This window comes from Paenibacillus mesophilus (assembly GCF_005938385.1).
Taxonomy (GTDB): domain Bacteria; phylum Bacillota; class Bacilli; order Paenibacillales; family NBRC-103111; genus Paenibacillus_AB; species Paenibacillus_AB mesophilus.
Genome location: NZ_VCRA01000005.1, coordinates 1 through 57,671, shown reverse-complemented (window position 1 = coordinate 57,671; position 57,671 = coordinate 1). Strand labels below are relative to the sequence as shown.

Annotated in this window: 40 protein-coding genes and 1 pseudogene (1 of these 41 running past the window's edge); 32 read left to right on the top strand and 9 right to left on the bottom strand. The window is 51.4% G+C overall.

Features of this window, described 5'->3' with window-relative positions; all coding sequences use genetic code 11:
- Window positions 1-145 carry the end of a DUF6220 domain-containing protein gene (locus tag FE783_RS10210; protein ID WP_138879253.1) on the top strand. Its footprint begins 230 nt before the window's first position, so the window shows 145 of its 375 coding nt (coding positions 231-375); the start codon falls outside the window, past its left edge; the stop codon is at window positions 143-145.
- Window positions 146-269: 124 nt separating this feature from the next.
- Here the strand turns inward: FE783_RS10210 and FE783_RS37460 are convergent, their stop codons facing one another.
- A complete protein-coding gene (locus tag FE783_RS37460) occupies window positions 270-419 on the bottom strand; it encodes a hypothetical protein (RefSeq protein WP_158301712.1) in 150 nt (49 codons plus the stop codon).
- 61 nt (window positions 420-480) lie between these two features.
- Window positions 481-3,402, bottom strand: coding sequence for a TIM-barrel domain-containing protein (locus FE783_RS10205; RefSeq protein WP_158301711.1), 2,922 nt, complete (start codon window positions 3,400-3,402; stop codon window positions 481-483).
- Window positions 3,403-3,878: 476 nt separating this feature from the next.
- Between FE783_RS10205 and FE783_RS10200 the strand changes: the two genes are divergently transcribed.
- On the top strand, window positions 3,879-5,225 hold the full coding sequence (locus FE783_RS10200; RefSeq protein ID WP_138879251.1) for an ABC transporter substrate-binding protein: 1,347 nt from the start codon (window positions 3,879-3,881) through the stop codon (window positions 5,223-5,225).
- Window positions 5,226-5,249: 24 nt separating this feature from the next.
- Window positions 5,250-8,441 carry a DUF4838 domain-containing protein gene (locus FE783_RS10195; protein WP_138879250.1) on the top strand — a complete coding sequence of 1,064 codons (3,192 nt, stop codon included), beginning with the start codon at window positions 5,250-5,252 and terminating at the stop codon, window positions 8,439-8,441.
- 111 nt (window positions 8,442-8,552) lie between these two features.
- Here FE783_RS10195 and FE783_RS10190 read toward each other — a convergent pair whose 3' ends face one another.
- Window positions 8,553-9,467, bottom strand: a complete 915-nt coding sequence (locus tag FE783_RS10190; protein WP_138879249.1) for a DUF1259 domain-containing protein — start codon at window positions 9,465-9,467, stop codon at window positions 8,553-8,555.
- 659 nt (window positions 9,468-10,126) lie between these two features.
- Between FE783_RS10190 and FE783_RS10185 the strand changes: the two genes are divergently transcribed.
- The 11 genes from FE783_RS10185 to FE783_RS10145 all read left to right on the top strand — a co-directional run bounded on the left by FE783_RS10185 (window position 10,127) and on the right by FE783_RS10145 (window position 25,310).
- Window positions 10,127-10,792: a hypothetical protein gene (locus tag FE783_RS10185; RefSeq protein WP_138879248.1), complete on the top strand. Its 666-nt coding sequence runs from the start codon at window positions 10,127-10,129 to the stop codon at window positions 10,790-10,792.
- Window positions 10,793-11,637: 845 nt separating this feature from the next.
- Window positions 11,638-12,462: a VanW family protein gene (locus tag FE783_RS10180; protein ID WP_238402977.1), complete on the top strand. Its 825-nt coding sequence runs from the start codon at window positions 11,638-11,640 to the stop codon at window positions 12,460-12,462.
- Between the two features lie 189 nt (window positions 12,463-12,651).
- Entirely contained in the window at window positions 12,652-13,116 is a 465-nt protein-coding gene (locus tag FE783_RS10175; RefSeq protein WP_138879246.1) for a DUF3995 domain-containing protein, read from the top strand.
- Window positions 13,117-13,428: 312 nt separating this feature from the next.
- On the top strand, window positions 13,429-13,602 hold the full coding sequence (locus FE783_RS37455) for a hypothetical protein (protein WP_158301710.1): 174 nt from the start codon (window positions 13,429-13,431) through the stop codon (window positions 13,600-13,602).
- Window positions 13,603-13,763: 161 nt separating this feature from the next.
- Window positions 13,764-16,226, top strand: a complete 2,463-nt coding sequence (locus FE783_RS10170) for an extracellular solute-binding protein (protein WP_138879245.1) — start codon at window positions 13,764-13,766, stop codon at window positions 16,224-16,226.
- Window positions 16,227-16,263: 37 nt separating this feature from the next.
- Entirely contained in the window at window positions 16,264-16,662 is a 399-nt protein-coding gene (locus FE783_RS10165) for a hypothetical protein (protein WP_138879244.1), read from the top strand.
- 476 nt (window positions 16,663-17,138) lie between these two features.
- On the top strand, window positions 17,139-17,540 hold the full coding sequence (locus FE783_RS10160; protein ID WP_158301709.1) for a ribonuclease FAU-1 family protein: 402 nt from the start codon (window positions 17,139-17,141) through the stop codon (window positions 17,538-17,540).
- 704 nt (window positions 17,541-18,244) lie between these two features.
- Complete coding sequence (locus tag FE783_RS10155) at window positions 18,245-18,751, top strand: VanZ family protein (RefSeq protein ID WP_138879242.1); 507 nt, start codon at window positions 18,245-18,247, stop codon at window positions 18,749-18,751.
- A 552-nt stretch (window positions 18,752-19,303) separates the two neighbouring features.
- Window positions 19,304-22,678 (top strand): DNA polymerase III subunit alpha, encoded by a 3,375-nt coding sequence (locus FE783_RS10150; protein WP_138879241.1) that lies wholly within the window; start codon window positions 19,304-19,306, stop codon window positions 22,676-22,678.
- A gap of 96 nt (window positions 22,679-22,774) precedes the next feature.
- Window positions 22,775-22,942, top strand: coding sequence for a hypothetical protein (locus FE783_RS37450; RefSeq protein WP_158301708.1), 168 nt, complete (start codon window positions 22,775-22,777; stop codon window positions 22,940-22,942).
- Between the two features lie 790 nt (window positions 22,943-23,732).
- Entirely contained in the window at window positions 23,733-25,310 is a 1,578-nt protein-coding gene (locus tag FE783_RS10145; RefSeq protein WP_138879240.1) for a DUF5050 domain-containing protein, read from the top strand.
- 398 nt (window positions 25,311-25,708) lie between these two features.
- Here FE783_RS10145 and FE783_RS10135 read toward each other — a convergent pair whose 3' ends face one another.
- Complete coding sequence (locus tag FE783_RS10135; protein WP_138879239.1) at window positions 25,709-25,933, bottom strand: hypothetical protein; 225 nt, start codon at window positions 25,931-25,933, stop codon at window positions 25,709-25,711.
- A gap of 71 nt (window positions 25,934-26,004) precedes the next feature.
- Here FE783_RS10135 and FE783_RS10130 point away from each other — a divergent pair, with 71 nt between their 5' ends.
- Window positions 26,005-26,739 carry a hypothetical protein gene (locus tag FE783_RS10130; protein WP_138879238.1) on the top strand — a complete coding sequence of 245 codons (735 nt, stop codon included), beginning with the start codon at window positions 26,005-26,007 and terminating at the stop codon, window positions 26,737-26,739.
- 230 nt (window positions 26,740-26,969) lie between these two features.
- Here FE783_RS10130 and FE783_RS10125 read toward each other — a convergent pair whose 3' ends face one another.
- Complete coding sequence (locus FE783_RS10125) at window positions 26,970-27,989, bottom strand: LacI family DNA-binding transcriptional regulator (protein ID WP_138879237.1); 1,020 nt, start codon at window positions 27,987-27,989, stop codon at window positions 26,970-26,972.
- A gap of 405 nt (window positions 27,990-28,394) precedes the next feature.
- Here FE783_RS10125 and FE783_RS10120 point away from each other — a divergent pair, with 405 nt between their 5' ends.
- The 5 genes from FE783_RS10120 (at window position 28,395) to FE783_RS10100 (ending at window position 37,089) form a co-directional block, all read left to right on the top strand.
- Window positions 28,395-29,324: a metallophosphoesterase family protein gene (locus FE783_RS10120; RefSeq protein ID WP_138879236.1), complete on the top strand. Its 930-nt coding sequence runs from the start codon at window positions 28,395-28,397 to the stop codon at window positions 29,322-29,324.
- Window positions 29,272-30,684: an ABC transporter substrate-binding protein gene (locus FE783_RS10115; protein WP_138879235.1), complete on the top strand. Its 1,413-nt coding sequence runs from the start codon at window positions 29,272-29,274 to the stop codon at window positions 30,682-30,684. The genes FE783_RS10120 and FE783_RS10115 overlap by 53 nt, the downstream gene beginning before the upstream one ends.
- A gap of 160 nt (window positions 30,685-30,844) precedes the next feature.
- Entirely contained in the window at window positions 30,845-33,169 is a 2,325-nt protein-coding gene (locus tag FE783_RS10110) for a glycosyl hydrolase family 28-related protein (protein ID WP_138879234.1), read from the top strand.
- Between the two features lie 728 nt (window positions 33,170-33,897).
- Complete coding sequence (locus FE783_RS10105) at window positions 33,898-34,674, top strand: M55 family metallopeptidase (RefSeq protein WP_138879233.1); 777 nt, start codon at window positions 33,898-33,900, stop codon at window positions 34,672-34,674.
- 1,506 nt (window positions 34,675-36,180) lie between these two features.
- The gene (locus tag FE783_RS10100) at window positions 36,181-37,089 is read left to right on the top strand and encodes a LysR family transcriptional regulator (RefSeq protein WP_138879232.1); all 909 of its coding nucleotides are present in this window, start codon (window positions 36,181-36,183) and stop codon (window positions 37,087-37,089) included.
- 58 nt (window positions 37,090-37,147) lie between these two features.
- On the opposite strand, the gene FE783_RS10095 is transcribed toward FE783_RS10100, so the two are convergent.
- A complete protein-coding gene (locus tag FE783_RS10095; RefSeq protein ID WP_138879231.1) occupies window positions 37,148-37,438 on the bottom strand; it encodes a hypothetical protein in 291 nt (96 codons plus the stop codon).
- A gap of 41 nt (window positions 37,439-37,479) precedes the next feature.
- Window positions 37,480-37,794, bottom strand: a complete 315-nt coding sequence (locus tag FE783_RS10090; protein WP_158301706.1) for an RNA polymerase sigma factor — start codon at window positions 37,792-37,794, stop codon at window positions 37,480-37,482.
- 248 nt (window positions 37,795-38,042) lie between these two features.
- Between FE783_RS10090 and FE783_RS10085 the strand changes: the two are divergent.
- The 3 genes and pseudogenes from FE783_RS10085 (at window position 38,043) to FE783_RS10075 (ending at window position 41,805) form a co-directional block, all read left to right on the top strand.
- A pseudogene (locus FE783_RS10085) lies at window positions 38,043-39,286 on the top strand (amidohydrolase).
- A 4-nt stretch (window positions 39,287-39,290) separates the two neighbouring features.
- Entirely contained in the window at window positions 39,291-40,532 is a 1,242-nt protein-coding gene (locus FE783_RS10080; protein ID WP_138879229.1) for an amidohydrolase family protein, read from the top strand.
- Between the two features lie 88 nt (window positions 40,533-40,620).
- Window positions 40,621-41,805: an MFS transporter gene (locus FE783_RS10075; RefSeq protein ID WP_138879228.1), complete on the top strand. Its 1,185-nt coding sequence runs from the start codon at window positions 40,621-40,623 to the stop codon at window positions 41,803-41,805.
- A gap of 888 nt (window positions 41,806-42,693) precedes the next feature.
- On the opposite strand, the gene FE783_RS10070 is transcribed toward FE783_RS10075, so the two are convergent.
- Window positions 42,694-43,572, bottom strand: coding sequence for an AraC family transcriptional regulator (locus tag FE783_RS10070; RefSeq protein ID WP_158301705.1), 879 nt, complete (start codon window positions 43,570-43,572; stop codon window positions 42,694-42,696).
- A 349-nt stretch (window positions 43,573-43,921) separates the two neighbouring features.
- Between FE783_RS10070 and FE783_RS10065 the strand changes: the two genes are divergently transcribed.
- The 7 genes from FE783_RS10065 (at window position 43,922) to FE783_RS10035 (ending at window position 52,999) form a co-directional block, all read left to right on the top strand.
- Window positions 43,922-45,520: an FAD-dependent oxidoreductase gene (locus tag FE783_RS10065; RefSeq protein ID WP_138879226.1), complete on the top strand. Its 1,599-nt coding sequence runs from the start codon at window positions 43,922-43,924 to the stop codon at window positions 45,518-45,520.
- Window positions 45,521-45,583: 63 nt separating this feature from the next.
- Window positions 45,584-46,906 (top strand): ABC transporter substrate-binding protein, encoded by a 1,323-nt coding sequence (locus tag FE783_RS10060; RefSeq protein WP_138879225.1) that lies wholly within the window; start codon window positions 45,584-45,586, stop codon window positions 46,904-46,906.
- A 21-nt stretch (window positions 46,907-46,927) separates the two neighbouring features.
- Window positions 46,928-47,992, top strand: a complete 1,065-nt coding sequence (locus tag FE783_RS10055) for an alpha/beta hydrolase family protein (RefSeq protein WP_138879224.1) — start codon at window positions 46,928-46,930, stop codon at window positions 47,990-47,992.
- A gap of 44 nt (window positions 47,993-48,036) precedes the next feature.
- A complete protein-coding gene (locus tag FE783_RS10050) occupies window positions 48,037-49,122 on the top strand; it encodes a Gfo/Idh/MocA family protein (RefSeq protein ID WP_138879223.1) in 1,086 nt (361 codons plus the stop codon).
- Window positions 49,123-49,375: 253 nt separating this feature from the next.
- Window positions 49,376-51,481, top strand: a complete 2,106-nt coding sequence (locus FE783_RS10045; protein WP_158301704.1) for a glycosyl hydrolase family 28-related protein — start codon at window positions 49,376-49,378, stop codon at window positions 51,479-51,481.
- A gap of 170 nt (window positions 51,482-51,651) precedes the next feature.
- Window positions 51,652-52,644 (top strand): hydroxyacid dehydrogenase, encoded by a 993-nt coding sequence (locus FE783_RS10040; protein WP_138879221.1) that lies wholly within the window; start codon window positions 51,652-51,654, stop codon window positions 52,642-52,644.
- A 64-nt stretch (window positions 52,645-52,708) separates the two neighbouring features.
- Window positions 52,709-52,999 (top strand): hypothetical protein, encoded by a 291-nt coding sequence (locus tag FE783_RS10035; RefSeq protein WP_202916168.1) that lies wholly within the window; start codon window positions 52,709-52,711, stop codon window positions 52,997-52,999.
- An 83-nt stretch (window positions 53,000-53,082) separates the two neighbouring features.
- Here FE783_RS10035 and FE783_RS10030 read toward each other — a convergent pair whose 3' ends face one another.
- Entirely contained in the window at window positions 53,083-53,685 is a 603-nt protein-coding gene (locus FE783_RS10030; protein ID WP_238402976.1) for a hypothetical protein, read from the bottom strand.
- A gap of 795 nt (window positions 53,686-54,480) precedes the next feature.
- Here FE783_RS10030 and FE783_RS38940 point away from each other — a divergent pair.
- Both FE783_RS38940 and FE783_RS10020 read left to right on the top strand, forming a co-directional pair.
- Window positions 54,481-54,684 (top strand): CPCC family cysteine-rich protein, encoded by a 204-nt coding sequence (locus FE783_RS38940; protein ID WP_138879220.1) that lies wholly within the window; start codon window positions 54,481-54,483, stop codon window positions 54,682-54,684.
- Window positions 54,685-54,763: 79 nt separating this feature from the next.
- Window positions 54,764-56,605: a glycosyl hydrolase family 28-related protein gene (locus tag FE783_RS10020; protein WP_138879219.1), complete on the top strand. Its 1,842-nt coding sequence runs from the start codon at window positions 54,764-54,766 to the stop codon at window positions 56,603-56,605.
- Window positions 56,606-57,671: the final 1,066 nt, after the last annotated feature.

The window sequence follows — 57,671 nt, the reverse complement described above, 5'->3', positions numbered from 1 at the left end:
TGCATTAATCGGGATGATTATCGTAATGGTGATGACCGGCGTGTTTTCTTCGCAAATTGGCATATTGTCCGCATTCCATCCAGTCATCGCCGTGTTTTTATTTTATCGCAGCCTTGTCATCTTACGACTAATAGCGGATCAATGATCTTCTTCACACCTTGCCACAACCCCTTGATCCAATAAAACACAAAAGCCATGATTACGCGGCTATTAATGAGATCAAGTTCTAATCACCCGACAAGTTCCTTCATATCAGGATTTCTTCAGTTTTACAACACCTGTCGGACAAACGGGTTGATGTGCTGCTCCAGCACCGTGAATTCCGCTTTGATACGGCACGACTGGCTGATGTACGGGAACGGCGCGACTATGCTGATTTTGGCCGCATGCGGCAAAAGCCAGTCAGCCGGGACCATCAAGGGGACAAAAGCTCCGAGAGGGGAAGGGGAAGCCGCCGGCTCAGCCGGCGGCTATTCGATTTCATGACCTCATTTCCCCTGGGGTGACGCCCCAATATTTGCGAAAAACACGATTGAAGTAGCTGGCGTCCTTGAAGCCGGTCCGCTCCGCGGCGGTGGCGATGGTCGAACCGGCCAGCAGAAGCTCCTTGGCGAGCCCCATCTTTTTTTCCAGCACGTAGTCGGAGTAAGAGAGGCCGATTTCCTGCTTGAATCTGCGGCTCAAGTAGGAGGAATTGAGATGTAGCCGGTTGGCGATCGCATGCAGCGACAGCTCGCAGTCGATCTCGCTCATGATTATATCCGTCGTCTGACGGACGATGCCATATGTTTCGCCTTGCCGCTTGCCGTATTCGATGATGTGCGCCGCGATTTGCGCGAGCGAGTTGTAGGCATCCTGAACACTGTCGGTCGGTTGAAAGCGGGAACGGAGCAGAGGGTCGCCTCCGACGATCTCGTGAAGCGACCATCCTTTCCGTTCGGCCATCCTGACGAACAGGCCGTTCATGACTAGCCAATACTCGCGCACGTCTTCGACCGAGCCAGCCTCGGTCGTCCGAACGGACCACCAGCGCTCGAGCGCGGACAATGCCTTGGCCGTATTCCCCGTCTCCAGCCCGACCTCGATGTCTTTCTCCAGTTTGCCCGTCGTGCGCCGGCCGACGTTTGGTCTGGACTTTGATCGCTGCCGTTCGGACATTCGCCGAACTTCGCGGCCGCCTGTGAGGGCATTTTCGAGTCGGATCGAAGTCGGCCGGTCGACGACGTCGGGGACGAGCAGTCGAAGGGTGCCGGTTTTTCTGTGGTACGACCAGGAAGCCGGGGGCGGTTCCTTGCGAGAGCCGTTCGTCTCGCGCCATGCTTGGCCGTCCACCTTGACAGCCGCCGGCTTGTCGAGCACATGAACGACGACGTCCCACGTCCGTCTCTCCGGCATGTCGGGATAACGGCCAACTCGGGGCCCGATCTCGACGCCGAAGACGCGCCGGTCGTCCCGGCAGGCGATGCTTGTCACAGCTAATTCCCCTCGCAAGTAGCCGAATGAAAATCCGTCGTCCTCATACAGCGTAAATTCGCCAGCGCCGCCTGGGTACAGATGCAGCTCCAGCCGGTCTGCCGGCCGCTGCCCTGAGTATTCCATGTCCGGCCACATCGGCACGATCGCGCCGGCTCGGACGAAGAGCGGACCGGCGGCATGCTTAGGGACGCAGTACGAGATATCGGCCGGGCCGGTGAACTTCTCCCCGGTCCAATAGTCGTACCATTCCCCGGCTGGCAAATATACCTGATCGGTGAACACCGCGACCAGGAAGGCTTCCCCGAACATGTATTGGTTTTGCTGCGCGACGGCGTGCGGATCGTCGGGAAAGACTAGCGGCATCGCCCTGGCGATCGGCAGTCCGGTGCGTGCGGCTACGTGGGCTGCGGAATAAATGTACGGCAGCAGCCGGTAGCGGAGCCTGGCGTACGTCTTGAACAGGTGCAGCAGCTCCGGGTCTAGCAGAAGGGGGTGCCGCCAATACGCCCAGCTGTTCACCTTCGACCAAGGCTGGAAAAAGCCGAAGTGGATCCCGGCGGCAATGTGCAGCTCCATGTCGACGGCCATGTGGGCGATGCCGGAGAGTCCGAGACTGAGCACGGACAAGTGGGCACGCGACCTCCCGCCCGACCAGACGGCGGCATATTTCTGAATGCCGGTATATCCGATAGGCGTATAGATCATCGGCCGCCGTCCGGTCTGAGAAGCGAAGCCTTCCCGGATGGAGCGGCCGACCACGGTCGAATGCGGTAAGCTTTCCGCGTCGTCGGAACTGTCGTCCGCAGGAACGGGAATTTTCGCCATCTCCCGAACCGGTATTTTGGTGCACAGGTTGAATCCAAGCACGCCTTGTTCGACAAACGGCTTCAAATAATCGTACCAATTCTCCGGCAAAATAGGTTGCTGACCCGCTTCGTCATCGTCACGCAAATATAGTCCAAGGGTCAGCTTGAACCCGGCTGTGCGCAAGGCGCCCATGAACGTATGGGCGCCTTGCGGCAGCCACTGCGGAAGGTAGAACCGGTCCGGATGCCAATCGACGGGCCCGTCGTAATCGAACTGCCGATCCATCCAGGTCGGCTCCAGACCGATCATGTCGCACGGAATGCCTTCCCCCCGAAAGTTCAACGCGTCCTCAAGCATGTCCCGCGCCGTCGCCTGTTGGTTGCAATTGTAAGCAAGTCCGTAAGCCCAGACGGGGAGCAGCGCCGCTGGGCCGGTCAGCTCCGCGTACTTCTGCAGCAGTCCGGCAAGACCGTCGCCTGTGAACAGGTAAAACGCCAGCTCCCCGCGCCTTCCGTGAATCCGCACAACATCCGGCGAGGAGCAGCCGACATCGAATTCGTGCCGGCTGTCGGTGTCCATCAGCAGACCCCATCGTTCGCTCGATAGGAGCAGCGGAATGGGGGCGTGCACCTCCTTGCCGCTGCGAAAGCAAATCGCGATTTTGCAGCCCCGTTTCATCAGCGGGGTATCATGCTGGTCGCCCAACCCGTATATGCGTTCTTCCGCAGCAAGCGCAAACTGCGTCTCGAAGCCGTCATCGGAGACGCTGGCAGCAGCGTCGAGGCTGGCCGGCGTCCCGTAGCCTGCGCGAGGCGGACGGTTTTGCCGGGTAAGCAGCGTTCCGGCTTCGCCGTACAGCGATAGTTCTCCGGAACGGCGGTCCACTCGGAGAGCCGCAGAGTCCGTACTCACGTCCATTTCTTCCTCGCGCATTTTCGTTTCCCAGCAAACCGATGCAGGATAGGGGGCAACAACTCCAAGACGGACAAGTGGAGAGGGTTCTTCGAAACAACCCGTCCGATTCATCCGAACGTGAAACGTATGTGGCGATATCGGTTCGATGCGCACGTGCAAACCGGTCGAGGTTAGTACGACCACGGACGCGCGGGAGTTTCTCACAGAAATGCCTCCTCTGAAGTGCCGGAAGAAGACGGAAGCCGATCCAGCCTGAAATTTCCTAATCATTTTAGCACATTTTTGCGCTGCTGCGGCGAAGAAGGTGCTTGGCCGCGGATGATTCCGACCGTCCCCGGACTGTTGCCGATTCGACCGCTTTCCTTGCAGCCTTTGCCCATAGTGTTTGACGTCTTGTGATGGCTAACGAATACCGGACAATATGAACTTCATGACCTGGTTTGTATTTTAATGACTTTTGGTCCGAAACGGTAATTTTATGACCTCCATTGGTCTATTCAGTCAAGCGGGCGACGCTGCGTCCACAAGTAACGGAAATGCAATCTGAAGTCATGAGGATTTCTTGTTGGCGAAAAATGCGGCCCGCTATAATTGAAGCTGTGGGCAGGTGAAAACGTTGTCATTTTCGTTGCAAATCCGCCTGTTTCCGCAAATAAGCAGTTGAGAGGGGCAAGTCGAAGATGAGCGGGACTAGAAGAAGATGGCTTGGCGCGACGGCGATGTCGGCATTGCTGCTGTTGGCCGCTTGCGGCAAAGAAGGAGGCGATGGGGGAGCAGCCGGAGAGCCGGTCCGGTCCGGCGATGCCGGAAAAACGGTGGAAGCGGTCGATCCGAACAAAGAGGTGGTGCTGACCGTGTACTCGTTGCTGGGCGGCAATTACGAAGGATTCATGAGCTCGGAGGGACAGTACATCCAGAAGAAGTATCCGAATTTCAAGTTCAACTTCATGCTGCCGGGGACGGGGACCACTTTACGGGATGTCGTCACGGCGAAAACGCCGATCGACATTATCATTTCGTCTCCCGACCTGCAACCGGTCATCGACGTAGGGCTGGATTCGGATATTTCCGATCTGGTCAAGAAGCACAACTACGATCTCAACCGGTTTATCCCGGTCACGATCAACATGATGAAGCAGTTGACCGGCGGCAAGGTGCTCGGGCTTCCCGGCCGAGTGAGCTCGTATACGCTGTACTACAACAAGGACTTGTTCGACAAGTTCGGCGTGCCTTATTTGAACGACAAGATGACGTGGGAAGATATTTTGGAAACGGCGAAAAAGCTTACCCGGGCTGACGGCGGCGTGCAATATTACGGCTTCGCCGCAGATATTATCGCGCTGCTCGACATGAACGAGCGGGCGCCCCAGTACGTGGATGCAAAAAACTTGAAGGCCACTTTGAACAGCGAGTACTGGAAACGAAAATTCGACCGGACCGTGCCGCTTTTCACCATGCTCCCGGACATTTCCGACCCGGCGTTGCTAACGAGCCTGACCAAGTCGAGAGATTTATTCTTGAAGGAAAAGCGGGCAGCGATCTTGCTCGGCATCAACGATGCCGGCGTTCGGGCGGCCAGCGAGAAATGGGATCTGAACTGGGAAATCTCGCCGTTTCCCGTCTTCAAAAACGCGCCGAAGGAAGGGCCGCAGCCCAGCACGCGCTATTATTTGATCGCCGCAGGCAGCAAGCACCGGGAAGAAGCGTTTGCGGCGATCACCCAACTGGTCTCCGACGACATCCAGCGGGAGCTGGTAAAAGGCGGATTCACGCCGCCGCTGCAAAACGCCGGCTATATGGATTTGTTGGGCAGCGGCATTCCGGAGCTGAGAGGAAAGCATGCCAAGGCGCTCGTTCCACCCAACTACGGCGAAATGAATGTGAAGGACAAGTACTACATCGCGGCAAGGGCTGAGCTGATCAATGCGTTCAACGATGTCGTCGGCGGCCGGAAGGATACGAATACGGCGCTCCGGGAAGCGGAGGAGCGGGCGGACAAAAAGATCGGGGAATTGAAAAACCAATAACCGGCAAAGGAGAGGGGAATCCTCATGAATGTCGGCAACCGGAATACCCGTCGAATGTGGGCAAAGCTGCTTATATGGACTGTATTGGCAACGAGCTTGCCGTTCGGCAATATCGCGGCAAGCGATACCGTGTACGAGAGCAGTCGCCCGACGGAAGGCGAGTCCTCCTACGTCGCAGTAAAGGACGGGCGGATGAATCGAGACGGAATGATTTCGAATTTGGGGGAGAGAAAGATGACGAATGGCGGCGGCGCACAGCCGCATCCGCCGGCGCTTGACCGGAGAGCTGCGGCCTCCCCGCCGGCGAACCAAGGAGTATCCGCGCTGGACATCGTACGAGGTGGACAGGCGAATGCAGTCGTTGTGGTCGACGATACGGTTTACCCTGAGGAACCGGCCGCCGGGCCGGAACCGGACGTTATTCCCGGGTGGACGCAAGCATACGGGAAAGGAAAGATTGCCGTTACCGATGCAGTCAGCCATACGGGCAATAACAGCCTGCACTTCAACGATGACGACAGCTCTACCTACGGGGTGCTAAGCGATCTTGTCGAGATTAGAGCGGGCGAAACCTACACCGTCTCTGCGATGGTGTATCGCGCGTCAGGTGACGATCCGCAAATCTTTATCCGGTTTTATGATCAAAACAAGGTTCGCATCGGCAGCCAACCCTGGCTCCGAGTGCCGGGTACCGGCGCCTTCTGGACCGAAGCGTCCGTTACGGGGACAGCGCCTGCACAGGCCGCTTATGCCGCTGCGGGACTTTATACCGGCATCCCGCAGGCAAGCGTTTATTTCGACGATATCAAGATGCGCTCGGTCTCTGGGAACGACGTGCCTCTGGCCAATCCGGGCTTCGAACCGCAAACTCCGGTCAGGAGGGGGCCTGCTGAAACATTGGTCGACTACGTACGGAAATCGACGGGAGCGCTTTTGCCGATCATGACGGAGCCGGAATACACAGCTGGCGGGGGCGGCGTGCCGGAACAAGTCATCATTCGCATCGGCACGACGGAAAGTGTTTACGGAAACGCGCCGGCGCTCGATGCGCTGCTCTCCACCTTGGACGGGGACGGGTTCGTCATCTACCCGCAAGGCCAAACGATTACGATCGCCGGTCCCACCGTCTGGGGGACGACGAACGGCGTATACGGCTTTCTGGAACGGTATGCCGATATTCGCTGGCTGATGCCGGGACCTGACGGCGAGGATGTGCCGCAGTGGAGCGACTTGTCGGCGGGAAAGGGAATCGTGCGGGAACAACCGGCCTTCGGATTCCGGGTGTTTAGTCCGCTGCACGGGAAGCCGGACAACGGTGCGGATGCGAACCAGGAGCTGAACAAATGGGCTCAGCGAAACCGGCTGCAAGGGTTCTACAACGCTCCGGTCAGCTTTCATCACAATATGTACAACCTGTTTTCGGTGTCCAAGTTCGGGGCGACGCACCCGGAGTTTTATCCGAAAGGGAAGCCGCCTTCCGCGAATTCGATCTCCGGATGGCAGCCGTGTTTCTCGAATCCGGATACGGTGGACGCGGCCGTTGAAGAAATTTCGGCTTATTTTCGGGACAACCCGGACGCGCAGTCGTATTCGCTCGGCATCAATGACGGAAACGGGTACTGCGAAAGCAATCCGATTCCGGTATACTACGATTGGGTCAATCGGGTTGTGGCGCGCGTATTGGCCGTTTACCCCGACAAATGGTTCGGTCTTCTCGCCTATCAGTCGGTGATCCGGCCGCCGTCGTTTCCGCTGAACCCGCGTGTCATTCCTTTCCTTACAAAGGACCGGATGGCTTGGGCCGACCCGGAAGCCGAGACTCTGGGCTACGCGGATGAAGAAAGCTGGCTGCAAGTGGCCGGCCAAATCGGCTACTACGATTACATTTACGGCAGTCCGTATCTTGTACCCCGCATATATCCGCACCAAATGGCGGAAACACTCCGTCATGCGCGTGAACGGGGGATCGGATCGTACTACGCCGAATTGTACCCGAATTGGGGCGAGGGGCCGAAAGCATGGGTGGCGTCCAAGCTGCTCTGGAATCCCGAAAAAGACGTAGACGCGCTGCTGCAAGAATGGTATACAAGGGCGGTCGGCGTGACGGCAGCGACGTATCTGAAGCAATACTATGATCATTGGGAACTTTATTGGACGGAACGAGCCATTCTCGAGCCATGGTTTTTGCCCGGCACGATTTATCAAAACTTCGCCGACCCTGCTTATTTGAATGCGGTAACCGAGGAAGACATATCGCTTAGCCGCGAATTGCTAGTAGCGGTTGTCGCCGCAGCGGAAACAGAGCCGCAAAAGGCCAGGGCCAATCTGCTCCTTCGTGCGTTCGAGTATTATGAAGCGTCCGCTCTGAGCTATCCCCGGATCGGAGAGCGGCCGGCCGATAAGGCTTCGGCGCTTGCCCTCCTGGAGCATTCGGTCGATCTGTTCGGGCGGCGGATCGAGATGGCCGGGAAGCGGTTCACGCTGCTGGACGAGTTCAAGTCGAATCCTGCCCTTCTGCAGCTTATGGATGCGAGAAGATTCAACCAACTCATTTGGTCTGGTTGGAACGCGCCGGAGTTTTGGGCGCTTGTCGATTACATGAAGGACCGCGAGGCTGCTGGCGGGCCGGTGCGGCTTCGGGCGTCAGAGCTGGCCGCGAAGCATCCTTCACTCGAGGGGAGACAGTACGCCGCGCTAATGCTTCAGGCATTGTCACGTCCGTCCTCGGTGCAGAATCCGTCCTTCGAGGACGGTGATGAGGCAGCGCCGCCGTGGGAGCTGCTGTCGCGTTCCACGTCGTCCCGCTCCATTCGGCGGGCGCATGGGACGGCCTTTACCGGTACAGTGAGCATGCAGGTGTACGGAAAAGGATGGGGTGGACCAAGCCAGGTGATCGCCGTGGAGCCCGGGCTGGCAAGCATGCGCTTCCGTTACCACATTCCGCAGGCTGGAAACACAGCCGGCAGTATCCAATGGGGCTTCGATCTGCTTGACGACCAAGGAGAATGGATCAACTTCAGCACGGTGCGCTCCCCGGTCACTTCTCTTGCGGACGCGGAATCTCAATGGTTGGAAGCGCGTCTGGATGGAGAAATTCCGCAGACCATCAGCGGAAAGCAGGTCCGGCAAGCGCGATTGATCGTCCTAGTCTCCAGCAACGAGCCGGTCGAAGTTTACGTTGACGACGTCAAATTTTACAGCATGGCCAAACCATAGCATGAACTAAACGGAGACGAGAGCTTAATCAATTTCATTACGAAGCTGCCGCAGAGATGACCGGCAGCTTCGTTGCGTTAGTGGGCTGCCCCGCGGAGCTGACATTTATTTTCATTTTTCTTTTACATGATTCGTTTTTTCCAGTGCCGCTTTCAAACCCCGAGCCAATTTTTCAGGATCGTCATATCCCCAGAAATGCAGGAAGAACAGCCGCGGAGATTCGTCCAACATGTGATTGTGGATTGCCGTAACGATTATACCGTGTTCCGTCAAAGCTTGTACCACAGGGTTTACTTCATTCGCCAAAAGGACGAAGTCTCCCGTAGTCGCCGCCTTCTTTCCGACTGCTTGAAAATTGATTGGTGAAGCTACTCCCATGAACGGAGGAATTACCATATTATTTTCCGTTATGTTTTCCGTGCGCGAAATGTTGAACTGCAGAAGACTTCCGCTACGTTTACCTTTCTGCCCTATAATGTCTTCAACTTTCGACCAATCGAAAGCGGAAGGCTGTGGGGGGCCAGAAGGCGGAGTAAGTGGAGTGCCCGTCTGAGCAAGAGCAGCCTTTGCGTTCTCGGCAAGCTTCGTTGGATCACCGCGTCCTGAAACATGCAAATACATAACGCTTGGCATTTCGTTAATAAGGTGATTATGCAAACCTGTGATGTTAATTCCGCTGCTGCTTAATTTTGAGACAACCGCAGGCACTTCCGTATCAAGTAGAACAAGATCACCCATCATCATCGTTTCGTTTCCAAATGGCTTAAAAGCGAGCCAACCCGTAAGAGCAAGACCCGGTTCGACCATGACCTCGCCGATTTTTACTTTTAAATCGGATCGTGGAAACGTAACTTTGAACATGTTGTCTTGCACCGTACCTTTGCGACCGAAAATATGTTCGAGTATTCTCCAGTCGGGTTGTTTGTCGGTGCCTTGCTCTTCCGCGAAGATGTTATCAACTGGCCTGATCATCGGAAACGCGAAAACGACCGCAATCAGCACAAAATATAGAGCAATTTTTTTCATTTTATATCTTCTTTATAGCTTGGTCAGCCGCAACTGATAACAGCACTCTCTAGGTTATTGTTACAGTATCCGCCGTTATCCAAGATACAGTTTACCCTTGAAATTCCTCATTATGTAACAAGAACACGGATAGACGAGCCAATCGCAAGCTTGTTAGACTGTTTAAATGCAATAATTACATTATAGGATTCACTCAGTTGGTAGAGCGTGTAAGCACAAGTTAAGGGGCTCATCAGTAAGGCCAATCAGTTGTAAAATAATCAGATGACAGGGGATGCGGGCACTACGACAGGGTCGACCATCCCTGCTGAGCACCTATAGAAGGTTGTAGGAAAATCAAACGAAAGACAAAAGGGCTGATCTTGGGCGGAATCCAACCGCGCTAAGGGGGCCCTTCTTTTTCTTAGGAATGAGGCTGTTTTAACCGATACTTTGTCATAAGCAAAAGGAATGAGGACGGTTACTCATTTTAAGGACCTGCTTGTGCTTGGGAACGTCTAAGGTAAACGGGAATGTCACAATCTTCTTATCATTTACTCTGAATATAGTGAGGATTTTATCCGGAGATAGGGCAATCATCTAAGCGCAGCAACGCATGGGACACATACCATAATGAATGGGTACTAGGTGCAAAATCGCATAGGAATACCCGTTCCATTATGGCTAGCATGAAAGGTGTGAAGCATACAGAGATGATCTCGCGAGCTGTTTTTGATGTGAATGTTGTCCCTGATTTTGCAAATCAAGCATTCTTAGTTGCGGGCTGCGGAGGCTCGCCATTGCCTACATTTACGGTACCCGATGGTAATGTTGTCCTGCGGCGAGGGAATGCGGAAGTAAGGGTTTCCTTAACTAACAGTGATTCTTCTGAATGCATTGATAATCGAATTGATGTGGGTGTAGCAACTGCTCGAACGCTAGGCTTGATCAATAAGAGGCGCTACAATGTGCGGTTTGACTCGGTCGATCGAAGCATTTCTTTTTTTAGAAAACCGGTGTCGCGTACTTCGATTGCCACAAGGATTGGAAGCACAGTCGTTGAAATAAATACGAATGGCGACAGGACCATCACTCATATAACGGACAATGAAATACACGTTTCGGCGATCGGCGTAGTGTTACTCGGAATTCTCAAGACTCAGCTGCTATTGAAGCGCGGACTTGTAACGAAAAGGGTTCGGCTTCAAGCAGGTACAGACATTTTTGTGGAACCTTTCATTCAAGTAACTCCCAACACGGCGAAAATGTTAGGCTTGTTTGAAGAGGACACTCCGGTAGCCTTCAACCAAATCAGCTCGGTCCTTCGCATTCATCCTGGTAAATAATAAGGTCTCCAGATAACGGTTTCCAAATCGGAAAACGTTTTTTTAGTTGGAGGGAGCAACAAGGTATGACATGTTCATGTAAGCAGGGTCAGTTACGTCGAAATCCATTCACTCGTCCAACGCATATGAGGATAGCGTGCGCATGTTCAAACAGTGACGTGCTCCGCTGTCAAAGACTTATCACTGGAATAAAGCAACAAATAAACAGACGATTAATGTTATTAAGTACGCTTGTAGGTGCGAAAAGCGCGAGCGGGAGGCTTCGGACCACAGCCCGGTTAAAAAAGGAAGGGATACTTTTGAAAAAAATAAAGGGAAAAACACTTACGTGTCAGCAAGTCATAGCCCGTAAAAGACAAATCATCGAAAGAAAGATTGAAGCCATATCGAAAATTTTAGGTGTAGATCTTGTATTTGTCAGATGTTCTTCTGTAAACGGCAAGTTAAGATGCACGTTTACTTTCCAGCATTCAAATGGAGGAGAGGAAACTGGCTAAGAACCCAATCGCCTCAGTCCGAAATTGCCGACAAATGTAAGGATACGCTATTGAGGAACGATAGCAGAACAAAAACAACTCGACGGCAGCCGGCCAAATGATTGGCTGCCTTTGTTCACTTCACAGACAGGATATTGCAACTAAAAGTGGAATTATATTGTAAAAGCAATTGATGACGTGAAGGCTTTGAAAGGGGACAGACTTGTATCCAAAGAGGTACCGCCAGAGTTTACGGAATACCACGCCGACGAACTAATTCCTGGAGATTAAGCTTGGGGCGCTGCGGCAATGAGGACTTGCAATTGTTAAACAAGCAGGCCGGTTTGGCTAAGGAAAGGTGAGTATATTTTGAGACAAAGACTACTGAGTCGTTTCCCTTTTTTGTACGAAGTGCGTGTTGCCCAACTAGTTTTAAAGCGGCATCTTCAAAATGCATTTTCCTTCACAAGGTTTGCAAAAGTAAGGACGGAAGAAAAGCTGCCGTATACCTGCAAAAAGCATCAATCCCTACTGCGTAGAAAATTGGGCTCCACCGATCCCATTCTTCAGGAGAATAAGATTACGAATTTACGGATAAGCATTCGTCAAGTAGACGGGATCATCATTCGTCCAGGTGAGACCTTCTCTTTTTGGAAAATGGTCGGAAAAACGACTGCGGATAAAGGGTATATCGAAGGCCTTCTCCTAGCTCAAGGCGACGTCAAAACCGGTGTCGGAGGCGGCATATGCCAGCTGGCAAATCTCTTGTTTTGGCTCGCTCTTCATACACCTCTTACCATACGGGAAAGGCACCACCATAGCTTCGACCCTTTCCCAGACGATCAGCGCGCATTGCCGTTTGGCAGTGGGGCGAGCGTTTTTTACAATTATATCGATCTCCGGTTTCACAACCAGACCGATCAAGCGATCCAGTTCAAGGTTTGGCTGACTGACGAGCATCTCAAAGGATCCGTACATCTCGAAGAAGAATGGCCCTATTCCTATCATGTATTTGAAAAAAATCATGCCTTTCTGAAAACGGGAGGGAAAAACTATCGGCAAAATGAGATTTGGAGAAGCGTCATTGACAAAAAGACAGGGAATGAAATCAAACAGGAACCACTGATATACAACTATTCCGAGGTCAGGTATGAGCTTCCAGAAGACATATCTAAGGAAGGAACTGCTTTGTAGCAATTTGTATGAGTATATTGTTGATACGACAAATGGATTAACTATGGCCTCGCATGAACGGGAGTATTGTAGCGGCTTCATTCATGATAACATAATTTACAACATTGTTGATGATGAATGGTCCGAAGCAAGGAAAAACACGACTTCGCAGTACGAAAGTCAGGAGCATCCACGAAAGGCGGTGCCGACATGCCCGTTCGACGAAAACGATGGCCGATTACTTGCGGGGTCGTCTGGTCTTTGCTGTTCGCTTGTATGAGCTTTTATTGGGCGGGTGGCGGCACGCTCGGGGTTGACACGCTCGGACCGGAAATTTCGAGGCGAGCCGTCTTGCGCGACGAAGGCTTTATTATCGTAGTATGGTTGACGGGGGCGGTAAAGGTTGCTGGGGCCCTCATATTGCTCGCTCTGACGATCCGCTGGAACAGCAGGCTTGTCCGAACAGCGTTCCGCTTCGCAGCCACGATGGGTGGAATATTTCTTTTCCTCTATGGGCTAGTTAACTTCGTGGTGGTGCTGCTCGCGATGGTCCGAGTGCTAGGTTTGCCGATCGACCCTTATTCCGCATGGTGGCGCCTCTTCTTCTGGGAACCGTTCTGGATGGTGGGCGGGCTGTTTTATTTCGTTGCCGGCCGGATGGCGAGAGCAGGATGAAGCTGTCAAAGTCCGGCCGGAGTTGGGCGTAGGTCTTGAAAGGCGTCCCGTCATAACGCTAACGGGAGCGATAGCTCAAGAAAGACATATGTAGGCAGCCGAATTTTTACGATCGGCTGCCTTTCTTAACTTAAGGGTAGATTAGTTCCAAAAGTATTAATAATTTGGCGCTGATACGTAGTTTCGAGTAATTGATGGAATTTGCTAAATAACTACGCTTCACGACGTCTGCTATATAGATTTACCACATATTGATTATAATTCTTATATATTGATATATCGAATGAGGGCAGAAGTGGAGGAACGAAGTACATGTTCTTTTCTAAAAAGAAAGTTAAAGAGATTGTAAAACCACAAATAACAGTTCTCGATCAAAAAGTAGAAGCCATAATCCGTTATACACATATTTACTCCGGGTTTTATTATGGAACAATTAGTAAGCAGTTTCCAGCTTTTAAGGAAGTGGCCGACGAAGGTAATGAATAGAACAGGAGCAGGCACCGCGGCGAGCTGTTCCTGTTCGTTGCATTCGTAATTCAAATTTAAAATAAGCCCCCGTTTCGTCCAGTGTAGAGAAAAATTTTAATTAAACTTGTGTTTTTTTTCCATCCTGATCTGTCTAACATAACTGGGAGGTGCACCGATCCGTGAATTGGCACGATAATGAGCTGCTAATGGAGCATTACGATCGCATCAAGCGGTATATCGCCTACAAAGCCGGAATCGATCAAGCGGAGGATTTGACGCAACAGGTGTTTCTCAAGGCCAATCAGTCGCTGAACTCGTTTCAGAACAAGTCGAGTTTGTACACTTGGCTGTATTCCATTGCCTCCAACATCATGATGAACGAAGCAAGTAGAGCGTATCACACCAAAGAGCTGCCGGTAGGTCATGAGACTAACTTTTCGCGGTTTATAACGTCCGACTTCACGAAGGAGGTGGATTTCAAAATTGATCTCGGTACTTCCTTCAATAAACTGGATCAGCTCGACCGGGAAATACTCACCTTGCGTTATATTGCCGATTACTCCTTCCGCGACATCGCCAAGCTGTTGAAATTGAATGAAAGCGCGATCAAAAACAGGATGTACCGCTGCCTCGGAAAAATGAGAAATGACTTGGAAAGCTGGCACATCGCAGCGCCCTTCAACCCCAAGCAGTATATTAATATGGTCAATATGCTGGAAACAAGGCAAAGCGGTCCGGAATTCCAGAGGGTGACCGACGATTTCACGGCTATTTTACGCAAAAATTTCCAGCGTATTACATCAGCTTTGAATTTCACCCCGCACACAAAAATAGCGTATGAGATTTATCCCGATCGAGAGTCGATGCTTCCTATGCTTCCCGAAGGGCATCCCTCTAAAAAAACCAGCACCGGAAACTTCGGTAAGTTGAACGTTGTGAAGATCATTTCACCTTTAAATCCGGGAGTTGATTATCACGATATCGTCCGGCAATCTTTGTCTCTGTATAGTATGGCGTTAACCAAGCAATTGAGTCCGCAAATACCGTTTTTTCTCGTATATGGGATAGGAGGGTATGTCGGGCAAGAATGGCCCCGCGAACAAGTACGAAGTCGGATAATTACCAGGTACCGACAACGTGAACTGCCTTCGATTACCTACTTGCGGGTAGCGGACTGGCTTAAGTTTTTAGAGATTGGAGGCATCGATTTATGCTACACCCTGATTGATTATATCGTAACCCGATATAGCTGGGACGCCCTCCACCGCCTGCTTCGAGATGTGGGCAACCTCGAATCCATCTTTGAGCGCACACTTAGCCAGTTTGAGGCCGAGTGGAAGCGGTTCTTGATGGAACAGTATATGGATGATGATGCGTGTGATTCGTCAGGAGCCGTAATAACCTCGAAACAGCCAAGTTCGAAAGAACGGTCTTTGACGATTCTTATACCCAACAATGACGACGGCTCACTCAGGTACAGAATATCCACGTTCGTCGAATGTGCAGAAAATTTCAAATCCGCCAATCCTGGAATCGAGGTTAATATTGCCACAATGCCAATACCCGATTTCCAGGGGGCCAAATTTCGGGAACGAATAAGCGGCGCCAAAGCTGTAGACCTCGTCTTTTGGCCTTACGATTCCTTTTTCAGCAGACAGGGTCTGTTTGCCGATCTGCTTCACTTTTACAAGGAAGATGGAACAATTCCCGACGACTTATACAAACCGCTAACCGATATGGTGACAGAGAACGGACAATTAACAGGGATCCCGATGTCTCCTCAACCGCTGGCCGTATTCTACAACAGAGATTGGTTCAACAGGGCAAATCTGTCCGAGCCGACGGAGGATTGGACATGGGAACAATTTTTCGCCATGTCGGCCCATTTGAAAGAGACCAACACGGCCCGGGGGAAGGAGATTTACGGCAGTGCAATTCCGATCATCCCAGGGTTATTTGAATCCCTTGCACAAAGCAACGGCGGGAGCATGCTATCACCTGACAATAGCCACTTTACCGGATACTTGGATAGCCGGCCTGTCATCGAAGTGTTCGCCTTGTTGCTGAAGAACGGCCAAGATGTCGTCAAAAAGGTGCACAATGGGACAGATGCAATTATTAGAGAAATTTCCTCCGGCCATGTGGGAATGGGCGTCGGAGTAATCGGAAACTATTTGTTTCTTGCCCGTAACCCGGAGTTGAAAGAAAGGGTCGGAGTCGCTCCGCTGCCCCGCCTGGCGAGCGGAGTTCGGGCCAATACGGTCTGGATCGAGGCTGCTCTGTCCATCGTCGCCGCTTCCAAGCAGCAGCAACTGGCCTGGAAGTTCATCAAGGATATTGTCCTTAACCCGGAAAGCGAATTCCAGGTTGATTGGTCGAAACAGGGAATGCCTGCCTCCCGGTCGTCCATACACAAGCTAAAGCTGAACGACGAGCCGGGATGGAAAGTATTCGTAGACGAATTGAATCATGCCGTCAAGCCGCTCGTTTACCGCAACCCCAAAATCAAAAAGATCGCTGCGGCAAAAAATATGTTGAATCGTCTTGTTTCTCTCCGTTCGGAAGTGGAAGTGCAAATGGAACTGTCACGATTAGCTTCCGAGCTTGATGAATGGTTGGATGAGACAAATAAGCACGCATGAAGTGCAGGGCATTATTGTTTATAGGGGGAAATGACGAGTGAAAAAAATGAATTTGGCTGTATGGGGGCCAGTGTTGCTTCTGCTCGGTCTTTGTTTAACCGTGGCCGCGACTGGCGAATCGGGACTTGCCGGCGCCGCTCTTGCATTTACTTCAACCCTTACCGTAACCGCATCGTTACTGCTGAACCTGTTAGGAGTCAATCGGAACAGGAACAACCGTGTAATGATGTTTGTTCTTGGCTTTTTTTTCTCTATAATCAATATGTTTGTTTACATGTACTCCTTGATCGCCGGGATAGCCAAAGTAAGTTTTTTCAGTAACGGATGGGCGCAGCTTCTATTTATACTTGCATTAATCATACCTACCATTATTGCTTTCATAATTGCCGTTAAGGCTGGAATGCCGAGCACGAAGGACAAGATAAAGAGATATTGAAGTGAATAATTGGGGGGAGTGGAACGAATGAAGAACGCGGCTGTGATCTATGTGTTATGCGGTGCCCTAGTATCCGGCTGCTCATGGGTGGACGACAATAAGACAGTAAAGGTGGACGAAATAAGAACCAAGAATTAGTGCTTTTGATGCCAGTTCATGCAACGGATTCCGTAAAGTACCGAATTGACACGTTTCAAAAGTATGCAAACCAAATTGAAACGGCAAATCCAAGGATTCACAATCGATTAGTATGAGGCTGCCGAAACGATTCGGTGGCCTCGCTATGCTAACCGGCAGGTTAGTTCAGCGGAGCGATCCTGTATTTAACGAATCTGTCATACAAGTGAATGTCTCGCATGTGGTAAAATTAGGGTAAGTGCAAATATTTTGGAGGGTTAAGATGGACGTAGGTCAGAATATTAAGATTTCTGCACTCCGGTATGACGGAAAGGTTTATAGATGGTGGAATTCGAAAGTTGAAGAAAGCACATCAGATTATATCGCAACTGTCACACTTAGTGGACAATATGGATGAATGCGAAGGTGAAGATTGGGTAACCAAAGGTAGTTCGAGATCATTTTTCTGGAAAAATAAAGGATATAATTTAATTGAAAATTATTCAGAGAGTGGTGAGCCAAGTTCCTTATACGTTAATATTTCTTCGTTTCCATTGATCAACGAAAGCGAAATAGCGTATCACGATTATGAATTAGATGTTTATTGTAAATATGGTGGGGAAGTTAAAGTGTTAGATGAGGATGAATTTCTAAAAGCAACCAATCAGTATAATTATAATTCGGATTTTATCAAGCAATGTCGAGAAAGTGTTAATGAAGCTACTGAGCTTATAAATAATTGGAAATACCGAGGAATATAATTATTTACAAAGTCCCAGCATAACGTTTCGCTACGCTAACGGAGACGATAACACGGCGATGGAACCGATCCATCGCTTGTTTTAGTTGATACGGTATTGCCCAACTACCAGGGTATGTCCAAAAAAGACAACAAGAAACTAGGCGCAGCTCAAGTGATTTTGTTGCTCACTGTTTGACCATTTTTATAACAATGTCTGGATTATCAGCGGCCTTGATTACTTGCCATAATAAGGGATATAAAAGATAAATGAGCTGATACGTTTGATTCAAATTAGAGCGGATAAGGGGAAGATTCATTCCTTGAAGTGCGATTACCGGCGCAAAAATTCATGAAATTTAAGAAAAAATTTTATAAATACCCGACTTTTTATTAAACAATTTTCCTTATCCTTATTGGAAGAGGTAAGAAGGAAACTGAAATGAAGACGGGTTTTTTTGGTTTTCCTCCATTTGCTGCTCAGTTATGAAGTAGAAGCCGGAGCTCGCAAACGACAGCCACAGCAACGAAAAACGAATGATACATGTGACAAGCAATAAGATTTATCAGGGAAGTCTGTTGTTGATCAATAAGTAATATTTAGTTTGAACATCAGTAGGGTGTCGCATCGGATTGATCTATCTGATTGATAGCGAAAATGAGAGATCTCTTAATATCCTAATTAATAGCACGACCCTTCATGACTCAAAAACGAGGACGAGAAAAATGAAACTAACGAAACTAATGAATCGAATTGTGGTGCCAGGACTGTTTGCCTTGTATATGCTTATCTTATTTAGAATCATTTTATTTAAGTACGGCTCGATTGATATGGACTTTCTGTGGTATCGACTGCAGAAAAATCTAGAGAAACCTGAGTATAGCATGCACCGGATGCTGTATGGTAATTTTATTCCGCTTAAAACAATTTCCGATACCGTTCTAAGTCCGTCAATCCATGAAGTAATCAATTTTGTCGGGAATATCTTGGCATTCATGCCGTATGGAATTTTTATTGTAATATTGTCTAAAAGCAAAATGATTTCGCTTAGTGGAGTATTTATCCGATCACTGGGAATGAGCTTACTCCTAGAATGCTTGCAGGTCTTTTTTTCCATCGGAAATTTCGATGTAGATGATCTGATCCTGAATACTTCTGGAGGTCTATTAGGGTATGGTATTTTCTGTATTTTCAGGTTGAATGGCAAGAATATAGGCATTAAACAATTGTAAGGCTCTCGTCTTAAGCCATTAACCTAACGGATACGATAGCTCGATCGTTACACGACGGCAGCCGGCCAAAATGTTCGGCTGCCGTCGTTGCGCTAACGGACAGATTACTTCAGCAACAAATGTGACTGTAATTTGTAATAAACTTGAAATTATCGGTTCACTTTGCATTAATAAATGTAGCCTATAATAAGTGTTGACCCCCTTATTAATATAAATCTTAACCCCATAGCCCGTTGCTATGGGGCATTTTTTTGCCATTGGACTAAGGGCAGTTTACGCTGAAACGGATTGGCAGAATGCGCGGACTTGTCCATAGCCTGATAGCAGGAGATTTAGAAAGTGATTTTTGTCGTATTTTATCCCCTGTTATATGTTTACTATCGAACATATGTGCGATAAAATTGGGATGGATTAATTTTACATTTCGAAGAATGATTATCGAAAAGAGTGTGTTGAGCAATGGGTTAACCGTTATCACTGAACATACCGAACAGGCTGAACGACATTATCATTATTATAAAATGATAGAAAATAAGATAGGGATGAGTATGCATGGAACGTTTTGTGCATCTGCACGTGCATAGTGAATACAGTTTGCTAGACGGGGCGGCCCGGATCGAAGATTTGGCCGCCCATGCGGCCGAGCTTGGCATGACGTCGCTTGCGCTGACCGATCACGGCGTCATGTATGGAGCGGTACCATTCTATAAAGCGTGTACGGAGCGGGGAATCAAACCGATCATCGGCTGTGAAGCATACTTTACGGCAGGCTCGATACGCGACAAAGGAAGCCGGCAGAATCAGCCGGTTTACCATTTAATCCTGCTTGCCAAAAATGAATCGGGCTATCAAAATTTAATGAAACTCATCTCGATCGGCCATTTGGAGGGCTTTCACTACAAGCCGCGTATTGATGCCGAGCGATTGGCGGAATATGCCGAAGGCTTGATTTGCTTAAGCTCCTGCCTCGGGGGGGAGATTTCCCAGCATCTACTTCATGCAAGGCACGCGGAAGCGAAGCTGGCCGCCGAAAGGTATCGGAATATATTCGGCGACGATTTCTTTCTGGAGCTGCAGGATCACGGGCTGACCGAGCAAAAGAAAGTGATGCGCGACATGATTGCGTTGAGCAGGGAAACCGGAATCCCATTAATCGTCACGAACAATGTTCATTATATTAAGGCTTCGGATCATGCGGTCCAGGATGTGCTGATTAGCATCGGCACCGGAAAGACGGTAGGTGATACTGACAGGCTACGTTTTACGACCGATCAATTGTACTTGAAAAGCGGTGAAGAAATGCGCAGGCTGTTCGCTCACGTCCCTGAGGCTTTGGCCAACACGGCCGTTGTGGCGGACCGCTGCGATCTGAAGCTGGAATTCGGCGGCTCGATTTTGCCTGAATTCCGGCCGATACCAGAAGGGTTAACCGCCGGAGGGTATTTGGCCGAATTGTGCCGGCAGGGGCTTGCCGCCCGGTACGGTTGGAGCCGGGATGGACGTCACAAGGATGATGGTGGCGTTACAGTCGATGCTTCATATCGGCGGATGATAGAGGAAAGATTACAGTACGAGCTTACGGTCATTGAAATAATGGGGTACTCCGACTATTTTCTAATCGTCTGGGATTTTATCCGCTTCGCCCATGAGCGCGGTATCGCCACCGGGCCGGGTCGGGGCTCGTCTGTCGGAAGTCTCGTCGCTTATTCGCTGAACATCACCGATGTCGATCCGATCCGGTACGGCCTGTTGTTCGAGCGCTTCCTGAACCCGGAGCGGGTATCGATGCCGGATATCGACATCGATTTCGACGACCTGCGGAGGGAAGAAGTGATCGCTTACGTTGCGGAAAAATACGGCAAAGACCATGTCGCGCAGATCATCACGTTCGGTACGATGGCCGCGAAGGCCGCATTGCGAGATGTCGGCAGGGTAATGAACCTGCCCTATAACGATGTTGACAGGGCTGCCAGAATGATCACCGGCCATCTCGGGATCACGCTGCAGGAGGCGCTTACGGTCAATCCCGAGCTGAAGGCGCTGGCAGCCAAGCAACCCAAAACCGCAGAACTGCTCGACATGGCGATGCAGGTCGAAGGGTTACCCCGTCACGCATCCACGCATGCGTCGGGCGTCGTTATTTCCCGCGAGCCGCTTACCCGGTACGTGCCGCTCCAAGAGGGGGCGGAGGGGACCGCTTTGACGCAATATTCTATGGAGCATCTGGAAGCGATTGGATTACTGAAGATGGATTTTCTCGGTTCGCGCACTCTTTCAGTAATCGAGCGTACATTGCGCTGGATTCGGGATTGGGACGGCATCGAGATCGATTTGCGGAAGCTTCCGGAGGACGATCCGGCCACGTATGCGATGCTGTGCCGCGGTGAAACGGTGGCTGTTTTCCAATTGGAGTCCGCCGTCTTCCGACGACTGTTGAAAGAAATGAAGCCGTCGGAGTTTGAGGATATTATTTCCGTCGGAGCATTGTACCGGCCGGGACCGATGGAATTTATCCCTAAGTATATGAAGGCCAAGCACGGGGAGATTGAGACGGAGTATCCCCATCCGTCGCTGGAGCCGATTTTACGCGATACGTACGGGATTATCCTCTATCAGGAGCAGATCATGCATATAGCCGCCAAGATGGCGGGATTCAGTCTCGGCGAGGCCGACTCGCTGCTGCGCGCCGTTAGAAAAAAGAAGCGCGAGGTGCTGAACGAGGAACGTACCCACTTTATCCGCGGCAGCTTGCGGGAGGGCTACAGCGAGGCCGACGCCAACAAGGTGTACGACATGATCGTGCGCTTCGCCGACTACGGCTTTCCACGTGCGCACGCAACGGCCTATGCTGTCGTGACCTTTCGTACGGCTTGGCTGAAGGCACACTATCCCGTGCCGTTCATGGCGGCGACGCTGGCGTCCGTCATGGGCAACCATCGCAAGGTGGCCGAATACGTCGATGAATGTCGGCGCATGAAGATTGCAGTGCTGCCTCCCGACGTGAACGAAAGCAATGAGGCGTTTACTCCTGTCCATCCGCGACGGAGCAGCGAAGAGCAGAACGCCGGCTTGAACTCGGAATCTCTTAACGAAGATACCGGCGCTCGAGCGATACGCTTTGGGCTTGCCGCGATCAAAAACGTCGGAACGCAGGCGATCGAAGCCATAATCCGTGAACGGAATGGCGTGCCTTATAAAGATTTGCTCGATTTTATCAGACGGGTGGATCTGCGGGTATGCAACAAGAGGGTGATCGAATCCTTGATTTTGGGAGGTGCGTTCGATTCTCTCCCCGGCCACCGGGCGCAGCTGTTGGCCGTAATGGAACGGATGATTGAGGCGGTGCTGAAATGGAAAAAGGAGCGAGAGGAACTGCAACTGCACTTGTTGGGCTTGACCGAGAAGGTGAATTGGACGATCGAATACCCCGACGTCGCTCCGTATACCCGGCTTCAGAAGCTCGCGCTGGAACGTGAACTGCTCGGTATGTTTATTTCCGGCCATCCTCTCGACGCTTATGAACCGCTGCTGCAAGAGCTCGAAGCCATGCCGCTTCATCAGCTGGCAGAAGAGCCGGATTTAAGCGAGGTGACCGTGGCGGGGATGATTGTATACTGCAAAAACTTCCTGACCCAAAAAGGTCAGGCCATGGCTTTCGTGAAGCTGGAGGATCGCATCGAAAAGGTCGAGGTCGTCATTTTTCCGGAAATCTGGAAAAAATATGGAAGCCATGTACAGAAGGAGCGCCTCATGCTCATTCGCGGCAAGCTGCAGCAGCAAGACGCCGGCGTCAAGCTGCTTGCCGACCGCCTTACGCCGTTGGACGTGCCCAGTGCGCGCGAGACCGCGCTGCGTTGGCGCACCGCACCAATGTCGCGCCCAACCGCCGGCCGTTCATTGGATCAGATTAATACAACATTATTGTAAATACCCCATTTGGGGTATGGTAAGGATTTCCTTCAATAGTTATTATGATATTGATCAAATACATGCAAAATCAGATACGGGAAGGAAGAAGATAGCATGGCGGCGGAAGAAAAAAAATCGGCTGAAATCGAACTGACAGAGGAACAGAACCTGATAGAGGTTGAGGACTTGCCTGAAGAGCTATCCAATGATCAAATGAATGAAGTACATGGGGGTTGGGGAGGCGCCCGTAACTATCTAAGACCTAAAGTTAGAGGAGCTTAAACAAAGATACTCATTAAAGATCTGCGGCTATTGTAACGCGGAAGGCCGTAAGTAGGCGTCACGGTGACCTGCTCTTAATCATTGAAGAACGGAAGGACCGTTCGAATACCATGGGACAAAAGTCTTCCGCAGTTACCGCGCATTTCGAAGCCGAATCAGATGTGATTTCTAATGCACCATATGATATTTACATTCTACTTGTCTTACAAAAAAACGATTACGGAGGAGCTTGCCATGCGGCGGCTCCTCTTTCATTTGTTGAAGTAAGACGGGCAGTTCCTCTGACAATCAACAAAATGAGCATGTAAAGAAGCTAAAGATGTATGTGAGCCCGGACGGCGCGCTCGAGTAGCGGCACGTTCGCTGATCAGGAGAAGCAGTTGCTTTTGCGGGGACCCGGTCTATGAGCTGAAACGCTGCATTGCCACTGTCGAGGTGGGGGACTCTGGCGGGAGGAGCGGTATCGGCGCGGAAGGAGAGGCACTGTCGGTTCAACGCATTGGTATGTAGGGACGAGTTGGAGGAGTGGACGCCGTTTTCTTCGACGCTCGAAGCCATCGCAGATACGCAGAGATTGGGATTCTTAGTGCGAGGGTCTGTTTCTTGGCGCGGACAAACGACAAGAACTTGACCCTTTTGTTGACGCGCGACAAGAACTTGACTCTTTTGCCGAAGTAAAGTGGAGACGCTCAGCTAGATGGAGCAGTTTTGTGCAACCTTTTTTTGGATTGAACGTCAATATATCATACAAATAATGACTCGTATGGTTCAAAAAGGAGAGAATGGAACTATGATAAAAAAATGGATCGGGTGTGCGGTTGTATTTTCATTATGTTTGAGCTTGTTGGCACCTGGCGGACTCAGTCGAGCTGCTGATGCGAGCGTAAGGGTTACGCTGCCGGACTTTACGGTGAACCTGAATGGACATGCGGTCGAAAATCAGTACCGAGATTATCCTCTGCTAGTTTATCACGGTATCACCTATTTTCCGATGACGTGGTACGACAGCAGACTGCTCGGTTTGGAAGCGAATTGGGCGCCGGACGACGGTTTGACCATCAAACAAAGCCAGGTGACCTCTTCGTATGTGCCATACAAGTCCGAACGTCGCAACTCGGCCTCCTACGCCGCGGAAGTTCTCGCATCTGCCGTCATGGTCAACGGGAAGGCGATCGACAACACAAAAGAAGAATATCCGCTGCTAAGCTTCCGGGATGTAACATATTTTCCGTTGACTTGGCGCTTCGCGCACGACGAATTCAAATGGGGTTACCAGTGGAGCGATACCGATGGACTTGGCATCACGTCCGAAAACCCGCAGGTGCAATCGGTCCAACTTCCTGCATATTCCGGTGAGAACGATGTTGCACTTTTCAAGGGGTATTACTATTTTGTCGAGACGACGGATATGACGAACCATGTATATCGGGCTCCCATGCAGCAGCCATACGACAAGGAAGAAATTTATTCCTATAACGTCACAACATATGGACTACAAAAGCAGGCAGCCTTTCAAATCCGTGACAATACGCTGTGGTTTACCTACCACCTCGGGGGAGCCACTATGGGGCACGACGAGTTTGTGAAAATCGGCGACAACGGCAAGGCGGAGCTATTATATCGAGGGTATCTGGACTTCCGTGAAACCCCTTATGGCACATTGATCATCAATTTCGGTGTTCCCCCTAGGAGTGGCAATCTTTATTTGTCCCCTCCTGGGCCGGAGGGTGGGAACCGCAATGCTGTTGGCGATGCGAACCTGATGTACGGCTGGCATGTCACGTACGGCAATGGTTTCGGGGCAGGCCGCGACGGTTCCTCTACAACTATCATCAGCGATGATATTTATGTATTGGCATCACGTGGTCAAACCGACCCGAATAAAATCTACAAAATCAACCTGAAGACAGGTGAAACCGGCAAGATCGTAAATGCCGAAGTAAGCCGTTTTCGAATCTTCGACAGTAAGCTTTATTATGTCAAGGACACGGACAGCGCTCTATACTCAGCCGAACTGGACGGAATGGGCGAAATGAAACTGTCCGACCATGCAGTGTCATGGTTTGATAACATCGACGGCAACCTATTTTACACAACAATGAAGGAAGCGAACCGATTCGAACTGTACTATGCCGATCCATATGGGGCAGATCCGCTCGTTTGGTCAACGCCGGTCAGCAGCGTTCAAGTCTTGAATGGTCGGATCGTATGCCGGTTTGGCGAAACCGATAACTACGGCGTCATACTGCTGGACAGTTCAGGTCGCCTGCTGCTGGAAGTGGCGGATTCGATCTCGCGCGTGCTTACATCCGACGAAGGGGTTTTACTCGAATCCGCCCGAGATTCCTCGGTCTTATTCATTCGTTGAAGTAATACTGATTTCATTTGTGATAGCAACATATTGACGAATACGATAGTTAGATTGCCAGAAAGGCCGTCGTTTATTTAGATGGCCTTTTGGAACGTTCAGACAGAAATCTGCCCAAACACTGTACAGGATATCCCTTTTATTAGTTTTGGCAGTGCCTTATGAAGTAGTATTGAGCTGACTCGGAAAAAGGGTGGATCTCGGAGCGGCGAACGTGGATACACGTTCAACTCCGCGGCTTCGTTTTGAGCTTCGGTGATAGCGAGCTTTGAATACAACTCCAACGACTTGCGGCTTTTGTGGCCCGGAGTACGGTTGTATGAGCGCGTCGTCGAATCATAGAATACCTAAAAAGCGCCCTTGAGGACACTTTTTATGCGTATATCGATGGCTTTGCCTCACTGCTCAATTTGTACTATAAAGACATAGTTTGCATCTCCGGTAATATATTTTTCGGAAATCTTCCATTGAGCAAATATCTGATACACATAAACTCCTTCTTCTGATGGAAATGAAAAGACATTATTTATGAGCTGTTCATTTGCGGACTCAATCTGCTGCCCAATTTCGATACGATACGTAGTAACCGTTTGCTCACCTAAACGGGCAGGATAACGTAACAAAAAGGCTTTTCTTGCATCTAACAATATAAGGAAAATAATCAAGAATTATGCGGATCGGGAGGATGGTTATTTTGAGAAAATGGATGTTTGGATTAGTGTGCGGGTTTATTTTGACACTTCTGACGGCAGCGGTGCCCTCTTCAACGATTCAAGGAACTCTTTTTCCGAGCATGGTTACGATCCACAACGGAAAGGATGTAGAAGCTATTGATGTCTCTGGAGATAATGGCGTAATCAATTATAATAATAAGGCTTATATCCCATTAAGGCTTTTTTCTGAAAAGATGGGTGCGTCAGTCGGATACGAGCCGGGATCGGAAGCGACGAACTGGGCGCATAAAATCGATATTTACCAAGGAAAGCCCGTGATCGAGTGGAGATTAATGCGGGTGGGGGTACTGGTATCGAATTGCGCTCCAGGTGTCCCGTTTTTTATTTCTCCCGGGGGTGCTTATGAGAATGACCGAGCTTTTTATGCCCAAATCCACAACAATATGAAAGAAGATATATCGGTTAGTCCAATTGAACTAACTTTTCAAGTTCGTGCAGGTCATGAGGTTGTATATAGCCACAAATTGCCGCCTTTTTCGGGGGTAATTCCAAGTTCATTCGCTTATGTTGCATCATTTACATGGGACCATACCGGAATGGACGGCAAGGAAGTACCGCCGGGGGATTATTTCATTGAACTGGTTCGTCCTTCTACGGTAAACTACCAAGTACTCGACAATAATGAGCAAAAGACAGTTAAAATTGAAAGGAGAGGCGGCTGCAACTTGGGTTATTATGGAGTTACATTTAAATGAATCGTATAATCGGAGTCCAATGTTTTAGGTGTACCGTCTTAATAGAGGATGTTGAAGAACCCGCATTAGTGAAAAGAAAAGGCTGTGCCTTAAGCCGTCGGCGGCTTCGGGTACAGCCTTTCGATATAGATGGGGAAAAGTGCGGTTAACCGTTAAACAAAGACTCGTCTACACGGTCCAGCATAGATCGGCCCGCCGGAGCAGGAGCCCGGTTAATCCATTTGCAGCTATTAAGCCCGCATACTGGATTCGCGAATTTTGAGATGCGGCTGCAAATATTTAATTTTTTCAACATTCTTTCCTTCCAGCACTTCATTCAATATTTGCACCGCCATACTGCCGAGATCGGACATATTTTGCGTTACGCTGCTCAGGCTGGGAGATATATAATTGCAAAACTGAATATCGTCATATCCGACAACGGAAACATTCTGCGGAATTTGGATTCCCGACGCAATCAGCTTTTTCATGGCCCCAATCGCCATCAAGTCATTGGTAGCAAAAAGGGCATCAAATTCGGCTCCTTTGCTGAGAAGAGCGCCGCATGCGTTGTATCCTCCCTCCATCGTATCTTCAGAGGCTTTCATAATAAGATTATCATCTACCGCTAGATGGTTGCGGCTAAGCGTTTTGAAGTAGCTGTCTTTTTTGACGACACTGGGGTAGGAATTATCGTATCCATAAATGAAGGCGATTTTGGATCGCCCTGTGTCGATCAGATGTTGAACGGCAAGAGCAGTGCCTTCCGCCTCATCCGATATCACGCTGTATATATTTTTCCCGACTACCGAGTGATTTGTTAACACAACGGGAACTCGCTCCGCCGTTTTCATGATGTGCTCGCTATGCGCTTCACTTAAGTTGCGGCCGCCGGCAAAAATGATTCCGTCAACCTGTTTTTTCAGAAACAAATCCACGTAATGTTCCTCTTTTTGAATATCGTTGAACGTGTTCCCGAACAGAATGGAGTATTGATTGTCGAACGCGAACTTTTCAATCGTATGCAACATTTCCGCATAAAAAGGATTTTGCACCTTTGCTATAAAAACACCGATCGTTTTGGTGCTTCGGGAGACCAGGCTTTGAGCCAGCGCGTTCGGAGTGTAGTTCAACCGTTCCATAATGGCGTGGATTTTTGTTCGGGTCTTTATGTTTACTTTATCCGGGTTATTGATCGTCCTCGAAATGGTTGCAACGGACATTCCCGCTTCTTTAGCAATGTCATAGATGCTTGCCCTTTTTTGATTCACTAGTTTAGTTCCTTTCGCGTGCAGTATGCATAACGCTTATCGTTTTAATTTATGTAAACCGTTACATTAAATTATATCGGACAATGAAGCTGAATTCAATTGTGAACAGCGCTTTATTAAAGAGATTGTTAAAACATAATAAACTGTCATCTAATGTATTGTTGCAGTCGATAGGATCGGTTATAATGTAATGGGTTACATCAATTATGTGGAGGTGATGCAAGATTACTCTAATAATTAAACGATTTTATGGATTGTTTTGATAACTATTAGTGAAATGGGTTACATTTATTTTGCAAGTTCCAGAGGTGGTGATGGGTGAGCCGTATTAGTTTTGTTTGAGCGTTATGCTGAATGTCACCTTGCAATACATAAAAAAATCGCGGTTACGGGGGAAGTCGCAAGATGTCGAAACATACTGTCAGATTTGGCGTTGTCGCCGATGTTCACTTGGATTTTATGTACCAGGCCGAGCCCCGGCTGAAACAGTTCATCGATCATATGAATCGCGAACAGGTCGATTTTGTCATCCAGCTTGGCGATTTTTGCTATCCGCATCCAGAAAACCGGTTTTTCATGGACACCTGGGAGAGGTTCAACGGCCCTCGTTTCCATGTGCTGGGCAATCATGACATGGATGTGTGCGACAAGTCGACCGCTATGGCGTACTGCGGAATGGAGCGAAACTACTATTCGTTCGACAGTGGTTCCTATCATTTTGTTGTGTTGGATGCAAACTATCTTTGCATCGATGGCAAGTATACGGATTATGCATTCGGGAATTACCACCAATTTCCCGAGGCGAATAATAATTTGACTCCCGAACAGCTTCATTGGCTGCGCGCCGACCTGGCGGCGAACGACAAGCAAACGATCATCTTCAGTCATCAAAGCCTGGAGTCTCGTTATTTATCGGGGATTCACAATCACGAGGAATTTCGGACTATCCTTAAAGAAGCGAACGAGCAGGCAAACTTCCAGAAAGTAATAGCTTGCCTGAACGGCCACCTGCATCTCGACGGCGTGAGGGTGATCGACGACATTTACTATATTCAGATGAACAGCATGTCATATTTCTATATGGGCAAAAACTACGAGTCGGTTCGTTATTCGGAGGAAATCACCGCCTCGCACAGGCTCTTGTCGCGGTGTGCGCCGTATGAGGAAGGACTGTACGCCATTGTATCGTTAGAGCCAGGTCTTCTTGCGATTGAAGGGAAAGAAACAATTTACGTCGGTCCTTCGCCGCTCGAGTGCGGTCACCCGAACTCCGCCAGCGGGCATGTGCTTGCACCGCTCATTTCCACAAGGCGGCTTCCGTTTTGGGCGAAATAGAAGATGGATCAGTTTGCGAAACCGGGAAACGGTTCGTAAATTCACGGGAGGAATCATGTTGAAGAGAAACTTGTGGTTACTAAAAACGACTCTATTGATCGCCTTACCCCTGGCGGGATGCGGGCAAACTTCTTCAAGCGGCGATAACTCGGAGACGGGATCAGTAGATCAGTCACCCGTTACGGTTACCTTAGGATTTCTTCCCGGATGGCTGACAGAAGAAGAGCGGAAACAATATATCATCGATCCCGTCCAACAAAAATACCCATGGATAACCGTAGAAATGAAGCCCTACGTAAAAGGAAGCTCTCTCGCCGAGCTTGTCACAGCGGGTGAGACGCCCGACATTATTATCGAAACGAACATTTACGGCTTTAGCAGCTGGTCTGATCTGGGATTGATATACCCGCTAACCGATTTGATCAAGACCAATAAAATGGACTTGAACCGGTTCGAGCCGGAAGTGCTGGACGCGGTCAAAGCGGCTACCCAGCGAAGCGATCTGGTCGCCATACCGTACACAAGGCATTTTTCCGCTTTGTATTACAATAAGAACATTTTCGATAAATTCGGCGTTCCCTATCCGAAGGACGGCATGACCTGGGAGCAAACGTACGAGCTCGGCAAAAGGCTGACAAGACAGGATAGCGGCGTTCAATACCGCGGTTTGGAAGTCAACGTCATCGAGCGGATGGCTTCGCAGCTATCCCTTCCTTATGTCGATCCGAAAACGAATCAAGCGCTCGTCAACACGGATCAATGGAAGAAGGTTTTAGACTTTGCCACCAAAGTTTATCAAATTCCAGGCAATAACCAAATAGCAACTTATGGAAAAGCGGCCGAAACGATGCTCAACGGAACTTTGGCCATGTATGCCTCGCTCAATGATATTATGGGTTACAAGCTTTATAACAGCCCGGATGTATGGGATATGGCGACTTACCCGGAATGGCCGGAAGCACCGGGTCTCGGTACGCGGGTAGACGCTCATGCAATGGGGATTTCACCGACAAGCAAAAATAAAGATGCCGCTTTCAAAGTCATCATGGCGATTACCTCCGATGAAATTCAAATGGATATGTCGAGGCATGGTAAATATTCCGTCATGAAGGATCCAAAATTCTCCAGTTCTTTCGGTGCGGATATGGATTTTATGAAAAATAAGCATATTGAGGCCATTTACAAAACAAAACCGGCCAAAACATTTATTCCAACCAAATACGATTCCATCGCTATGTCGGCGATGAATGCTGCAGTAAGTAAAATGGTTAAAAATGGCGTCGACTTGAATACTGCGTTAAGGGAGGCGGAAGAAAGCATCATCAAGCAAATTAGCGAGAGGGTAGCTGCAGGCAATTAAGCGCGGTCGCGGTGAAATTACCTTGGATTTGAGCAATCTTAGGTAAAAAGGGAGGGCCGTTGCCGCCAGCAGCGGCCTTATTTAATGCGTTCCGCTCACTTCTGAAAAGGCTGAAGAACATGATTTAAAAAGCTATACCAATTCAGGGAGGTATATTCGAGTGAAGAAGAATCCGGAAACCAAGAACGCAACCGAAAAGAATTCGACTATAGAAGGACTATCCGAACAAGCGCAAGCAGCACGAAACAGCCGGATCAGCCGCAGAAAATTGCTGGCCTCTATTGCCGTGACGGGTGCTGCCGTAGTTGCGGGAGGAATGTCGAATGCAGTTAGAGGGGAAGCCTCCGTTTCGTCAAGTGTGTACGGGAATGGGGACGACAAGAATAAAAAACCGAAGATGGATGCCGATAACGTTACGTACCGTTTTGCGGTTGAACAGCCGGAACGGATTGTCAGCGACAAATTGCGCGAGTGGATTAGCGTGAGGGATTTCGGCGCGAAGGGAGACGTGCTTACGAATGACACGGCAGCATTTCAGACCGCGATAGATTGGGCACGGAGCGAGGGCAGGAGAGAAATATATATTCCTGCAGGAACGTATCACGTTCCCGGAACATTAACGAACGTCTCATCCGTCGTATTAATAGGAGATAACGTTCGGTTTACTTCCGGATCGTATAAGACGTACAGCCTATCCGAAAGCCTGGCTCAAATCAACACTATCTCCAGAGCGGTTGGAGTCAATGTTGTGGACTATCAGCATCTCATTCCAAACCAAACCGCGGATGCCGCCGATTGGGATTGGAGCCCCGCTTTTCAAGGCGCATTGAATGAAGCCAAGACCGGCCCTGTACAGGTTATAGTTCCTTCCGGTACATATAAGTTGAAAGGTCCACTTAAAGTATACCGAAACACGCATCTTAAGCTCAATATGGCTACACTTGTTCGATCGCATGCAGGCGCGTACCTTTACAACGGGGATCCGGGAGAAACGTTCGGCGGATATGACGGACACGGGAATATCGTCATTGAGGGCGGTGTATTTGAAGGGAACATTGCTAATTTTCCTAGCGGATATAACGCAATAATTTTACTCAGAGGCAGGAATATTACGTTCAACAATGTCGAAATCCGCGATATTGTTGGGGGGCATGCCGTCGATATGAATGCATGCGAGGACGTATCGTTCTACAAGTGCCGGTTTCTCGGATTTCGCGATCACACAGGAAACAGTGCTTTTCGCGAAGCTATCCAGATTTCCAATCAGACTAGCGACTCGCTCGGGTCGGATCCGAATGGTTTTGGCGTCAACGACGGTACGCCTTGCCGGAACATCCGCGTGACCGACTGCTATTTCGGCGCCAGCGGAACGACGGGCATGCAAGCATGGGCTGCCGGTATAGGAAACCATAGCGCGGTTCATAATTTGTGGAACCATAACATCAAAGTTCACGGATGTACGTTTGAAGGCATGACTTATGCGGGGATTCGGTTATTTAAATTTTCAGATGTGGATATTTCCGGAAATACGTTCATTGGTTGTACGAGGGGCGTGAAGCTGGACAGCGCATGGGGCGGCTCGTCCTTAGCCAACCGGGACGCATCCGGGTTGAATTCCAAATTGCCGCAAGCGGGGAAAAATATCCATATTGCCAATAATATTTTCAAGGATATAAAAAATGAAAGCGTGGTCATTACGGGGGCCGTATTCGGAACGATTGCCGCTTACTACGATAACGTAAGCATTCTCGGCAACATGTTCGATCATCAAGGGATTATGTCGCCTTCAAGCAATGCGAATGTCATTTATCTTTCGTGGGCAAGCCATGTGAAAATCGATCATAACAGCATAAAGAAAGGATATCGGGGCGTTTATTTGGCTTATGTTGCCGATGTAATCATCGGGGATAGCAACTCCGTGACAGACGTTACCGCCGATGGCATGCTCGTCACGGAGCATGATGTCTCCTTTAACGTTCCAATACCCGGGGAGCCGGGCTACGATGCCTCGATTACGGCGGCATCGGTTAAAACCTGGTACAAAAGCAAAGGGTACACAACCAATATTCAAATCGGACGTTCCCGGTTAAAACGGATCGGCAGGACGGGGGTTTATTTGAACTATGTATGGGGCTTTAAAATCGACGGGGTCACCATAGATAGTGCCGCCACGGCGACTGACGCGGACCGTGACGCGATCCGGATCGAGAACAATGCGCGGAACGGTGAAATATTGTTCCCTACCGTAATCAAAAATCGTGACTATACATCCGGAACGGGCGGGGCGAACCGGTATGCGGTGAATGTGCTGAGCAGCTGCCAAAATATTAGGCTCCAAGCGGGGGAACTGGAAGGGAAGGGATCACAGACCATCCTTCTAGCCGGTACGAACGTATGGAACGGCTATTACATTTTTGCTCCGAACGGGGCCCGGTATAAAGCAACAATCGGCAACGATGGCCTACCCGTTTATACCATCGGGTAGTCTTGGCCGTCCACGAATAGGCGGCTCCGAGGCAATTATATGCTAATTTGCTCCGTGAGCAGTCAAGCAGGTGTTCTGATCCCGCGTAAGAAGCACATCTGTTTGTGTCGCAGTTTCACGACACAAACAGATGTTTATAACGATTTTGCGACACAAACATATGCGCATAATCGCGGTTGGCTTTTCGTATATCGAAAAAAAACGTATCGATTCCGCAAGACTGTTCCGTGGCCGGATTTGACGACCTGTATGCCGAAGTGACGATTTCACAGCATCGATGAGGTTTCCGCTTAGCGAGGGCGACGAGAAGGCGGCGGAGCTGCTATTGAAGCGGATCAACGCGAACGGGTGTGTACAACAAACTTATTGTTAAATTATGAGTTAGTCGATCGTGAATCTACGGCCATGTGCATCTCGCATTGAACGGATAACATTTGTGAAAGCACTTGCAAAATAGTCATTGACATCACAAATAAAATTAACTACTATATTGAATTAAATGGATACCGCACCCGCGTGATTTTTTTTGCAAACTGTACGAAAAGGTAAGGAGGTGTTATTACTACTTCCCCAAAAGAAAAACAAATTATATTTGTATATTTACGCAATAAAAATCACGCGCGTGATTTTTCTTTCGGGAAACGTAGGAAAAAGCCGACGCTGCGCTGGCCGCCGCTGTAATAAAGTAACCGTTGGCGCAAAAATATATTTTGGGGAGAGACCACACGATGAAATTTTTCATATTGACCGATCTAGAAGGAGTTGCGGGAACGGATTTGTTCACCCAGACGAGAAAGGGCTCGATGAAAGAAAGTTCCATGAGACAGCTTACGCATGAAGTCAACGCTTGCGTGGAAGGGATTCGCACCGTTTATCCCGACGCCGTAATCGATATTTGGGACGGGCATGGGAACGGCGGAATTTTGCCAGAGGAGCTGATCGACGTCGACGTCAACTATATCGGGAGAACTCCGCCATCGAAGCCCTATTACCGGCTTGAGGGATATACGGCCATGCTGGTTGTAGGCCAACATGCGATGGCCGGTACGATCGACGCTCCACTCAATCATACGTACACGACTGAAGTGATGTACTATCGTCTCAACGGCGTGTTTATCGGCGAATTCGGGGCGCGGGCGTTAGTCGCCGGCACGCAATCCGTTCCGACGATATTTCTGGCGGGCGACGACAAGGCGGCATTGGAGGCGAAAATGTTTATACCGGAAATCGAGACGGTTGTAACCAAGTATGGAAAAGGCGTAGAGAGCGCGATTCATCTCGATAAAGCGGAGTCGTGCGCGCGCATTAAGGAAGGGACGATTCGGGCGATGTGCCGGATCGGGGAAATACCGCCTTTTGCAGCGATCAAGCCTCCGTACCGGTTTGAAGCCCGGAACTTGGCTCCAATCGGCAAGGAATGGATGGCGAAGCGGCCGCATTTAAAGTTTATCGACGAACAAACGTACACTATTGAAACGGACGATTTAAGCAAGCTGCCTTTTTGACGGAAATGCTAGCTCACGATCTCCCTAACAGGGATATGCAGCTTCAAGAAAACAAAGAAGGACTGGAACAGCCTTAAAGCAGGCTTCCAGTCCTTGCCTTCTTCTTCCTTCCTCCTTCCGTGTCAAGGTTTGAGGCGATGTTGTCGTATACTTCTGCAGGCTTGGCCACCTGCTCGACTTTATGGACCTCATTCGTCCACCCTCATTCGCCGCTATATCCGCCGCACCATGCACGAGCGGCCTTTTATGCGCTGATCACCCATATTGACGACCAGATCGGCCCCGCCTGATCAATGCCTTGCAAGGAGGGATCCGGGTCAATGAGGTAATAGAACTGCAGGATATTATGCCGACGTTGCTTCACGCGGTGGACGTGCCGTCCCCTAAGATTGTAGATGGAATAAGCCTGCTCCCGCTTTGTAGGGGGGAGCATCCCGAATGGCGGTCTTATATCCACGGCGAACATCTTTATGGCATGTTATCTCCTCAATTCGCAACCAATGGCCGGGAGAAATTTGTTTGGTCAAAGATTTATTTACGGTTAACTCTGGCGAGGAGCAGCTGCCGGTCCGATTAATCCGGGATTGGGAAGTCGGCTGCTCATCCGTTCGAGGCAGCTGAACAAAGTAAATTAGAGGAGGAAAGGACCATATGAAACTGTTTATTTCGGCCGACTCAGGTGTTTATTTGAGCATAAAGTGAATCCTGCCGCATCGTCATATCGAACCCGAAAGGGACAAGAGGGAGCCGAGCTTTGTATTGAATGGCGAAGGCCACGGTACGCGTGAAGGACTTTGGAGAAGCAGCGCGGATGAACCTTCCGGTGTATGGGGATCGGCATGCAGCCACAGTTATGACTGGAACTAGGGAGATCTTACCTAGCACGACAGCGTCGTAAAGCGCGAACCTATAAGCCCGAAGGGTGAAATGGGTAGCGGCGGGAAGGGAGTCGGAGAGGGTGGAAGTACCTGTGAACCCAGGACAACACAACCTGGGGGAGGAAAGCACCCTTGCTTTGTTCACGGGTATCGATGGAGGTAAGAGCGGGTGAATGCAGTGAAATCTGCTAACTACACCCAAGTAAAAATTCGAGAACTCCAAAGATCCCTCTACCTTGAAGAGTGCAGAATCATTGATCCGTAAGGTTATCATTGTGATTACTGCCACTGTAGCAAGGAACCGTCGATTTACTTCGCTGCCGATCGGACAGCTGCTCGCTTATCTGCGACACGGAGCCGCATCGATTCGCCAGTCCACGGTTGCGGAAGGTTGGAGTTACGGCCGCAGCTTCCGTAAGCCTCGTTTATATGATCCGGCTTTGGAAAGGATCATGGGTGTTAGTAGGCCGGTAAGCCCGAACTTATTGGGTCCCAGCGGGGCTACGCGCAAACGCAGCTACGGCCTTCCGCTTGCACAGCGCATATGCTACGATAGCGTATATGTTAAACATCAATGAAGGTAAATTTCCATACTTTTAACGTATGGCACCCAAGGAGTAGTGCGCGAATGGATATACGACAGCTCCGCTACTTTATCGCAATTGCGGAAGAACGGCAAATTACGGCCGCGGCCCGAAGGCTTCATATCGCCCAGCCGCCCCTTAGCCAGCAGCTTCGCTTGATGGAGCGGGAGTTGGGCGTAAGACTGGTCGAGCGCAGCGGCAAGCAGTTCGAGCTGACGCGGGCGGGGACGATTTTGTACAAGCGGGCGATCAGCATCGTGAAGCTAATGGAAGAGTCGCAAATCGAGGTGAAGGATACCGGAAACGGGCTGAGCGGGCAATTGACGATCGGGGTCAATACGCTGTCCGACGAACGGCTGCCGAATCTGCTGAGGGTTTTTCGCGAGCGGTATCCGAGAATTACGTACAAAATTCAGCAAAACGAATCGGCACAGCTATGCAAAATGGTGAAAGAGCGGGCGATCGAGCTGGCCCTTGTCCGCTTCCCGCTCGAGCTCGGCGAGTTCTCGATCATGCATCTGCGAACCGAGCCGTTTTATTTCGTTACGGCCGGAAGCGGCAAAGCGGTGCATGGAAAAGTGACGTTCGAGCAGCTTGCCGGCCATCCGCTCGTCCTGCCGAGCACAGCCGGACTTGGCGTATACCAGATGATCGTGGAGGAGTTTTCGCGAAGGCGTCTGCAGCCGAATGTCATCTGCGAATGCTCGGATATCGCCATGCTGCTTGAACTCGTATCGGCCGATTTTGCCGCGACGATCGTCCCCGAAACCACGCTGCGCGTACATCGCGGCTACGACGTACAAGCGTACGAGATCGAAGGCTCTACCTTAGCGGCATCCTCCGTGCTTATCTGGCTGAAGGACCACGAGCTATCCAAAGCGGCGCAAAACTTCATCGCACTGCTGCAAAGCGAGAGCGTTGGCGGCGAACATGGAGATTCGAGTCGCAAATAGGGCGGCAGGATAACTCCACAAGCTACACTTGATAGCAGCTGCACATTCGCAATAGTTCCTACGAGACGACCACACTCTTTTCCCGCTTGGCGACAACTGTGGCTCCAATCATACCGATAACCGCAACAGATGCGCATACGAGAATTTCGGGTGCGTCCAGTTTGCCACGGAAGATAGCACTGAAAACGACGTTGTTATACGATAAGGCCATGTTTACCGAAAGTACGGCTATCCCCGCAACCGCAACGCCGACGGGAACCGTTTTAATCAGCATCGTCACCACATTCGTACTGAACCGCGCAAGGATAAAGGCGAAACATCCCGCGCCGACGCTTAGAACAACGATCATTCCTGCAATCTCCCACCTCGCATCTTCAGCCTTATACCGTGTCATCCCTCCAGGCTCGGGCTGACGCTCCGGGCCATAACGCGGTAGGCGCGCGAGCGGAACCAGTCCACAACCTTATTGGCGGCAATCCGGTACAGCCATGTTCGGAAATGAGCGCCTCTCCTTGCATCGTAATGTCCGATTGTCCTGAGCACGGAGATAAAGATTTCATGTGTCAGGTCCAAGGCGACGTCCGCGTTTGAGATTTGTTTTCTCACAAAGCAGTAAATCTCGTCGTAATAATGCCGCACCAGTTCATCGGTGGCGGCGCGGTCGCCGCTTCGCCGGATTTTCTTGATAAGGCGCAGCTCGCCCAACCGCACTACCTCCTTTGTACCGTCCTCTATTTGTATATTTGTTTTGTTTAGAAAATAGTTTCAACAGGTGCTTACCTTTATTTTTGTTTCTTGTTCATTCATCATATGAAAAACATATGAATGCACAATTTTATTAATATTATTCCTATACATTCCGCAATGGTAACATACAATTAGACAGCATGCATGACCGGAAAACCACATGGAACCGGCGGAATAAATAAACGATAGATCGGGAGGGAAACCATATGCATCAAGCTTATTGGCTGAAACAGGTGCGCCTCGAGACGGGACATGTGATCGAGGACGGTGCTATTGTTGGAACGAATACCGGCTTCTTCAATCTGCGGATCGAAAACGGGACGATAACGGAGATTGCGACCGAAAACGAACCGCTTACCGAAGCGGGTGCAGGTGCAAATTTGCCCGTTCTGGAAGCGCACGGCCGGCTCGCGCTGCCCTCATTTGTAGAGAAGCACTGCCATCTGGACAAAACGCTGCTCGGCGACCGGTGGCGTCCCGTTCGACCCGTCGCTTCGATATTCGAGCGGTTCGATATCGAAAAAACACGCTGCCGCGGCTGGCAACCTCGATGAAGGAGCGCGCCGAGACGCTGCTCGGCATCCTGCTCCACTCCGGCTCGACGCATGTCCGTACGCATGTGGACTTGTACCCGGAAGCCGGGCTTCGTCACCTGGAGGCGGTGCAGGAGGCGCTGGCTGCCTTCGACGGCAAATTGTCGTACGAAATCGTTGCGTTTCCGCAGCATGGGCTGCTACGCACAAACTTATCCGGGCTCGTTAGGGAGGCTCTACGCCAGGGCTGCGGTCTGGTCGGAGGCGTTGATCCGCACGCCGTCGACGGCGATATGGAGCGATCGCTACAAACGACGATGGAGCTGGCCGTAGAAGCGAATGCCGATGTCGACTTGCACCTGCACGACGGGGGGCGCCCCGGGCTGGATACGATCAGACGGCTGGCGCAATTGACGGAGGAGGCGGGTTGGCAGGGTCGCGTCTCGATCAGCCATGCGTTCGCGCTCGCCGATATGGCCGGGCAGGAAGCAGAAGACATAGCGAAGCAGCTCGCCGGGCTCGGCATCACGATCATTACAAGTGTACCGCTCGGTCGTTCCATACCGCCGGTCCCGTTTCTTCACGCTAGAGGGGTACAGGTTGCGGTCGGCTGCGACAACATTTTCGATTCGTGGTCGCCCTTCGGAAACGGCGACATTCTCGAGAGGGCCGGACGGCTTGCGGAGCGTTTCGGAAGAGGCACGGAGCCGGCGCTCTCCGAAACGCTAGGCTTCATTACGGGAGGCCGTACGCCGCTTGCGAAGGACGGGCAGCGGGTGTGGCCGCAGCCGGGCGACGAAGCGAGCATCGTGTTTGCCGAGGCGTCCTGCTCGGCTGAGGCGGTCGCCCGGAGAGCGAATCGTCCGGCAGTTATGTACAAAGGAGCGGTCGTGTCGGGATCGCTGGAGAGAGGGTGATGGGATGACGCATTCGGTGTATTGGCTCACGAACGCCCGCCTGGAAAGCGGCTATTGCCGCGAGGAAGGCGACATTGTCGGAACTGAGACGGAGCTTTGCCATGTTCTCGTGGATAACGGCCGTATTGCCGCTATCGTACCCGCGAGCGGCGGCGAGCCCGCGGACGGCCTTCCGCGGCTGGATGCAGCCGGACTGCTGATGCTGCCGGCCTTCAAGGAAATGCATATTCATATCGATAAAACATATTACAGCGGTCCGTGGCAAGCGGTGCGTCCCGTCTCCGGCATTTTCGGAAGAATCGCGGAGGAGCGCGAGCTGCTGCCGAAATTGCTGCCGACGGCGCAAGAGCGTGCGGAGAATATGCTGCAAATGCTGCTCGGCTACGGCTCCACCCATGTGCGGACTCATTGCAATATCGATCCGGTTGTCGGCCTGCAAAATCTCGAAGCGACGGTGCGGGCGCTGGCCGCCTTCGAGGGTAAGCTGTCGGCCGAGGTCGTCGCCTTCCCGCAGCACGGCCTGCTTCGCTCGGATGCGGTAGGGCTTGTCCGGGAGGCGATGAAGTACGGCGCCACCCATGTCGGCGGCGTAGACCCGTCGTCCGTCGACGGGGACATCGGGAAGTCGCTGCAAACGATCATGGACATCGCCGCTGAAGCGAATGCGGGAGTCGATATCCATATTCATGACCGCGGCGAAGCCGGTATCGCCACGATGCACCGGCTCGCCGATCTGACGGAGGATGCGGGTTGGCATGGCCGCGTCACGGCCAGCCACGCCTTCGGCTTTGCGGGCGACGGGACCGCTGCCGCCGAGCTAGCGGAGCGGTTCGCCGGACTCGGCATCTCCGTCACCTCGACTGTTCCGTTCGGAGGCACGATCATGCCGATTCCGATGATGAGCAGCAAAGGCGTCCGCGTCGAGCTCGGCAACGACAGCATAACCGACCATTGGTCTCCGTTCGGTACCGGCGACTGTCTCGAGAAGGCGGGAAGGCTCGCCGAGCTGTACCGGTTCGTGGACGAGCGTTCGCTAGAAGAATCGCTCGGCTTCATCACCGGGGGAGTCACACCGCTGAACGCGGATGGCCTGAGGGTATGGCCAGCCGTCGGAGACGCGGCCGACGCAGTATTCGTCCGGGCTTCATGCTCTGCGGAGGCGGTGGCGCGCAGGGCGGGCCGCGAAGCGGTATTATTCGCAGGGAAGATCGTCGCGGGAGCGCTGGCGAATGCTTCTGTCGAATGAACCGGAGACGGCGCGCCGGTCATGCCGCCAGAGCCCATCCAAAGGAACGGAAGCTGTAACTCGACATTCCAGACAAAAGAGGTAACGAATGCTTTCCAAATCTGCTTTTCCGCTGCTGCTGCTGAATATGTTTCTCGCCAATCTCGGCATGGGGATCGTCATTCCGATTATGCCGGATCTTCTCCGGGAGTACGGGGCGGGTGGACAAGCGGCGGGGTATCTGGTTTCCAGCTTCGGCTTGACGCAATTCCTGTTCTCGCCCATCGCGGGTAATCTATCCGATCGTTTCGGCCGCAAGCCGATGATCGTAACCGGGCTGATCCTGTTCGCCGTCTCCAATCTGGCGGCGGCTGCTGCGGAGGACTTGTCCCTGCTGTTCGTTTCGCGATTGATCGGCGGGATGGGCTCGGCCGCCCTCGTCCCGTCCATCATCGCTTACGCCGCCGACATTACGACCGACAAGAATCGAAACAAAGCGATGTCATGGATCGGCGCTTCGATGTCGTCCGGATTCATTATCGGTCCCGGCATCGGAGGCCTGCTTGCCGAATGGGGCATCAAGTCGCCGTTTTTCGCCTCCGCCTGCATCGGAGTGCTGGCCATGGCTTGCAGCCTGCGAATGCTGCCGGAATCACTGCCGGAGGAACTGCGGCGGAAGCGAATGTGGGCGAAAGAGAAGCGGGATCATGTGTTCCGCCAAATCGCGCTTTCGGTTCGGTCACGTTATTTCCTTATGCTGCTGATCGTGTTTGCGATGACGTTCGGCCTTACGCATTTCGAAGCTGTTTTTCCTCTATATGTCGTTCAGGGCTACGGATTTACAACACGTGAAATTGCCGTGCTGATCACCTTATGCTCCTTGATCGGCACGTTCAATCAAATCGTGCTGACTGAGAGGCTCTCGAGGCGATTCGGCGAGAGGCGGATCATTGCCGCCATGCTGCTGCTGTCGGCAGTATCGCTCGTCTGTCTGCTGTTCTCGGGGCAATTCATCTATGTAATGGCCGTAACCTCGCTTTTTTTTACGTTCAACAACATTTTGCGCCCGACGATCAATACGCTGCTGTCCAAGGATGCTGGGCAGGACCAAGGCTTCGTGGCCGGGATGAGCAACGCTTATACGAGCATTGGCACCATATTCGGCCCGGCGCTGGCGGGCGTGTTATTCGATATCCGCATCGAGCTTCCTTATGTATTCGGCGCTCTCGTGCTGCTCGCCAGCAGCTTCGCGCTGCTCCGACCGGCAAGACGGAAAAAGATTGAGCTGAGCTAACCGCTCCGGCTCAATTTTTATCGCATGTCGTGGTCCGATGCGGTTAATCAGCTGTGAAGCTAACTTTTTACCCAACAAATTCGACGTTGTTATCAGCCGTCCGGCTTGCCGGACGGCTTTTCTGCATCAGCGCGTTCAGCCAAGTCAGGCGAGCCGATAGCAGGAAAAATATGACCATCGCTCGGAATTGTTGACTAATGGACAGCGCTGAGAAAGCGTAAACGTGGGATTGAAATGATGCAGTGGCGCAGAAACCAAGAGTGAAGCAGATCTTGTGACGAGTAGCACAATGCTGAAAGCCGATGTTCTGCTAATCGGGCACCATGGCTCCAATTCTTCGACGAGTAATCCTTTCCTGGAACGTGTCAACCCAAGGTATGCGGTCATCCAATCCGGCAAAAATAAATAAGGACATCCGACATCGGAAATTCTTGCGAAGCTGGCAAACAAGAACATTGTGGTGTTACGTAACGATTTGTCGTTCTTCACGAAGGGGTATGGGTAGTAGATAGCGAGGCAACAGAGGAACGAGCTCGGTATATGAAGAAACTGATGGAAGATGTTTGGAACGACTGAGGAATTCGATCTAATGAGGGAATACTGGAATCTCGTTCCTCTACATGATATCGTGCTATAACCCGTTCGGCTTTGGCTGGACGGGGTTTTATTCGTTATTTGAAAATTTTTATAGGCCGTCCCATCTCGGGAAAATGTATAAACGAAGTCGATAGTGGCAGTTAATTACCAACTACAAATTTACGTTCACGAACGAGAAGAAGCCGTACAAGCTTGGGCTGGAAGTGATAAACGAGCGTCTGGAGCATGTCGGCCGCGAGCTGGTTCATCTCGTATGGCATTCGGTCGAGAATTATGTCGAGAATCCGCTCGTTATCTGTGCGGCTGAAGAGGACAACGAAATTGGCTGGGAAGTGTCCCGGTTGAGGTTTTAAATATCCGGGAAAATTGCGCCGCTGATGGAAAACCGACAGCATAGGCGATATCCGTCAAGGTCATATTGGGACAGTTCAGAAGCATCCGTTTGCTCTCCGACACGCGTTGTTGCAGAACGAACTGGTAAAATGTAATATTTTTTTCACGTTTGAACAGCCGGATCAAGTGCTCCGGACTGACGTGGAACATGCTGGCCACATGCTTTAACGAAAGGTTGTCCGGCAAATGCTCGACGATATAATCGCAGCAAAGCGACACGATATCTTGGTTACCGATATTCGCCGAAGCTTCCATGCTGCGGCGAATGTACACGGACAAAATGCTGAGCTGGGAGCTCACGACTTGCTTCCATCCGGTATGCTTCACTTGGATTTCATCCGACAGACGGGAAGCGATTTGTTTGATATCGGCAAACATCTCCGGCTCCAAATGGACTTGTTGGTACGCCAGAGCCGGCAAACGGACCATTTCCAGATCCGGTGCCAAGCGGAAACCGGCTTCACGCATGCTAGATTCGTCAAAGCAGACAACTGTTCGTTTATACTGGCAAGAGGGATCGATGTAGACTTGATGGGGCACTTTGCCCGAGAATACAAGTAGTTGGCCGGGATATTGCATACTCACATGATTTCCAATGACATAGGCGGCTTTTCCTTCTATCGTCAGATTGATTTCGATGCCGGGTTGAGTATGAAGACAGTAGTTGTGCGCGCGGAGGTGGTCTTTGCGCGCATAAACAGGATAAGATTTGAAACCGTTTTCAACAATGACGTTTAAAGTGGGTGGCGCTTTCAACAAGCTCTCGTTCAGTTTCATAACAAAAGCCCCCTTCCCTCCGTATTGATCCGTTCCCGCTTCTTTTGATTTCATTATAGGGCAATTCCAAAAAAATGAGAATAGCGCAAATTGCAAGTTTATGGCCGACGAACGTCAGTAAACGGAAGCGATCAATTTATCAGGGATATCCGGTCAATTTTTTTGAAGACGACAAAATGGGTCGAACTCTATAATTTTTTTTGAAGCCTTTGCGATTCATGCTCAAAGGCAATCTTGTCGGAAAGGAGCTAGTTCGAATGTCAAAAAACGAAGAACGGCATGAAAAGGGGCAACTTGTTTGGATAATGCGTCGGCGGAGCGAACCGCTGAAACGGGGGAGTCATACGAAATGGAATTGACGGGCGCTGAGGCGATTCATACGAAACTGGAGATTCACGCCGACATTGCGATCATTGGAGGGGGGCTCGGCGGTTGTGCCGCTGCGCTGGCGGCAGCCGCAACGGGCAAAGCGGTAGTCATGACGGAGGAAACAGCATGGATCGGCGGACAGTTAACTAGCCAGGCGGTTCCGCCTGACGAGCATAGGTGGATCGAGCAATTTGGCTGCACCCGCAGCTACAGAAGCTTTCGCGAAGGGGTTCGAAACTATTATCGTCGAAATTTTCCTTTGACAGCGGAAGCCTGTCGCAAGCCGAATCTGAATCCGGGAAACGGAGCGGTGAGCCGACTTTGCCACGATCCCCGCAGCGCGCTGGCCGTGCTCCAGGAAATGCTGGCTCCTTATGTGCACAGCGGGAAAGTGAAGCTGCTCATGCGCCGGGTGCCTATCAAGGCAGAAACAGTCGGGGATACGGTGCATACGGTAACCGTGCGAAATCTGGAGACGGGGCATGATGAGACCATAGTCGCTTCCTTCTTCCTGGACGCTACCGAATGCGGGGACTTGCTGCCCATGACCGGGACGGAGTACACGACGGGAGCGGAAGCCAAAAGTGAAACCGGCGAGCCGCACGCCGTGGACGGCGACTCGCTTCCGATGGACATGCAGGCGTTCACGTATGTGTTTGCCCTTGATTACTGCGAGGGAGAAGACCATACCATTGAACGGCCGAGAGACTACGATTTCTGGCGATCGTATCAAGCCGATTTTTGGCCCGGGAAGCTGCTTGATTGGACCGGTGTTTTGCCCCGAACGCTTCAGCCTCGCGAATTCGGCCTGTTCAGCAAAACAGCGGATTTATGGCGATACCGGCGGATCATCGATAGGTCAAATTTTTTGGACGGAACGTTTGACAGCGACATCACCATTGTCAATTGGCAGCAAAATGACTACTGGCTCGGACCGATTATCGATGTGTCGGAGGAGGAACGAAACCGGCATCTGGAAAGCGCCAAGCAACTGAGCTTGTCCCTCCTCTATTGGATGCAGACCGAAGCGCCCCGCCCTGACGGAAAAGCCGGTTATCCCGGCCTAAGACTTCGTAAAGATGTGGTCGGTACGGAGGACGGGCTTGCCATGTATCCGTATATCCGTGAATCGAGACGCATTAAGGCCGAATTTACCGTATTGGAGCAGCATATCAGCCCGGAAGCAAGGACGGACGGACGCGCGGAGCCATTCCATGATTCCGTGGGCGTGGGGTATTACCGAATTGATCTCCATCCCAGTACCGGCAATAGGCATTATATCGATATTTCCTGCTTACCGTTTCAAATTCCGCTTGGTTCCCTCATCCCGGTTCGGATGAAAAATTTGCTGCCCGCTTGCAAAAATCTCGGCGTGACTCATATTACGAACGGCTGCTACCGCTTGCATCCCGTAGAATGGAATGTAGGTGAAGCTGCGGGATATTTGGCAAGCTACTGCCTCGATAAACAGATTCAGCCTCGCGAAGTTCGGAACCACGAGGCAACGCTGAAAGATTTCCAACAGCTCCTTGAACAGGCGGGCATCGAATTGAAGTGGCCGGAATTTGCGGCGATGTAGGCGGGATATAAAGAGCGCTGGAGTGATTTCAATCATTCGGGTTTTAAAAGGGGAGCGAGACTGATGAAGTTCAGGAAGATGGCTATGTTATTCGCCTGCCTCACCGCCGTTGCGACAGCATGCGGCGGAAACGACAATACCGATAACGGGAATCGTCAAGTTGACAAAGAACAACCTGCCGCTGTTGGCACCGAGCCGATTACATTAAACATTTTCCAGACGATTTCCACAGCCCGAACGCAAGAATGGTTCGATACCACCTACGGCAGCCTGATCAAAGCGAAGTATCCTCATTTGACATTGAACTTCATTCCCAGGGGGCCCGGCCAGACCGAGAAAGAATTGGTGGCGACCGGTCAATCGATCGATATTATGATGGTTTCGCAGAGTCAGACGTTCAGTTCGTTTATCGACTATCGGTTGCAGGCGGATCTTTCGGATCTGATCAAAACATATAAATACGACCTGACGAAGCTATACCCGACCACCCTTGATATCCAGAAGGCAATCTCGGGCGGGGAAGCCATCTATGGACTGCCGGTCATCATGAACGCGGCGCCATTCTTCTACAATAAAGACCTTTTTGATAAATTCGGGGTTCCTTATCCGAACGACAATATGACGTGGGACGATATTTACGAAGTCGCACAAAAGTTGACCCGCACGGAAGGCGGCGTGCAATATCGCGGGCTTGTCATGAACTCTACATTGAGTGTGGAAAAAAACCAGATGTCCCTTTCCTATGCGGATTCGAAAACGCATAAGGCGCTTGCCGATGAAGGCTGGAAAAGATGGACGGAGCTTATGACCCGCTTCTACAAGATACCCGGCAACGAAGTGGACCTCGCGACAATCAGCGGGGCCGCGCAGACCAACCTGTTCGCCAAAGATAAAATAGCTGCCATGTACGCTTCTCCGGGGAATCCGGGCTTAACGACATGGGACATGAACTGGGACATGATCGCATTTCCGTCGTTTCCTGAGGCGCCGGGCATCGGACCGCAAGCGACGCCGACCTATTTGTATATCCCGGGCACAAGCAAGCATCGGGATGCGGCGTTCCGGGTCATTCAATATTTAACTTCCGAGGAGGTTCAGATGATCCGCTCCAAGCTGGGAGACGGCAGCGTTCTGCAAAATGAGAGCATTCGGAAATCGTTCGGTATTGACGTGCCGCAGTACAAAGGAAAAAATATCAACGCCGTCGTACCGAAGCAATACGCCAAGCCGATGGCTCAGACCCCGTATAACGCCATCGTGCAAAAGCAATATATAGCGGCTTTCGATCAGGTAGCCACCGGCAAAAAAGATGTGAATACAGCATTGAGAGAAGCCGCGGAATTGGCGAACAAGGAGATAGCGTCGGCCAAGCAAGCAGAAAAGTAGCGTATACGGAGGAACACAATTATGGCCTACAATATTTTTAAATTGCATAGGGAGGGAGTCCCCCCGCTCCTGGACGGTATAGAAACGAAAGAGCAGTTTCGCGAGAAAATACAAAGGATTCGCGACATTTGGCTGGACTACATCGGGGGAGTTCCGGAAAGGGTACCCGTCCGTTATGAAGTGCTCGGGGAAATGGTCAGCAACGATCATATACGCCGCCATATCGTATACGATACCGTGCACGGTGATAAGATTACCGCTTACTTGCTCCTTCCCTTGAACAAGGAGAGAACGGCAGTCCTCCCTGGCCGTCTCCCGGCGGTTCTTGCGCTTCATCCCACAAGTGAAATAGGAAAACGAGGAGTTTGCTTGCCGGAAGGCAAGCCGGATCATGTCTACGGCATGGAGCTTGTATCCCGCGGTTACGTAGTGCTTGCTCCGGATGCCATGACATCGGGGGAACGAATCGAAGTCGGGTACAACTATTTCAATAGTGTCCCTTTTTACTTACGCCACCTTGGATGGTCCACGGTCGGTAAAAATATAGTCGATCATATGCAGGGCGTCGACTTCTTGTGCGAGCAGAACTTTGTCGATGCCGATCGGATCGGCGTCATCGGGCATTCCTTCGGCGGCTATAACAGCTACTTTTTGGCCGGCATGGATTCTCGCATCAAAGCCGTTGTCTCCAGTTGCGGCTTGAGCCCATTTGCAAAGGATGACAAACCGACGCACTGGGGCCGGAGAGAAACTGCGCGGCAGGCTGGAGCAAGCTCTTACACCCATCTGCCAAGGGTAACGGATGATTTGAGCCGCGGGATGGTTCCGTTTGATTTTCACGAGATTATCGCGCTGGCCGCTCCGGCTCCGTTCATGAATTACAGCGCGCAGAGCGATGCGATTTTTCCGCATTGGCAGTCTATCGGCGACGTGACGAAGGACTTGTATGGTCTTTATAAATGGCTTGGCTATGGGGACCGCTTTCTGTCCCTAATGGGAGCGAAGGAGCATAGCTTTCCGCCCGAAATTCGCAAAGCGGCTTATGATTTTCTCGATCGCTGGCTGTTAAATGAAAGAAACGGATAGTAAGGAAACGCCAACGTCTAGGAATGAGAAGGAGCGAAACGGAAATGAAGGAACAGGAAAAAATCAGGTTCGGCATTATTGGTGCGGGCAATATCGGCAAGGTGCATGTGAAGACGATTTCGCAACTGCCGGATGAAGCCGAAACTGTCGCGATAACCGATGTGCATCTACCGCTCGCGGAGGAGCGGGCAACCGAAAACGGAATCGCAACCGTATACCGGACGGCGGAGGAGCTGCTCGCAGACCCGAACATTCAAGTCGCCGTTATCGGGGTACCGAACAAGTACCACGCTCCCTTGGCGATTCAGGCGCTGGAGGCCGGGAAGCATGTCATTCTGGAAAAGCCGATGGCGATCGACCTCGAAGCGGCCAAGGCGATCGTGCGGGCGCAGCGGAAGGCTGGACGGTTCGTTATGATCCCGCATCAGATGCGTTGGGAAGCGGCGGCGCAGCGATTGAAGCAAACGGTGGAGAGCGGGGAACTGGGGCGGATCTATTACGCGAAGACAGGTCTGTTCCGTCGCAAGGGCATTCCCGGCTGGGGAACCTGGTTTACGCGCAAGGAGCTGGCCGGCGGCGGTCCGCTCATCGATATCGGCGTGCACATGCTCGATCTGGCGTTGTATTTGATGGGTGATCCGAAGCCGGCATCTGTATTCGGTTCGACCTTTGCCGAATTCGGCCCGCATCGCCGCGGCATCGGCAAGTGGGGGACACACGACTGGGGAGGAAGCTTCGACGTCGAGGATTTGGCCGGAGCAATGATCAAGATGGAGGACGGAACCGCCTTGTCGCTCGAGGTGAGCTGGGCCGTCAACGGAAACGTGGAGCAAAACGGTCCTTTCGTGCATCTGATGGGGACGGATGGAGGCGCTTCTTTGCGGGGCAAGGAGGGCAAGCTATTCGCCGAGCGTTCCGGAGAGATCGTCGATACGCAGCTGGACATCCCAGAAGGCGCAGGCAATCCGCGGGAGGCGATGTACCGTCATTTTATCGAATGTCTGAGAAACGGAACGGAACCGATCTCGAACGTGACGACCGGCTTCACGAACAATTTAATACTCGACGCCATTTATCGATCCTCCCGGACGGGAAACGAAATCAAGCTGGATTGGCATATCGACGACTGAATGGCAATGAAACGACGACGATCCTATCCGTTTTTGGGGCGAAATGTCGGTCGCAGAGATAACGTTTTAAGGAAAGAGCGGGTCTATTGGAACTTTCGTTAAGCATGTAAAGCATGCACAAAACGGATATACGGCAGATAAGCAACCTGACGAACGGCATGGCAAACACGGGGCCTAGTGCGGTGCAGCAGACGCGCGGCAGGGCTGGCTGCCGCCGCGCGTCGAAAACTGATTCGGGATGGAGGCGATCGAGATGCATGATCCGAAATGGCTGGACGGGAGAAGTGTATGGAAGGATTCAGTGGAGGGCGACGGTGCGCACGATGAGGGCACGCAGGAGCATGATATGTGCAAGAACGATGCGGAGCGCGACATGCATTGGAATAGTGTGAGGACAAGCTGTGGCCAGGAAGACGGAACGCATATCGCTGGAAGTCCGTCGTCGGAGCGGACGATCAGCCGCCGCCGGCTGCTCGCCTCCCTGGGAGCGGCAGGTGCATTTGCCGCATTCGGCGGGGCATACGGGAGCGTGCTTGCCGCTCCGACTGGCGGCTCGTCAGTGTCCGGCCACGTCTACGGGAACGGCCAGTGGCACCAGGCGATGCTTGGCGGGGAACTCGTCGCGACGGCGACGCTGGCCGATCTGCGCGCGGAGACCGCGCCTTCTGCCGAGACGATCTACTTCGTCACCGATGAAGGGCAGGAAGGCTGCTTCCGCTACGACCCGTCCGACAGCACGACTACCGACGATAACGGGATGACGGTTGTGTCGAGCGGCGGAGCGAGGTGCAAGCGCATCCTGTTCGGCGACGAGATCAACGTCAAATGGTTCGGCGCCAAAGGGGACGGCATTACGGACGACAGCGCGGCGGTTCAGACCGCGGTAGGTTATAGCGCGAGACGCGGCGCCGTCCTGGTGTGGCCGGCCGGAGAGTATGTGACGACAGCCAGCGTTTCCGGCTTTCACGCCGTCCGGCACGACGGACCGGGCCGAGTCGTCCGGGGAACGGACAAATGGCCGGTAAAGCCTCGAACGGCCGATACGCGGCGCATATACGTCGACCCGGCGGGCAACGACGACAACGATGGGCTGTCATCCGCACAGCCGATGCTGACCTTGGGCGCCGCCCGCGATCTGGTCGAAGCGGAAACTGGCCGCAACGTAGGCTTTCATCGGATCGTGCTCGCCCCGGGCACCTACGCGGGCGGGTTCGGAACGCTGCAATCGCTTGTCATGGGCGATCGGCCGATCTACATCGACGGCCCGGCCGTGGGCGGCCACCCAAACGTGCCAACCGCGATAGTCGACATGGCGGCAACTCCTGGCGGATACGCTTTCGCCGCGGGGGTGTACACATATATGATCGTCAGCAACGTGAAGGTCGTCAACGCGACGTCGGGAACCGCGTTTTATTCGAACGGTGGCACTCTGTCCTTGTCCAACTGCCATGCGAAAAACTGCCTGCAGGGTAGTGTTGTGAACAGTCTGGGCCGACTGACGGTCAGCGGCGGCTTGTATGACGGGTCGAGCGAGGCCGGCGTCGTCATTCCGAATTCCCGGGCGTTTTTTGGCGGACTGAACTCGTTTCTGAGCCTGGCGCACGGCAGCCTGGCCAGCGCGACCTTGATCACACGTTTCGCTCGCGGAATCGTAGCGGCCGGTGCTACGGCCGGCCATTTCGATTATACCCGCATTCACGACTGCGGCGTAGGGATCGAATTTACGCGCGGCTGCGGAGCGCCGAACACGCTTCGCATGCAAATTTACCGGTGCGGCGTCGGCGTTCGGGCATACACGCCGTGGTTCAACAACAATATCGACTTCGGCATCGGCACTCCGGACGCTTGCACGACACCGATCCAGTCTTGGGCGAACGCCTCCGACCAAGGTGCTCTGGACAACGATGACGCCCGGTCGATCCGGCAATACGCCACAAAGCACGTGTCGGCAGTCACCGGAACGACCGCGGAGACGACGCTTTGGACGCCGGTCAGCTTCAAGGGGGGATACCCAATCTATGGCGACACCGTTCGGTTGAAGCTACGAGGGCCATGCTCGCTGAGCCAGAACGCCACGCTGCGGGTGAAGGTGGGAAGCAACGCGGTGCGGACATTCACCGTTCCCGCAGGCACGACGTCTTGGGCGCTGGACGCTGATTTGTTCACGACTTCGGCCGTCAATGTCCGCCATTACTGCTCGTTATCGACGCAGAACGCGATGTCCGCGATGTATGGATCGTCGAACGGCGCGATCGCCGCCACTGGGACGACGGGCGTTTCCGCCACAATTCAACTGGGGGCTGCGGGCGACAGTTTCACGGTCGGATTCGCCAGCTGCGACACGACCTTGTTCGGATAAGCCGCCGGAGCAAGCCGATCCGGCCCCGCAGGGATTCCGCCGCCGAAATATTGCGGATATTCGCGAGAAATTATGCAGATCCGCCTTCCAAGGAGGGAGTACGATCTCGGGACCAATACATTACATCAGCATTCAGCAGACAAACCAAACAAGGGACGAGGTCGAAAACAATGTCATTGAGAATCGCCGTACTGCCGCCTGCGGGCTCGAGACAAAAAGTGCTCGCGGAAAAACATCTGGAGCTGTTGAAGAAGAGGGGAGAAGTCGTATGCATCGAAGCGGGCTCGAATGCTCCGGAAGCGATCCGCAAGACGATTGAAGGCGCCGATATCGCCATCTCTTCCTGGGGGACTCCGAGTCTCGACGGAACTATATTGGCTGCGGCTCCCGGGCTGAAAGGGGTCATCCATGCGGCCGGCACCGTAAAGCCGATCGTGACGCCGGAACTGTGGAACAAAGGGATTCGAGTATCCAGCGCGAACGGTCCTCTCGGCAAAGGAGTAGCGGAAACCGCGCTCGGCCTTACGATCGCCAGCCTGAAAAATATGTGGAAAGTATCCCGAGATACACAGCATGGCGGCTGGGGCGAAGAGAAGCAGCGGGTACGCGAGCTGTTCGACGTGACGGTCGGCGTCATCGGCACGGGTAAAGCGGGCAGGCACTACATCAAGCTGCTGCAAAACTTCGACGTTACCGTCCTGCTGGTCGATCCGTTCGTAACGGTGGAGCAAGCCGAGGCGATCGGTGCAACCAAAGTGGAGCTGGAAGAGCTGCTGAACCGCTCCGATGTCGTGTCGATTCATGCGCCATCGTTGCCCTCCACTTACAAAATGATCAATAGCGAGCGCCTCGCCCAAATGAAAGACAACGCGATTCTGATCAACACGGCGCGCGGCTCCATCATCGACGAACCGGCCCTGATCGAGGAGCTTAAGAAAGAGCGCATCTTCGCCTGCATCGACGTAACCGATCCCGAGCCTCCAGAGGTAGACCATCCGTTCCGTAGTCTGAACAATTGCGTGCTGACCTCCCATATTGCCGGTTCCGTGACGAACGGCCTGCACCGGATCGGCAAATACGCGGTCCAAGAAATCGAGCTGCTGCTGAATGGCAAGCGGATGGACGGAGAAGTGGAAGAGAAGGACATGGCATTCCTGGCTTGACGCATGCGGGAGCATCCCCCCGAAGTGAAATCCGCAGAAAAGGCAATATTTCCGGATTATCGGATTGGATACGTCCCACGTTTCCGCTTTTACCCAGCTGCTGAACGATTCAACCCATACGTACCATGTATCGGGCGGTAAAGTTGTCGTTGCCTATCCGGGCGGTTCCCCGGATTTCGAATTGAGCATTTCCCGGGTGCAAGGCTATACCGACAAGCTGCGCGACGAGCACGGCGGCCAAATCGTCGACTCGGTGGAAGCAGTAACCGAGCTGAGCGATGCCATTCTTCTGGAGTCGGTAGACGGCCGCGTTCATTTGGAGAGGAGGGGGCTAGCCTTGCTGCCCCCTCCTTGAATATACGGCACAAATAGCGTTTTGAACATATATTCATAACCGTATACTGGTTTCGTTCATATCAGCGTAACTGTATTCCTGCTTTATTGGGGACAACCATAAGGGGGTTTAGGCAAGCCTAAACGGTCCAAGTTGCCGCACACCGTTCTTTGCCAGTAGGCCACTTGGTCATCCAGCTCTTTCGCAGAATGCTGTTGAATGATTTCCATGTAGGCTGTAGCTGCCGCGACTTGCGGATCGAAGGACCAGGACCAGTAATCCGTCCGATCATAACGGCCGATCCATTGTCCGTCTACGCCGAATTTTTGTTGGTCGGTTACACCGATGACGGCTCCGTCCGCTGTTCTCAGCAAAAGGAAAACTCCGCCGGTAAATCCGGTTAATTTGACGTTGTTTTTCGTTCGGGTCACGACGTCAAGCTGGCCGGCCAATGCTCCCGAGCGCTGAAGTGTGGCCCTAGTGTACATGTAACGCCCGCCATTGGAGCTTTGCCATTCAGCCTCTGTGGTTAAAGAAGGAATGGTTTGAACCGAGTATGAAGGTGAAGTACTCCCGCCCGTACTTCCTCCTGTCCCTCCCCCGACAGGATCTTCCGACATCCGCGCAGAGACCGAAGAAGTTGCAGCGAACAGGGTAAAAGCGGCAAGCATGAACGTTAACAATTTACCTTTCCATGTTTTCATCATAATAACCTCCGGATCATTGATTTGTTGTGGTTGCAACCCTCCATCATTATGAAATAAAGATTGGCTTCCAAAAAGTACTAATTTTTTATAGTACCGGTGCTCACGTTGAGCCCGGATTCGATTCAGAAGAAAATATGGTGTCCTATAAATAAAGCTTATCTATTACTTTGAAAAAAACAGGGGGATTCCAATGAAGCGTTTATTGAAAAAATCACTAGCTGCACAAGACCTCAAAAAGCTGTTTTAGGCAGGGCAACTGACTAGGAGTACTTCATGGTAGTTTAGATCAGCAGGGTAAAAGAAGACCGAGTCTCCCTGACCCGGTCTTTATTGTTTAATCGCGGTTTGGCGACCCATCGTCCGTCTCTCGGAACACCTGAAACGTACAATTGCATCGGTACGGTCGAAGCGATGTAAGGCGTGCATGAAAGGCCATAACGGTAAAACGCATCGCTACGAAATCACAGCACCATTGTCGGTTCTGCGGGGGTTATTTTCGCAACGCTTCCATCGCCGTTGTTCCCCTCAATACGCAACGATTGCCGCGGTGCGCATCAAGGAAATCTTCGGCCGTCAGCCTGGTTTTTGATTTTAATCGGACAAGTTCTTGTCGCGGACGAACGACAAGAACTTGACCCTTTTGAAGAAGTAAAGTGAAACTGGCTCAGCAGTTGAACGAACCAAGGGAGCAGACCGTCGCGGCAACTGCTCCCTTTCTGCATTGAAGTAACGGGCAGGAAAGCGTGGCGGCAACGCAGAAATAGTGGGAAAGTAATCAAAAGGTGACTATAAAACATGGTAAGAGTGCAGTGTCCTTGTTGCGACTATTTTACTTTCGATAGTATAGAAGACGCTCTCTTTGAAATCTGTGAAGTATGCTTTTGGCAATACGATGAAGTTGCTCATGACAGACCTAAAGTTAACATCGGTGCAAATCTCAGCATCGAGCAGCCCCAATGGATTCATTTCAGTCAAATAACGACTCATTCTCATTCATAGCAGCACAGCGAAGGAAGAGTCCCCCATGTTATTGTTTAATGGAAATAGCATGACCATACCCTATTAGGAGGAATGGCAAGTGGCAGGTGACAACAATAGCAAGAACGAAGTGGAATGCGAGATGGTCGGCGAAGGGGACAAAAACCAGGCGGGGTTGCCCGGAAGCGCTGAAAGCAAGGCGGGCAAGTCAATTAGCCGTCGGGCGCTGGTCGCTTCCATGGGGATGGCGGGAGTGGCTTTGGCAACGGGAGGATTGTTTCAATCCCGTGTGTCCGCTTTGGATCAGGGCATCACTGTCAACGATTCGACATATAATTCGGCTAAATCGGCGAACGGGAACGCTATCGGAATTCGCACTATGGCGGAGCAAGTCATCGATGAACGGGTGCCTTCGATGATTCAGGCAGAGGTCCCTGCGATCATTCAAGCTCAAGTCCCTTCCTTGGTAACCACCTTGATAGACGAATCTTCTGTTTTGAAGATCACCGTAGCGGAGCTGCGCTCCATGAACAGCACACCCATTGGCAGTGTGTACTGTGTTACCGATCCTGATAAGGAAGGCGTTTTCATCTATGATCCGGCGGATACGGCTTCCCCCGACAATATGGGAACCGTTATTGTCTCTACTGCGGGCGCCCGATTCAAGCGCGTTCTAGAGAACCGCATTACGAGCGTCAGATGGTTTGGAGCCGTGGGCAACGGCACGACGGACGATACGGTCGCCATTCAAAACGCGCTGGATGCCATCTCGTCGGGAGATATTTTGTATTTCCCGCCGGGTACATACTCAATCACCAAAGTATTTGTGAATACGGCGGGTATTACTTTAGACGGAACGGGCACGATCAAGGCAACCTACGGCATCTATCTGAAAGAAGGCGATTTTGAGGCTCGCAATCTGAACTTTGTGGCTTCCGCGTATTCCACTCAGGCGCGAGCGATTAGCATGGGACCGGCTGAAGTACAGGGAAGAAGTCGTGACGTGAAAGGGATCAAAATCCACAATTGCAGCTTCAGCGGCTTTTTCTACTCGGTGGATATGCGCGGCGGTGAGTATGAGTATTCAGGGCCTCCTCAATATTATCTCCATAACGTTGAGATCATCGGCTGCACCTCTGTTGCGCCGGTCGGGAGCAATGCGGGCCATTTTCAGAACACTCAAACGTACAACACCACCATCATGAACTGTAAAACGTACAACGGCCAAAATGCGACCAGCTACAATTTTATTCAATCGAACGGGTGGCTGAAGGTCATTGGAAACTACGATGACAATAATTCGTACGGCTCTTGCGAGGTAGAGAACAACAGTTCCCGGGCTGTAATCGCCGGTAATACATTTCGCAAAAAAGTTTGGATCGACGACAGCTCGAATGTGACGATCTCTGGCAATGTTATAGAGGAATCCATTTATTTGACCGTGCAGTCCCTTGATCTTGAGAGTATTCTCGTGACGGGAAATATCACGAACCGGATTCGAATCGAGCAGTTCGGTACTACGCAGAATTTGTCCGCCAAAGGCAGGCATATCAAGATCAGCGAAAATATCATTAACGGCACAAGCGGCAATTATGGCATCTTCATCACCGGTTTGGGCAACGACCGGTTCGAGGATATCGAGCTGTCGGGCAATATGATCACAGGCACATACTCATCAGGCAAAATCGGGATCGTAAGGTCCTCCGGACTTAAAGTGCTGGCCCGAGACAATATCGTGAACGGTACATTCGTTATTAGCGGATCTGGCGGAACCGTAAACGGGGTCGGCAACGTCGGTGCGAGCTACAGCGGCACGAGAAATCGGCTTACTGCCAGCTACAATGACATGGAATATGACGGAATTGTGTTGCTTTCCCCAAGCGGATCGAAGTACAAAGTCAAAGTCAGCGACGGTGGAATGCTTTCGACAGAGCCGGTGTAAGATCGTGCTGAAAAGATACACGAAGGCGGCCGGCCAGACCGAACGGCTGCCTTTGTTCACCTATCGAAGACGATAGTGGAATTAGACGGGAGCAGACGCCGCGGTAACTGCTCCCTTCCTTCATTGAAGTAGCGGGTAGGACAGCGGGACTGTATCGCGAATCATGGTAGGAGTAACAAAAGGTTTTGTTACAGGAGGAGGTTGCGGCATGTTGAAGCTATTCGAGTATAACATCACGCTGTGATGTGAATAAATAAAGATCTTTAGTGATAAATAGAGTACTTTAATGATAAATAGAGTCCTTTAATTGCAAATAAAGTGATTTAATTATAAATACTGTCCATTAATTTCACTACGAGTAGAGCGTCACGAAGTAGCTCCTTAGCTCCTAATTGAGTTGGAGAGTACCGAGGGAACTATATAATTTGAACGGAAGCACCGTTCTCAGTATCGCGCGTATGCGTGTTAATTGGGACGGTGCCTTTTTGTGTTCAAGAGGAGGATAAAAATGAAAAAGAAGCGGATTCGTATGCTCTGCTTCATCTTCGCTTTGTCTAGTTTCCTCTTGTAAGCTGCCGAAGTGTATTGGAACCCCCGGTCCAATATTATACTCTAGCTTCTTTAGTTCCAGCTTATGACGCTCCGCCTCGGTTAACTCATCCCGCACAAGGTGCCCCATGGCCAGCTATCAGCGGCGGCACCGCTCGAAAGGCGAGAAGAAACGGTGAAACGAAAACGAAAAATCATATCCGATTTATATAATTAGGTTTAAATATAAATACCGGTTTATTTAATTGTAGTTTAAAAATAAAAATCGCTGTGTTATAATCGGTTTCAAGCAAGTGAATGTATATTTTTTTACCCGGTTTATATAAATGCATTTTTATATGTAAACCGGAGTCGTAGGCCGGTGAAAGAAGGAGGGATTGCCTGATGGGACCGAATAAGTAGGACATAACGACGATTGGACAATCGCAAGGAGAGAGCCGCCCGATGAGAGGAAGACCGACGAACGAACAGTTTCGCCAACTACTTGAGCATATGGTTCAAACGCTGAAAACCGAGA

Coding starts and splice junctions, on each gene's coding strand:
- FE783_RS10200 (WP_138879251.1), top strand. CDS start 3,879: ATGAGCGGGACTAGAAGAAGATGGCTTGGCGCGACGGCGATGTCGGCA.
- FE783_RS10045 (WP_158301704.1), top strand. CDS start 49,376: ATGCATGATCCGAAATGGCTGGACGGGAGAAGTGTATGGAAGGATTCA.
- FE783_RS10115 (WP_138879235.1), top strand. CDS start 29,272: ATGTGCTTGCACCGCTCATTTCCACAAGGCGGCTTCCGTTTTGGGCGA.
- FE783_RS10030 (WP_238402976.1), bottom strand. CDS start 53,685: ATGATGAAAACATGGAAAGGTAAATTGTTAACGTTCATGCTTGCCGCT.
- FE783_RS10120 (WP_138879236.1), top strand. CDS start 28,395: ATGTCGAAACATACTGTCAGATTTGGCGTTGTCGCCGATGTTCACTTG.
- FE783_RS10100 (WP_138879232.1), top strand. CDS start 36,181: ATGGATATACGACAGCTCCGCTACTTTATCGCAATTGCGGAAGAACGG.
- FE783_RS10050 (WP_138879223.1), top strand. CDS start 48,037: ATGAAGGAACAGGAAAAAATCAGGTTCGGCATTATTGGTGCGGGCAAT.
- FE783_RS38940 (WP_138879220.1), top strand. CDS start 54,481: ATGGTAAGAGTGCAGTGTCCTTGTTGCGACTATTTTACTTTCGATAGT.
- FE783_RS10150 (WP_138879241.1), top strand. CDS start 19,304: ATGGAACGTTTTGTGCATCTGCACGTGCATAGTGAATACAGTTTGCTA.
- FE783_RS10145 (WP_138879240.1), top strand. CDS start 23,733: ATGATAAAAAAATGGATCGGGTGTGCGGTTGTATTTTCATTATGTTTG.
- FE783_RS10185 (WP_138879248.1), top strand. CDS start 10,127: ATGGCTAGCATGAAAGGTGTGAAGCATACAGAGATGATCTCGCGAGCT.
- FE783_RS10040 (WP_138879221.1), top strand. CDS start 51,652: ATGTCATTGAGAATCGCCGTACTGCCGCCTGCGGGCTCGAGACAAAAA.
- FE783_RS10095 (WP_138879231.1), bottom strand. CDS start 37,438: ATGATCGTTGTTCTAAGCGTCGGCGCGGGATGTTTCGCCTTTATCCTT.
- FE783_RS10080 (WP_138879229.1), top strand. CDS start 39,291: ATGACGCATTCGGTGTATTGGCTCACGAACGCCCGCCTGGAAAGCGGC.
- FE783_RS10105 (WP_138879233.1), top strand. CDS start 33,898: ATGAAATTTTTCATATTGACCGATCTAGAAGGAGTTGCGGGAACGGAT.
- FE783_RS10155 (WP_138879242.1), top strand. CDS start 18,245: ATGAAACTAACGAAACTAATGAATCGAATTGTGGTGCCAGGACTGTTT.
- FE783_RS10070 (WP_158301705.1), bottom strand. CDS start 43,572: ATGAAACTGAACGAGAGCTTGTTGAAAGCGCCACCCACTTTAAACGTC.
- FE783_RS37450 (WP_158301708.1), top strand. CDS start 22,775: ATGGCGGCGGAAGAAAAAAAATCGGCTGAAATCGAACTGACAGAGGAA.
- FE783_RS10055 (WP_138879224.1), top strand. CDS start 46,928: ATGGCCTACAATATTTTTAAATTGCATAGGGAGGGAGTCCCCCCGCTC.
- FE783_RS10075 (WP_138879228.1), top strand. CDS start 40,621: ATGCTTTCCAAATCTGCTTTTCCGCTGCTGCTGCTGAATATGTTTCTC.
- FE783_RS10190 (WP_138879249.1), bottom strand. CDS start 9,467: ATGAAAAAAATTGCTCTATATTTTGTGCTGATTGCGGTCGTTTTCGCG.
- FE783_RS10060 (WP_138879225.1), top strand. CDS start 45,584: ATGAAGTTCAGGAAGATGGCTATGTTATTCGCCTGCCTCACCGCCGTT.
- FE783_RS10195 (WP_138879250.1), top strand. CDS start 5,250: ATGAATGTCGGCAACCGGAATACCCGTCGAATGTGGGCAAAGCTGCTT.
- FE783_RS10175 (WP_138879246.1), top strand. CDS start 12,652: ATGCCCGTTCGACGAAAACGATGGCCGATTACTTGCGGGGTCGTCTGG.
- FE783_RS37455 (WP_158301710.1), top strand. CDS start 13,429: ATGTTCTTTTCTAAAAAGAAAGTTAAAGAGATTGTAAAACCACAAATA.
- FE783_RS10065 (WP_138879226.1), top strand. CDS start 43,922: ATGGAATTGACGGGCGCTGAGGCGATTCATACGAAACTGGAGATTCAC.